Genomic DNA, 54,298 nt, shown 5'->3' with positions numbered 1-54,298 from the left:
CAGCTTCTCCAAGGATCTGTCCATCCGGCGGGAGGAAGTGGAGACGGAGGTGCTGGATTTCTACGGAAATGATTTCAACCAGGCCATCTGCACCACCCGGCCGGATCCCTTTGCGGCAGAGATCATCCGGTATCTGAAGGAGAAGGGGAAGAAAGTTTACCTTGCCACCAACCCGGTGTTTCCCCGGTGCGCCACCATGAACCGGATCCGCTGGGCCGGGCTTGACGCGGCGGATTTTGAGGAGATCACTACTTACGAGACCTGTCGGTACAGCAAACCCAGCGTGGGGTATTTCCAGGAGATCCTGGAGCGGAACCATCTTAAGCCGGAGCGCTGCCTGATGGTGGGAAACGACCGGCGGGAAGATCTGGCGGCAGGAGAGCTCGGGGTGAAGACCTACCTGGTGACTCAGTGCGTGGAACATGGCGAAGAGCCGGGAAGAGCAGATTACGAAGGGGCGAACCTGGAACAATTGTATCAGGATCTGAAGGAGCTGGTGTGACCGGCTCCTTTTTTGATGGCCGGATGTTGGAGAAGAAGGGAACAAGATAATAGGACAATTAAAAAGGACTGCATATTGGGAGGTGTGCAGTCCTGAGGAAAAAGTTATGAAAAAGAATTATAAGTGTCCGCCTCTTGCGAACAATTATAGTATAGGCAGAAACTGTGATAAAACTGTGATGAAAATAAGAACGATTTGTTAACAATTGTAAATTGTTTGAAGTGTAAACAAGGACGTAGCCTTTTTGCATTTTGCTACGTCCTAAATTGAAGCTCCCGAAAGACGTCCAGGAAGAATTCTTGAAATAAATTGTCCTTTTTCCAGACAATGGAGATTTCGTGCCGGATATCAAAGCTTGTTATCGGTATTTTTTGAATAGTCCCGTTTTTCAGTTCGGATTTTACCGCTGTCTCATAGAGGAAGGTGATCCCTGCGCCTGCAGCAGTCATTTCCTTAATGGCGTTCATATTTCCGATGGTGATTAGGTTGGCGAAATCGGAAGGCGCCAGGTCGTGGCTGTTCAGCGCTTGTTCCAGAATGGAGCGGGTCCCGGAGCCGGGTTCCCGGATCAAAAGCGTTTCGCCGGTAAGGTCCGTGAGAGAAAGGGCGCGCCGTGTATTGGCGAAAGGGTGGGAGGAGCTGCAGATAGGGACAAACTGGTCTGTCAGGAAGGGGATGTGGGAATAGGCGGCCCTGGAGTAATCCCCCTCCAGAATGGCAAAATCGATGGAGCCCTCATCCAGCTGCTGCAGTAACTGGGCAGTATTTGCCACCGTTACCGAGACGTCCGCATCTTTGTGGAGTTTCAGAAAATCGGCGAGGGGTCGGGCGATCATAAATTCGCCCACAGTCAGAGTGGCACCAAAATGCAGGGTTCTTTTCTTGTCCGTAAGAAAAGCCAGTTGTTCCTTCAGGTAGAGCTCATTGTTGTGGAGGGCGGTCAGGGAACGTTTCAGCAGCTTCCCGGCATCCGTCAGAAGAATACTTTTCCCAACAAAACGAAAAAGTTTCACACCGTAATACTCTTCAAGATATTGCATGTGCTGCGAGACGGCAGGCTGTGAAATGTGCAGTTTTTTCGCAGCGCGGGTAAAATTCATTTCCTGGCAGACAGTCAGGAAGGTCAAAGTACGGTAATCCAGCATGGCAGGCTCCTTTCATGGGGGCGACAGTTTTGGTGGGGACGTGGTATTTTTAAAAATACCACGTCCCAGATTGAAAAAAATAATAAGATATCTTTATTATAAAATAATGAATCATAATTTTACATAATTATAATGTCATGATATCATTACGTTTGGAAAAAAACAATGAGACAATAAAATTTTGCGGAGGAATGAGATGGATTTTATAAGAAAGAATGGAAAGGGGATCCTTGTGTGTCTGTGTATTGCGGTGCCGTCCTGGCTTTTGGGGAAGCGGTTTCCTATTGTTGGAGGACCGGTGATCGCTATTATCGCAGGGATGATCCTTACATTATTGATAAAGGATAAGAAGCGCCTGGAGGGCGGGATCAAGTATACGTCTAAGAAGATCCTGCAGTATGCGGTGATTCTGCTGGGGTTTGGCCTGAACCTGCAGGTGATCCTGCAGACAGGGAAACAGTCGCTGCCGATCATTGTTTCCACCATCGCTACGTCTCTGATCATCGCCTATGTGCTTCATAAGGTGATGCGTATTCCGGGGAAGATCTCCACGCTGGTGGGCGTGGGATCCTCGATCTGCGGGGGCTCGGCCATTGCGGCTACGGCGCCGGTGATCGATGCGGACGATGAGGAAGTGGCACAGGCGATCTCGGTTATTTTCTTCTTCAATGTGCTGGCGGCGGTGCTGTTCCCCACTCTGGGGACATTCCTGGGCTTCTCCCAGAGTTCCGGGGAGGCGTTCGGGATCTTCGCGGGGACGGCAGTGAATGACACTTCTTCTGTCACGGCCGCAGCCTCCACCTGGGACAGTATGTATCACCTGGGGAGCGCCACCCTGGATAAGGCGGTAACAGTGAAGCTGACCAGGACGCTGGCGATCATCCCCATCACTCTGGCACTGGCGTTTATCCGCACCAGGAAGGCGGAGAAGCAGGAAGGGGGAAATGTATCCCTGAAGCAGGTGTTTCCATTTTTCATCCTGTTTTTCATCGGGGCGTCTGTGATCACCACCATCGCAGTGTCTGCAGGGATCTCCGCGGATGTGTTCGCGCCGCTGAAAGAACTGTCCAAATTCTTTATTATTATGGCCATGGCGGCCATCGGGCTGAACACCAATATCGTGAAGCTGGTGAAGACTGGCGGAAAGCCCATTCTCATGGGAATGGCCTGCTGGATCGGGATCACACTGGTGAGTCTTGGGATGCAGCATGTGCTGGGAATCTGGTAAGAATTTAGTAAGAAATGCAAAAAGGGACAGGGTATTTTCAATCTGGGACGTGGTATTTTTAAAAATACCACGTCCCCAATTGATATTATTTGAAGAAACCGTTTAAAACAATATTCTTTTTATCTACCATTTCTAATAAGGTGGTGGCAAATCCTTCACTTCCGATTCCGCTCATTTTATGAGCTGTCCATGGCAGTGATGGTGGACGGATAGAACTTCCATTTACGCTGGCGGTCCCGACATCTAACTGATTGGCAAGTTTATATCCATGCTGATAATCGTTGGTTATTACACAGCCAGTAAGACCATATGTTGTTTGATTAGCAATTTCAATGGCTTCTTCTTCTGTGTCAAATCCAATAATAGGAAAGACAGGACCGAATATTTCCATATCATTTGCAATATCACTTTCGCGAGATACATTTGTAAGTACTGTGACGGGGAAATATGCATGGTCGAGACATTTTCCGCCAAGGATACAGGTGGCGCCTTGCGAGATTGCATGTTCTACCTGGGCCTGTACTTGTTCGCTGGCTTCTCGACTGACTAAAGGTCCCATTACTACATCTGGATCGAAAGGATCTCCCATACGAAGTTCTTTTAATTTGGAAACAAGACGTTCTGTGAATTCTTCTTTTATAGAATTATGGACTACAAAACGCTTCATACAGGCGCAAACTTGCCCGGAATTCATAGTGCGGCTTCCGATACTACAATCAACAGCATGATCAATATCGCTGTCTTTTAGGATAATCATAGCGTCATTTCCGCCCAATTCAAGAGATACTCTTGCCATGTGTTTGGCTGCGTTTTCATATACACTAATTCCAGCTTCCGTGCTGCCGGTTAACGAAATGGCGTTTACCTTAGGGGAAGAAGATAAATATTCACCGATATCAGAGCCTCTTCCTGTTACGATCTGAAGAGCTTCTGCGGGAACACCGGCATCGAGTATAATTTGTGTCATTAAAATATTGGCGAGAGGAGTTACAGTAGCTGGTTTTACAATAACAGCATTTCCCATGGCTAATGCAGGCGCAACTTTATGCGAATATAAATCTACAGGGAAGTTGAAGGGAACAATGCAAGCAACTACACCAAGAGGATCGTAGCTTAAAAGGATTAAACTATCCTCATCGGGAATGACTTCTTTGTATAAATGCCTCATTTTTTCTGCATATCCGCGAAAAACTTTCGTAGCGCCAATTACCTCACCCAAAGCATCTGCATATGGTTTTCCATTTTCTTTACATAAGGTTTCGGCAAGGAGTTCCTTGGATTCTAATAAGCGATCCGCCACGTTGCATAAAATTTCATATCTCTTTTCAAAGGAATAAGAAGACCAGATTTTAACACCTTTTTTTGCGGTATCTAACGCTAATTCAAGATCCTCATTTGTGGCAGCAGGAACAGAGTCAATGGGCATACTTGTAGCAGGGTTAAAGACCTCAATAGAAGCATTATTGCTTGCAGCTGTAGCTTTTCCGTTAATGATCATTTTCATAACAAAAACATCTCCTTTCAGATTAAAATTTTGATGGCTAGATTAAGTGGAGGCAGAGGATTGCTTCTTGACTGAACGTTTGCCTTTTCCAGAGCGTTCTTTGAATGCAGTCAGTGAAACTGCAGCAATAATAACAATACCGTTAAAGATAAAACGTACATCGTTACCCATGGCTTCCAGCGTAATAAAATTAGCAATAAAGCAAACAAATATCGCGCCAATCACTGTCCCAGCCACGTTGAAACGTCCTTTTTTTGAAATAAGTGTACTTACGAAAACCGCAATTACAATATCATTTAGATAGGTTTCCAAATCTTTTGGAACGGCACTACCACTTCTTGATGACAGCATGATGCCTGCCAGAGCAGCAAGAACGCCACAAAGTACATAGGTACTTCCAAAAACCAGTCTTGTATTTACGCCAGACAAATAAGCGGCGCGTGTGTTGGAAGCAAGAGCGTCCATGTGACGCCCTAATACAGAACGTTCTCGAATGAAATACATAACAATTATTACAATAATTGCGATCACGATCATAAAAGATATACCGCCGATTTTGCCTTGTCCAATGAAGAGATACGCACCGGTCTGTGTTTTGGGAAGTGCAAAAATAATCTGCGGTTGGGCACCATTAGTAAGTACAAGTTCAAAACTTCTGATAATAAACATCATTCCCATCGTGCCAATGAGAGAAGGGACACCGAGATACGCCATAAGAAAAGCGTTTATTAGTCCCATTGCAAGACCAAATAGTAACCCTATGGCAAGTGCCTCGGCAGAGGAACAGCCTTTTACCATGGAAATACAGCTAACAACAGCTACTGCATCTGCGATCTGAGCAGTAGAAAGATCAATTCCTCTAACAAGAACTGTTGTCATTAGGCCAAGTGACATTACGATCAGAGGGCATGCACTGGTCAAAACAGTTAAAATGTTTCTAGGACGTAAAAAATAATCGTTTATACAATGAAAAATTATGAACAGAACCAAGATGCTTATAATTACGCTATAGTTCTTAAAAATTTCATTGATTATATTTTTGCTTTTGTTCTCCATATGTATTACTCCCTTGTCTTAATATTAAAACAGCGTTACTTGACCGATTTCACGCTTTTTAATTACTTTTACTAAAATTGACAGTATTAAAACAATTCCGAGAATACCGTTGATTACCTGATCTGTGATACTGTTGAGAATCAGAGCATTGCTTAGTGCTCCAATAAACAGAGCGGAGATAATCGTTCCGAGCACATTCATTTCACCGTTTTTGGACATTGTACTTCCCAAATAGCAGCAAATGATTGCTTTTACAAGGTATTCAAAAGTGACATTGAGAGCACTGGCGCCATTTGAATAGGAACAACGCATAACGCCTACAAATCCAAGTAGTGCGCCTGAGATAATATAACCGAGCGCCAGGTATTTACGAGGATTAACACCGCGCATTTCAGCAGCAACCGGATTGATCCCACATGCGCAACAGCGAAGGCCGGTTTTTGTGTGCTTTAGAAAATAATGAAGAATTACTCCGATGAATATCATAATGATAAAAAGCACGGGCAAAAGATCTAAAATGTAACCACCACCGAGAGTTGAAAACAATCCCTGATTTCTAATGGTAAGGGTTGCACCTTGATTGACCATGGCAGTTAATCCTTGTACAATATACATACTTCCGAGAGTTCCAACAAAGTTTGGAAGACGCATCCCTGCAACAAAAAATGCATTCATACATCCGATTAAAAGTCCCAGAAAGATTCCTACTGGAATAGAGTACATTGCGTTTATGCCAAGAGATAAGATCATCCAGGCAGTGAGATTTGTAAAAAGGTTCAATGTGGCGCCGCCGCACATATCAAAGCCCCCAGCAACAAGGACGACATGAAAAGCCAGTGCTACCAATGCAAGGATACTTCCCTGTTTTAAAACATCCATTAGATTTTCAAGTCTAAAAAAAAGAGGGACACGTAAACCTAATATGAGCAATACGGCAATCATGATCACGATAGAACCAAATTTGAGTAACGCACTTGGTTCAAAAGAAACCGTTGTCTTCATTTTCATTATATATCACCGCCTTTTGTAATCTGTTTTTTCTCCGACTCATTGCCTCCGCTGGACCAGTAGAGAAGCTTTTCTTCGGTAGCCTCGTTTCTGTCCAGGACTTTTGTAATCTTTCCTTTGTTAAAGACGGCAATTCGATCACACATGCCGAGAAGTTCATCATTTTCGGAAGAGACAAAAATGATGCCACAGCCTTTTTTGGCTAAATTAACCATTAGCTTATACATTTCTGTTTTAGAACCAATATCAACGCCAGTGGTTGGCTGGTCGAAAATAAAGAGGTGAGCGTTTCCGGTCATCCATTTTCCGACAACAACTTTTTGTTGATTTCCGCCGGAAAGTTCATTTACCAGCTGATCTTTTCCGTCGCATAAAATAGCCAAAGACTCGATGGAATGTTGAGAAAGCTCATTTTCAAGTTTCCGATTTATAAGTCCATGCCGGGATATTTTCGCGGTATTTGCAAGAGATAAGTTCTCAGCAATACTCATTTTGCCAACAATACCCTCGTTTCGTCGATCTTCCGGAATAAAAGCAATACCGGCTTTTTTGGCAGAAATGGGAGAACGCGGAGTATAGGGGGCCCCGTTGATCTCAATACTTCCACCTTTCTTTTCCAATGCCCCATATAAAGTTAACATAGCTTCTGTACGTCCCGCTCCAATCAGGCCGGCCATGCCATATATTTCGCCTTTGTGAACAGTAAAGTCGACAGATTTGAGGACGTTTCCCTCGGTAAGCCCTTTTACATTTAAAATGACATCCCCTTGTTCAACAGGTTCCTTTGGATAGTATTCCTCTAATTTATGTCCGATCATGAGAGATACTATTTCATCGTGCGTTACGTTACAAATTTCTAAATTTCCTTGATTTTTGCTATCTCGCAAAACCGTGATGGAATCTGCAATTTGAAAGATTTCATCTAGATGATGGGAGATGTAAATGATAGCGACGCCTTTTTGCGATAAAACTTTTATGATATCAAAAAGTTTTTCGATTTCCTTATTACTCAGCGAGGCTGTGGGCTCGTCTAAAATCAGTACCTTTGGATTTTTTAGGAGAGCAGAAATGATTGCGACTTGTTCGCGATTGCCAACAGAAAGATCAGCTAAGAAGTCACTGGATTTAAAATCTGCTCCGATAAGTTTTAATTGCTCCTCGACGCGTGCCCGCATGGTTTTAAAATCAAGGGCGCCGTTTGCTTTCTTAAGTTCTGATCCCAGATAAGCGTTGCGCACGACATCAAAAGACGGAACCATTTGTTGGTCCTGATGGATAATGGCAATCCCCAGTTGTTCGGCATCTTGGGGGTTTTTAATATCTACTTCTTTGCCATCGAAAAAAATGCTGCCGGCATCTTTTTGATAAACACCCGTAAGGATTTTAACTAATGTTGATTTTCCCGCACCGTTTTGGCCGACAAGAGCCCGGACTTCTCCTTCGGAGACAGACAGGCTGATATGTTGCAGGACCTTGTTTTTATAAAAGCTTTTACAGATATCGACACATTCGAATATTTTTTTTCCGTTTTTCATTAATCATTACCCCGTTCCTGAATGTTAAGTACAAAGGTTGTAATGTTATAAAAAGCCACACCGACTGGCAAACCCAGCCAGTGTGGCAGTTTTTTGCAACAAACCTTAGTAAAGACTATATCGCTTATTCCGGAGCGATGGAGCTGACAGGTGTTACTTCAAGAGTCTGATCAAAAGTGGATTCGATGTTGGATTTATCGAGTCCGGACTTTTCCCAAAATTCTTCTCCCCAACGGAATTCGGCGGTAGAAACAAAGTTGGCTCTTGTACAAAGATAGCAGGGTACAAATGTAAGTTTGCTAATATCTTCTTCTGTTTTTTCGCCATTCAGATAATCAAGAAGAACATAGGCGGCCTGCCGTCCGATCTCAGGAATATCCTGTGCTACAGTAAATACACGGGGACTTTCAGGATCGGCCATTTGCTGGAAGGAAAGCATATCGCCATCAATTGTTCCGACTTTGATCTCGTTGCGTCCGGCGTTTTTAATTGACTCTACGGCACCGGATACTAACTGGTCGAAAGCACCGCCCACAGCGGCAATGCTTCCCGGGTCGGGATTGGCAGTAAGAATTTCTTCCATCTGGCTCTGTACTTTGGCGGAATTGATTTCGGTGTTAATAACTTCAATCTCTACATCGGGATAGTCTTCGGCCATGGCTTCCAACATACGCAGACGAGTTTCGCAAATCTGATCTCCTGCAAGGTGGAAATAGATAATTTTTCCTTTGTAATCAATAGAGGCGAGAAGAGCATTTGCGCAAAGAGAAGAGAGCATGCTGTTATCACCATTTACATTCGTAAGCGCACCGTCAATACAGCTGGCGAAATTGATTAATACAACAGGAATACCTTTTTCCTGAGCAGCAGCAACAAGCGGCTCGGTCTGTATCATGTCGCCATTATGGATAACCAGGCCGTCAATGTCGGAGTTTAACAAACTTTCAATATTTTCAGCATGTTTAGCGAGATCCGTATCAGCATTTGTTGTTGTGATTTCGCCACCGGCTTCTTCTACGACTTCTGTAAAAGCAGCAAGAGAATCACGGTCGAAATCGTTAGTGATCTGTTTTGCAGCCCATCCGATTTTATAAGTGCCGCCAGATGACCCGCCGCCGGATGCTGATTCGTTGGATTCTTCTGTAGAAGTATCAGAAGAACTGTCGGTAGTGGCGGTATCGCCGCCGCTTGAACAACCAATCATTGAAAAGAGAAATGTTGTAACTAAAAAAGCGGAGATGACTTTTTTCCATTTTTTCTTCATCATAATTTTTTACCTCCCAAAAATGTTTGATTCGTTAACCGCTCAAACAGAAGAAAGATGACTCACACAGAATTTTTCAACGGTGTTTTCGTTGATGTGAATTCCAAGTCCGGGAGCCTGGGGGATATCTACATATCCATCTTGAATATCAAAAACAATATCGCACAGAGCTTCCCGAATTGGGCTGTAAGATTGGTCAAATTCCATAATAGTTTCATTTTCAAGCGGTTTCATCATATTGGTATATGGTGTTGGCATAAGTGTTGAGGAGATGGCTAATGAGGCCGCTATGTTTACGGTTGATCCCCATGAATGCAGGCAAACGGGGATGCCAAATGCATTCGCCATGGCGCTGATATATCGGATTTCTGAAAGGCCGCACCGTTCTACATCGGGTTGCAGGATGCTTAAAGCCCGGTTTCCGACTATTTCTTTTGCCTCAAACCGGTTTCGCAGTAATTCACCTCCGGCAATGGGGATTGGTTGATTATATTTAACCTGACAGTAGGAATGGATATCCGTACCAATAACCGGTTCTTCAAACCAACCGATGTTGTATTCTTCCATTCTTTTGCCGATATCGATTGCAGCGGCAGTGTGATAAGCCTGATTTGCATCTACAAAAAGTAATACATCATCGCCGATAATTCGCCGTACTTCCTTGATCCGCTTGATATCTTCTTTGATCGGAACTTTTCCGATTTTCATTTTCATGGCTTTAAAACCACGCTGTACATAACTGTCAGCTTCTTCTAACAGCATTTTCAAAGAATTTTCATGATCATAATAATAAAGTCCGGTCGCATATACAGGGATTTTTGTCCTTACTGCGCCACCAAGCAAAGTGGAAATAGATTTGCCGCTTGCTTTTCCGGCAATATCCCAGAGAGCCATATCCATTGAAGCGATAGCGTCTCCACCAAAGCCGCCTGTATACCCCGCATTTGATAATGCGGTATACATTTTGAAGTACAGGTTGTTGATGTTTAGTGGATCCTGTCCCATCACAGCGGGCGCAAGGAGCTCCTTGATAACAGAAGCGCAAGGTGCAACACCGCCTTCTCCCCAACCGATGTAGCCTTCATCTGTTGAAATTTTTGTGAGCAGCATATATCGCTCTTTTGAATACCCCTGTGAGCCACTGATTGGAATATTGAAATCATGGCGTAAAACATAGGTATCTACTCTTGAGATTTTCATTTAGATTTCTCCTCTGAAAAATTTATTCATCATATGCAGTGTTTTGCCCGCCGAAGGAACTGTTAGTATCAATGGTGCCAAAAATTTCGTCATACCGTTGATCTATAATTTTGCGTTCTTCTTCGGTCAGTTCCCAGTCTACGCACTTAAGGTTTTCAATGATTTCTTCTGGCCGACACGCGCCGCATAACGACGAAGTGATACCAGGATATCCGAGTACCCAGTTAAGAGAAACTTCGGCAACAGATACGCCACGCCCATCGGCAATTTCCCTGAGAGTTTTCAGAAGTTCCTGGCACATAGACCAGAGAGGTTCCTCATAGAACGTGTAGAAGGTAGAACGGGCCTCGTTGCCCTTGGTAACCGGTTTTTCCATTTTTCCGGTTAATATTCCTCCTCCCAGTGATCCATAATTTACAATACCAATATTATTTTCGCGGCAGAAATTGAATGTGCCGTCTTTCTCAGAAGCGCGATTTAGCAAGTTGAGCGGCAACTGAGCTGCAACAATCTTACCAATATCTCTGCCAAGCTTAAGTTGATCAACATTAAAATTGGAAACAGCAATTTCCCGGATTTTTCCTTCATCTTTCATCTTTAAAAGTTCTTCGAAAGCACCTTCCAGAGGATTGTTGTTTTCCGGCCAATGAATCATCATGATATCAATGTAATCGGTTCCCAATCTGACTAATGATTCCTCAAGGCTGATACGGATCATCTGGGGGCTGAGGCAAAGAAAATAAGCAAACTCATCCAGAATATTACTGTAATAGCGTCCGGGCCCGAGCTTGGTTTCCAAGATAACTTTGTCTCGGCGACCTTTCAATGCTTTTCCAACTACTCGTTCTGAGCGTCCGTTAAAGCCATAACCAGCAGCAGTATCAATAAAGTTGATGCCCATGTCCATTCCGGCGTGAATAGTGCGGATGGCCTCTCCAACATCCACGTCGCCAAAAGTATCGCCGCCCATTGCCCAAGTACCCTGTCCGATTACAGATACTTCAAAAGAGCTGTTGCCAAGCTTTTTGTACTTCATATCTTTTGATACCTCCTTTGTTATTCTTTTTTCTATACGTTTCGAAACGGTCGTTATATGATACATACTAATCGATAATAGAGCCAATGTCAATGAAATGTTGTCATATTTGCAAAAAAAAACGAGGCATACGCCTCGTTTTTAGAGAAATCACAATATTTTGCTTATTTGTCTTGTAATTTGTCGCTATATAGTATATTCATCATACCCTATTCGTTTTGAGATCTTTAATGCGCAAGTGCGTAAAGGTTCGATGATTTTCTCTACATCGATTGGCTTGGGGCCGGAAGTGCTGATAGCAGCAATTATATGACTTCGGTAATCTCTGATCGGAGCTGCTACACACCAGACGTTTTCTTCGTTTTCCTCCCGGTCAAGGGCAAATCCATTTGCGCGTACCTGGCGGATTTCATTTAGGAATCCGTCAATGGAAGTTATGGTATGTTTTGTTTGGCTTTCCATACCAACCGTTTCAAGAAGAGCGGTGATTTTAGTGTCGCTTAATTCAGAAACAAGAACCTTTCCAAGAGCGGTTGAATGTATATTTGAAAGTTTTCCAATATAAGAAATCAAAGGGATAGGGCTTTGCGGCTGAACTTTATCAACATAACAGACTTTGCCATCTGTTAAGATTCCCATATGGCAAACCTGATTGAGCATATAGGATAATTCCTGTAAAAGCGGTGAAGCTTCTGTTTGAAGTTCTAGTTGGTTGAGTTTTTCGCTGGCCAGATGAACCACTTTTAGACCGACACTGTAAATATTTGTTGCGGGATCTCGCTCAATATATCCTCTTTCCATTAAGGAAGCGATTAGCCGGCTGGTGGTAGTTCTGTCAAGATTTAATTCGGTTTGTATTTCTTTTAGCGTCTGTGGCCTTTGGGAAATCATTTCAAGAACAATTAGCGCGCGTTCGACGGTTTGCAATTTTAAGCTGCTCACTTTTTATTCACCACCTTTACAGTTCGAGTGATTACATTTTACTACAAATATTTTATAAAAGAAACGAAATTTTTTCGTTTTTGCCAATTTTTGTCTTTTATTTGCTTTCTAAATTGCCAGTTTTTTTGCTTTTTATGAAACATATTGACAGATATCATTATATGATATAATATGCTCATATAAAGAACAAAAAATAGAATGGAGGGATAATAATGATCAGTGAAGAAATTGGAAGAATAGGACTAATTCCTATTGCGGTATTCGAGCGAGAAGAAGATATTCTTCCAACAGCAAAAGCATTGCTTCAAGCAGATATTCCGGTTATTGAGATTACTTTTCGGACGAGTTTGGCAGAGCCTGCAATAAAAAAAGTTAAACAGGCTTTTCCGGAGATGCTTGTTGGAGCAGGGACAATTCTTACAAAAGAGCAAGCGTATACAGCTGTGAAAGCAGGAGCGGATTTTATTGTAACTCCAGGATTGAAAGAAGAAGTTGTGAAAGTATGTCAAAAGGAAGAGAAGTTAATTATACCAGGTTGTGTTACTCCCTCGGAGATTAGTCGTGCGTTTGAATTGGGGATACATATAGTAAAATTTTTTCCTGCAAGTGTTTATGGAGGAATTAAAGGCTGCAAAGCATTGCATGGTCCCTTTGGCAATATCAAATTTGTTCCGACAGGAGGAGTTGGTCTGGAAAACTTGCAGGATTATGCAAAGCTGCCCTTTATACATGCGGTTGGGGGCGGATGGCTTTGTGACAAGAAAGATATGTTGAGCGGAAATTATGCCAGGATCAGTGAAACGGCAAAGAAATCCATAGATGTTCTTTTAGGGTTTGGCGTGATGGGGGAAGATTCTATTCCGGTATCTTTTCATAGTGTGGCAGAGAATGAAAAAGGGCAAGGAAAGCAATCCATTTATACAAACTCTGTTGAACGAGCTATATATTATTTGGGAAAGTATGGTTGGAAGATGGAAAAAAGAGAGGAGGATAGGGTGCGTCTTAAAGACGAACAAGGAGCGGAAGTATGTCTTGTGCAGGCATAGACTTTACGGTTAATAATTAAGAGGAGGTGTATGTAGAATGGAAGAATTTGTTGCATTTGGAGAGGTGTTATTACGTTTAAAGTCTATCGGGTATGAAAAATGGTTTCAGTCACCATATCTTGAAGCTACTTTTGGGGGCGGAGAAGCAAATGTAGCAGTGTCTTTGGCAAATTATGGCGTAAAAGCCAAATTTGTGACGGCGCTGCCTGAAAATAATGAGATTGCAGATGCCTGCATACGACAATTAAGAGGATTTAATGTTGATACGTCTGAAATTGTTAGAACTGATGGACGGATAGGTATTTATTTTTTAGAAGGCGGAACAAATCAAAGACCTTCTAATGTTATTTATGACAGGGAGGCATCTGCAATTTCTTTATTGCAGCCACAAGATATCGACTGGGAACGAGTATTTAAAAATGCAGGTTGGTTTCATTTTACAGGGATTACACCAGCAATCAGTGAAAATGCTAAAAATGCTGTGCTAGAAGCGGTTAAAAAGGCAAAAGAATATGGGATCACGATTTCTTGCGACTTAAATTATAGGAAAAAGTTATGGAAATACGGGAAGTCTGCACCTGAAGTTATGAAAAAGTTGTTTTCCTATGTTGATATTGGAATAGCGAATGAAGAGGATTGTCAAAAATCGCTAGGGATTAGCGCAGACGTTGATGTTGAAAGCGGTGATTTGTCGGTAGAGAAATATAAAGTATTGGGAAGAAAAGTATTGGAAATGTATCCAAATTTAAAAATGTTGGCGATTACTTTACGTGAATCAAAATCAGCAAGTATCAATGGTTGGTCTGCCTGCTTAATAACAAGAGATGATTTTTATCATAGTAAATATTATTTAATTAGTGATATTGTTGACAGAATCGGTGGAGGCGATTCGTTTGCGGCAGGGTTAATTTATGGACTTCATCAAATGAAAGATTGTCGGCAGGCTTTAGAATTTGCGGTTGCAGCAAGCTGTCTGAAACATACAATCCCAGGAGATTATAACAGAGTGACGGTCGAAAATGTGAAAAAGCTTATGGAAGGAGACCAGTCCGGACGTGCGGACCGCTAAATTGAAAAGGAGAAAATGTTATGAAAAAAATAGTAAATAATCCAGAAAAATATGTTGAAGAAGCAATGGAAGGTATTGTTGCGGCATATGGAGACAAGGTAGAATTTTTAAATGGAGATTTCCGGGTTCTTTTGTCAAAGAAGGGAAAGCAAGAGGGAAAAGTAGGAATTGTAACAGCAGGTGGATTTGGTCATTTGCCGGTTTTTCTTGGTTATGTAGGGGAAGGAATGGTAGATGCCTGTGCGGTTGGGAATGTTTTTGCGTCACCGGCATATACAAAAATGGAAGCGGCGATAAAAGCTGTAGATAGCGGAAGCGGTGTGCTGTGTATCTATGGGAATTACGGTGGAGATAAAATGAATTTTGAACAGGCAATGGAAGACTGTGAGATGGATGATATTACTTGTAAGTCAGTTGTGGTCTGTGACGATATTGCTTCAAGCCCAAAAGCTGATTGGGAGAAAAGAAGAGGCGTTGCGGGGATTGTCTATGTGTATAAATGTGCCGGCGCAGCAGCTAAACAGTTATGTACCTTGGAAGAGGTTGCTGCTATTGCGGAAAAAGCAATGAAGAATGTATATACGATTGGAATTGCATTGTCGCCATGTGTAGTTCCGGAGGTGGGAAAGCCAACATTCCAGATTGCGGATGACGAGATGGAAATCGGGATGGGAATACATGGAGAAAAAGGAATTGAAGTTAGTAAAATGATGAGCGCAGATGAAATCAGTGAAACTTTGATGAAAAAGCTTTTAGAAGATGCTGAGATCCAGAAAGGTGATGAGGTTTCAGTTATGATAAATGGATTAGGGGCGACTCCGTTGGAAGAACAATTTATTGTATTTCGTCGAGTGGCTCAAATATTAGAAGAGAAAGGAGTTAATATTTTTATGCCACATGTGGGAGAATTTGCCACATCTATGGAAATGGCTGGACTTTCCATTACATTATTTAAGTTGGATGAACAACTAAAAGAATTATTGCGATTTCCGGTAAATACTCCGTTTTATACAAATGCAAATAAGTAGAGGTGTGAAATGACAGTAAAAGAATTAAAAGAAATCACAGAAGCTATATACTTTAAAATTAACGAAAATAAAGATTATTTGACCCGATTAGATCAAGAAAGCGGAGATGGAGATTTGGGAATATCCATGGTTTCTGGATTCCAGGCCGTAAAAAATTATATGGAAACGACGGAAGAAGCGGATTTGGGACGGGCTTTAAATAAGTGTGGAGATGTCTTTAATGAAGCGGCACCGAGTTCATTAGGAACAATATTAACGTTTTTCTTAAAAGGGATGGCTAAAAATTTGAAAGGTTGTTCTGAATGTGGTTTGGATAGGATTGCAGAAGCATTGCAACAAGGAATAGAAAATATAATGAAGAAAGCAGGTTCTAAGCCGGGAGAAAAAACAATATTAGATTCCCTGTTGCCAGCAGTTCAAACGCTTAGATCTTCCAAAGATAGGAATGTAATAGAAGAAGCGGCAATGGCGGCAAAAAAGGGATGTGAAAAAACACGGGAGATGAAAGCGGTTTGGGGAAGAGCGGCTTATTACGGAGAGAAAAGTATTGGAATAATAGATGGCGGAGCAGCTGTGGGTGCGTTGGTTTTTGAAGCTGTGAATGAATGGGAAAAGGGAGTGTGTAATAAGTAGTTTTGATAAAAAGGGACAGGGTATTTTCAATCTGGGACGTGGTATTTTTAAAAATACCACGTCCCCAATTATTTTATACCGTAGTAAAAAGGTCCAGGACCTGGCCGGTCATAACCGGCGGCGCGTCGCACAGCAGGTAAAGGATTGCCTTTGCCACATCTGCGGCGCTGCCCATCTGGACGTCATCCTGTCCTACGTTGTGGTTGTACACCCGCTGGCCGGGAGTGTCTACAATGCCCGGGGCCACTGCGTTGGCCCGGATGCCGTACTCTTTGGTCTGGATGGCGGTGGTCTTGGTCAGGGTGACGATGCCGCCTTTGGCCACGGCGTAAGCCCCCATCTGAGAGGCGATACGCCCCATCCGGGAGGAGACGCTGACGATGTCTCCGCTGCCCTGGCGGATCATGACGGGCACCACCTTATTGATACACAGGAAGGGGATCTTCAGATTGGTCTTGATGATCTGATCCCACTGTTCCTCAGACCACTCCCAGATCTTGATGGCCTGCTGTCTGACTTTGTCATAGATCTCCGAAGGATAACCTCCGGCGTTATTTACCAGGATGTCAATACGGCCGAAACGCGCTACTACTTCATCGACCATGGATTGTACCTGGGCCGCGTCGGTCAGGTCCCGGGAGAGGGCGATGGCGCTTCCGCCTGCTTCTTCAATTAATCTGACGGTCTCATCCAGATCTGCCTGGGTCCGGGCAACGGCCACGACGGTGGCGCCTTCCGAGGCGACGGCCAGAGCGGCTTCCCGCCCGATGCCTTTCCCGGCTCCGGTAACAATGGCGATCTTACCTTGTAATTTCAATGTCTGTTCCTCCAATCTAATCTAAGGATCACACGGTCCGGTTTTCCCCTTCGAAAAATCCGGCGTCCGCAGGATAAATATAGCTGTCTCCGATCTCGTGGAGCAGGATCAGGTTTAAGTGTCCTCCCAGGTTTTTCTTGTCCCGGGTGATGGCCCCTGTCAGTTCTCCAAGAGGGAGTCCGCAGGCGTGGGGCAGTCCGTAGATATCCAGAAGTTTCCGGATCTCCTCTGCGGTTCCGATCCTGGTAAGGCCTTTTTCCTCTGCCATCCGGCAGATCTGATACATGCCGATGGCCACTGCTTCCCCGTGGCTTTCCCGCTCATACTGGAAATGTTGTTCAATGGTATGTGCCAGAGTGTGGCCGAAATTTAAGAGCATCCGCTCTCCGGTATCGAACTGGTCCCGTTCAACCACCTGGCGTTTGATGTCCACGCACCGGAAAATGATATCCCCCAGATCTTCCCTCAGATCCTCAAAGGAGGTGTGGCCGGAAAGCAGCCGGAAGAGTCCGGCATCCCGGATACATCCGTACTTGATCACTTCTCCCATGCCGTCCTTCCGGAACCGTTCCGGAAGGGTGTCAAGGACTGTGGGATCAATGAGCACCAGAGAGGGCTGGAAGAATGCGCCCACCAGGTTCTTTCCCTGGGGCAGGTCCACAGCGACCTTTCCGCCTACAGAAGAATCCACCTGAGCCAGGAGAGAAGTGGGGATCTGCACCAGGCGCACGCCCCGCAGGAAGCTGGAGGCGGCAAAGCCGGCCAGATCACCGATCACTCCGCCGCCCAGGGCGATCACCAGGTCGCTTCTGGAGATCCCGGCGGCAAGAAGGGCATCGTAGATCCGGGGCAGGGACTGGAAATCTTTGGTGGATTCCCCGTGGGGGAGCACCAGGCTGTGACAGTCCCAGACGGCGGAAAGGGCGTCCAGAAGTTTCTCTCCATAGAGAGGATACACGTTGTCATCGGAGATGATCATGATCCGTTTCCCGGTAAATGCGGTTTCTATATAGGACGCTGCATTTCCAAGAAGCCCGTCTTCAATATAGATGGGATAGCTGCTGGCTCCAAGGTCTACCGTAAGTTTCATGGATCACACCTGCTTTCCCACTACCTGGGCGATCTGGGAAACCTCCCGGAGAAGCCGGTCATATTTCTCTGGCTTCAGGGACTGGGCTCCGTCGCACAGGGCAGATTCCGGATCGTTGTGCACTTCCACCATCAGGCCGTCCGCCCCTGCCGCGATGGCGGCTTTGGACATGGAGTCTACCAGCCACCATTTCCCGCCGGCGTGGCTGGGATCGATGATCACCGGAAGGTGGGTCAGTTTATGAAGCACCGGGATACTCTGGAGATCCAGCGTGTTCCGGGTATAGCTCTCAAAGGTGCGGATGCCCCGCTCGCAGAGGATCACATTTTCATTTCCGGAAGCCATGATATACTCTGCGGACATGATCCATTCGTCATAGGTGGCGTTCAGGCCCCGCTTGAGAAGGATGGGGCGGTCCACCTGGCCTAACTGCTTAAGCAGGTCGAAGTTCTGCATATTGCGGGCGCCGATCTGGATCAGATCCACCTTCTCATTGAAAATGTCCAGGTGCTCCGGGGACATCAGCTCTGTGACGATGGGGAGTCCCACTTCTTCTTTCACCTGGCAGAGGATCTCCAGTCCTTCCAGCCCCAGTCCCTGGAACGAGTAGGGGCTGGTCCGGGGCTTGAACGCGCCGCCCCGCAGGAGATTGGCGCCGGAGGCCTTTACGGCTTTGGCCACGGCGAGCACCTGCTCAAAAGATTCCACGGAGCAGGGGCCGGCGATCAGGCCAAGATGACCGTCGCCGATCTTCACGCCGGAGACGTCCACCACGGAGTTGTCCGGATGGAAGGCCCGGTTGGCCAGCTTGTAAGGCTCCTGTACGTGCATGACCTTGTCTACATAAGGGTTGACCTCGAAGAGACGGGGGTCGATGCGGGAAGTGTCGCCGATACAGCCGATGATGGTCTGGCCGGTACCGACTACGATATGTGTATCCAGTCCCCGCTTTTTCACAAGAGCTTCTACGCGGGAGACTTGTTCCTGGGTTGAATTTGGTTTTAATACGATGATCATAAGAATTTTCCCTCCATATTCGCACTGTAAAATTTTAGCTGTTTAAAGTGCGAAAACTAAGGATATCTTAACGCTGTGGGGGGTGTTTGTCAACCGGTTTTTCCAAATATTTTCCGCAAAAAACCGCCGGGCGAAAATCTCACGCCCCGGCGGTTTCAAAATGGGTCATTCTTTGTCGTCTTTCTCCAGCTTCAGGATCTCGTTGACGTCACAGTCCAGGAAATCACAGATCTTCGCAAGAGTGTGCAGATCGATGCGGACGACTTTATTCTTGCAGTAGTTATTCAGCTGTGTGCGCTGGAGCCTGCAGGTGTAGCAAAGCTGCGTCTTGCTGATCCCCTTTTCCTGCAGAACCCGTTCTATGTCGATTCTAATCCTACTCATTACGTCTAACCCCACACTGTCTTTTGCAATCAGTATACCCAGATTACAATTGAAAATATAGATGTATTAAATTACACTGTAACTAAATAGAATGTAATTTCTTGCAAGGGTGAGAAGAGTGAAAAGAAAAGGAAAAAGAAGGGTTATTTTTATCTGCGCGGCGGTGCTGGTCTTGTGGATGGCAAGTGTGGAGGCAAGGCCCTGGGAGGTGTGCGCTTCCTCGGTATTCACCAGTGGGGGAGAGACAGATATCCGGCTGTGCGTGGTGGTGAATTCCCTTCTTCCCATTGACGGGAACGAGCTGGCCCGGGAAGTGGTGGAGGAGCATCGTAAGATCAACGGACCAAGAGAAGAAGCCCGGTATGAGCTGGAATTGTACCGGAGCTATCTCCATTACCGGTGGCATCGTCCCTGGGATGTGATCTACTGTGACGCCGGGGGAAAGATCCTTCCGTCTCCGTTTGCGTGAGGCCTTTTATCGTGCTACAATGAAGGGGAAAGTTACAGAGAACGCCTAAGAGACAGGAGGCAAAAAAGATGAGTGTTATCTATCCAAGGCCACTGCGGCCCGGGGACCGGATCGTGGTGATCGACCCGGCCAATGCATTTACGGAGGACGGCATCCGGGGAATGCGTGAGTATCTGGAAGGGAAGGGATTTGAAGTGGCCTTCTCAAAGGATATGGCATTCCGGAGAGGGACGCCCAGGGAGCGGGCCGAGATCATGAACGAGGCGGTCCGGGATGAAAGGAATAAAGGGATCTTCTGTATGTGGGGAGGATACGGCTCCATGACGCTCCTGGATCATCTGGATTATCAGGCGCTGGAGAAGAACCGCCCGGTATTCTCCGGGTTCAGCGACATCACAGCCATGCACCTTGGCATCGGACAGAGAACGGATCTTGTCACCTATCACGGGCCGGTGCTCTATAGTATAAAGCGCCCGGGGACGCCGGAAGCGCTGGATCTGTTTATCGATATGATCGCAGAACCAGAGCGTCCTCTTACATTTGCCAACCTGAACGGGGATGGGATGGAGGTCCTTCAGGAAGGGACCTGTGAGGGAAAACTTACCGGCGGGAATCTGACCTTGATCGCCCGGTTGATGGGTACGCCCTGGGAGATCGATACCAGGGGGAAGATCCTCTTCTTTGAACAGGTGGACGAGCGTCCCTACCGGCTTCACGGGATCCTCACTCAGCTCGCCATGGCGGGGAAGCTCCAGGAGGCGGCCGGCGTGGTGGTTGGGGCTTTGACGGACTGCGACACCCCGGGGAGGCCGGGAAGCGCCCGGCAGCTTGTGAAGGAAGCGCTGGAGGTGGTAAATGGCCCGGTGATCTTCGGGCTGAACGCCGGACACAGAGGGGATTCCATCACGCTGCCCATGAATGCGTCGGTGCGGTTGTCGGCAAAAGGAACGGACATTTGTTTTCAAATGATCTAGGATGGCGCAGATGAACAGACGGAAAGCGAAAGAAAAAACAGCACCCCGAAAGGAACTGGCAATAACGGCGGGATTTCTTGCCGCAGGGGCGCTCCTTGCCGGGCTGGCCCGTCTGAATGCGGGATTCGGGCAGTGGTACAGTACCCATATCTATCCGGTTCTGGTAAATGTCCTTGGCCGGATCACAGGGATGCTGCCCTGGTCGGTGGCGGAGATCCTTCTATATATATTGCTGCTGCTTGTGCTGGTCACCGGCATCAGACTGGTTGTCCGCAGAGGGGGAGGGAAGAGATGGCTGGTCCACATCCTGCTGGCAGGATCGGTCCTTTTCTTCCTTTACATGGCGGGCTGCGGCGTCAATTATTACCGGGAATCCTTTGCGGAGAGCGCCGGGATCCAAAGGGCCCGGTATACGGTGGAAGAACTGCAGGAGGTCTGCCTGTGGCTGACCGGGGAGGTGAACGCCTGGAGCGGTCAGGTGTCCCGTGGACGGGACGGACAGATAGAATTGAAAGGTTCCCCGGAGAAGGAGGCTGTGGAGGCCATGGAAAGTCTGGGAGAAGTCTATCCCCAGCTTGAGGGATATTACCCCAGGCCCAAGGGGCTTCTCAATCCCTGGATCCTGTCGGTGCAGAAGCTGACTGGGGTGTATTCGCCCTTTACCATAGAAGCCAACTATAATACGGCAATGACGCCTTATAACATTCCTTTTACCGCCTGCCACGAGCTCTCTCATCTGAGAGGGTTCATGCAGGAGGAAGAGGCAAATTTCATCGCCTTTCTTGCCTGCCGCCGCTCAGAGGATGTGGATTTTCAATACAGCGGCGCCATGCTTGGCTGGATCAACTGCATGAACGTGCTCTATGAGGCGGATTATGAGAGCTGGGAGGAGATCCGCGGCCAGCTGACAGATGGGGCACAGGTGGATCTTGCGGCCAACAGTCAGTTCTGGAGCCGGTATGACGGCCGGGTGGCAGAGGTGGCGGACCAGGTCAATGACCGTTACCTCAAGGCCAACGGACAGAAAGACGGAGTGGAAAGCTATGATCGGATGGCAGACCTGATCGTGGCCTGGTATCTGGAACAAAGATAAAGGAGGTTGAGATTCAGTGGAAACAGGTTCAAGACTTACGGTGCGGGCGTACCACGTGACTGATGTAGAGTACGGAGAAGAAAACCGGGTGACCGTGGACGGGAAACTGACGGTATGCAGGGAGACGGCGGAAGAGATCCTGGCAAAGGAACCGCTGATCAAAGAGATCAAGATCCGGATCATCCGGCCGGAGGAACATGATCAGCACACCAACACCATCATGGATGTGATCCCCATTTCCACCAAGGTGCTGGGCAAGGTGGGGGAAGGGATCACCCACACCCTCACCGGCGTGTATGTGCTGCTCACCGGCATCGACGAGAGCGGCCGGCAGGTCTGCAATTTCGGCGGAAGCGACGGGATCCTGGCGGAGAAGGTGGCATGGGGCCGGGCGGGGACGCCTCTTGAGACAGACCTTCTGATATCCTTTGACGTGGTGCTAAGAGAAGGCACCTGGGCAGACCGGCCTGGACCGGATGCGGCCCACAGGGCCTGTGATTCTTTCTGCCAGATCTTCCGGGAGCAGATGAAGAAATTCAACGGCTACAAATGTACGGAGAAACATGTATTTCAGGAGACCTACGAGCCCTGGCGCAAGGATGTGTACATCGTCAAGGAAGTGTCCGGCCAGGGAGCGGTCTATGACACCCGGATGTTCGGCAATGAGCCCTGCGGCTTCGAGGGCGGGCACTCGGTGATCGATATGGGGTGCATGCCGGCGCTGGTGACGCCCAATGAATTCCGTGACGGCGTGATGCGGGCCATGGATTAGGAGAGGAGGAAGGTCAGATGGGAATCGGAACAAGTATGAAGGAAACGTCGCTGCACTATTACCGGGATCCCCTGGTGGAGGCAGTGTCCCAGGACGGGGATGTGAATCTGCGGGGGATCATCATCGTGGGATCTCCGGACGGCAACGAGGATAAATATCTGTCTGCGGAGCGGGTGGGCGTAAGCCTGGAATGTGCCCGGGCAGACGGAGCAATCTTCTCCTGCAACGGCCTGGGCAACAACCATGTGGACTATGCCCACGCCATTGAGGCGGCGGAGGTAAGAGGCGTGCCGGTGGTGGCGCTGAGCATGGTGCCGGCCAAGGATTTCGTGGTGCAGAACGATCACCTGGACGGAGTCCAGTGTTACTATAAGGCGCTGGAGAAGACGGGCGCGGTGGGAGACGAGACTACCGTGCTGGCAGAAAACACCGTAGATGAGATGGACGCCAGGAAAGCCCTGGCCCGGCTGAAGCTGAAGATGAGGAAGAAAGAGCAGGGATAAAAGAGGAGGGAGCGCAAACCATGGATAAGAAAGAGATGTCCTGCATTGACTGCGGGGTGAAGAACTGTGACAGAGGGGACAAGACATTTCCCGATTTCTGCCTGACCACCCATATGGATCCGGAAATCCTTCGGGAGGCGATGGAACTGTATCAGGAGGAAGAAAACCACCGGGTGACGGTGGCGGCGGCGGAAGTGGAGTATGAACATTACTGTAAATATACCCGGGTGGAGGAGATCATGGCCTTCGCCGAGAAGATTGGCGCCAAAAAGATCGGCATCGCCACCTGCGTGGGGCTCCTGAAAGAAAGCCGCACCCTGGCGGCGATCCTCAGGAAACACGGATTTGAGGTCTACGGCGTGGCCTGCAAGGCAGGGACCGTGCCCAAGACAGAAGTGGGCATCCCGGAAGAATGCTGCAGCCTGGGGAAGAATATGTGCAATCCCATCCTGCAGGCGAAGATCCTGAATGCCAAAGGAACCCAGCTGAATGTGGTGATGGGGCTGTGCGTGGGACATGACAGCCTCTTCTATAAATATTCGGAGGCGCTGACCACCACAGGGGTGACCAAGGACCGGGTGCTGGGACATAATCCGGTGGCCGCGTTGTATACGGCGGAATCTTATTACAACAAACTGATGTCAGAGGAATAAGGAGAAGGAAGGACAGGCGGAAAGCCTGTCCTTTTTCCTAAGATAAGACTTGCCTTCCTGTTGGGGCCGTGATAAACTTGTCTGGTGACAAGACACATGTCGTAACAGTGAGAGCGAGGGAAAAAACATGGAGAAACTAAAGAAAATACTTGACCGGATCTTTATCGAGGGCTTAAGCGCTATGGCCCAGGGGCTTTTTGCCACCCTGATCATCGGGACCATCATCCAGCAGATCGGGACGCTTGTTGGCGGCCCGGCGGGGGAGATGATCTTTGTGATCGGCAAGGTGGCGGCCTCTCTTACAGGAGCCGGGATCGGCGGGGCGGTAGCCTATAAATTCAAAGAGTCTCCCCTGGTGGTGATCTCGGCGGCGGTTGCCGGGATGGCAGGGGCGTTTGCCAGCAACCTGCTGGCAGGGACGGTGCTGGTAGAGGGTTCTATGGTCTACGCAGGACCGGGAGAGCCCCTGGGAGCGTTTATTGCCGCCTATGTGGGCATTTTCTTTGGACATCTGGTGTCCGGGAGGACGAAGGTGGATATCCTGGTGACGCCCCTTGTGTCAATCGGCACAGGATCTGCCGTAGGCCTTCTGGTGGGCCCGCCCATCTCCGGGTTCATGAACTGGCTGGGGTCTCTCATCAACTGGGGGACGGAGCAACAGCCCTTCCTGATGGGGATCGTGGTGTCGGTGCTGATGGGGATGATCCTGACGCTGCCCATCAGTTCTGCAGCCCTGGGGATCATCCTGAATCTGTCCGGCCTGGCGGCAGGGGCGGCCACAGTAGGCTGCTGCTGCAACATGGTGGGATTCGCGGTGGCCAGCTACCGGGAGAATAAGATCGGCGGCCTTCTGGCTCAGGGGATCGGAACTTCCATGCTGCAGGTGCCCAATATCGTGCGCAAGCCCATCATCTGGCTGCCGGCCATCATTTCCAGCGCGGTGCTGGGCCCGGTGGGGACCATGATCCTTCACATGACCAGCAACGCCACCGGATCCGGTATGGGAACCGCCGGTCTGGTGGGCCAGATCATGACCTGGCAGACCATGATCCAGACGGAGCCCGCCGGGATGGTGCTGGCCAAGATCCTGGTGATCCAGATCCTCCTGCCGGCGGCGGTTACGCTGGCAGTCTCAGAATTTATGCGCAAGAAAGGCTGGATCAAGTTTGGAGATATGAAGCTGGAGTTGTAATCCGGCGGGACCTGCTGGTATAATAAAGAAAAGCCGGGGCCGCAGGAGACGGACCCCGGGCAGGAATTTACGGGAAAAGGCAGGGATCACAAGATGACAGGGACCGGGAAGATACATGTATATTACGGGAAAGGGAAAGGAAAGACCACGGCGGCCATGGGACAGGTCCTGCGGGCGGCAGGCCACGGGCTTCATGTGCTGGTCTTCCAGTTCCTGAAGGACAACAGCTCCGGGGAGCGCCGGATCCTGGATGAGATCCCCAACATTACCTGCCTGCCGGGAAGGGAGCAGGTGAAATTCGTAAGTCAGATGAACCGGGAGGAACGGGCAGGGCTGAAGCATTACAATACCAAAGCCCTGGATGAGATCGTCAAGTTCTGCGGACCCTTCGACATGCTGCTTCTGGACGAGGCTCTCTGTGCGGTGGAGTTAGAGGTTTTAAGCGAGGAGAAGCTGATCAGCTTCCTGCAGCACAAGCCCAGGGGGCTGGAGATCATTCTCACCGGCCATAAAGTCTCGGACCGGATGCTGGAGATCGCTGACTATGCCACGGAGATGGTGAAGATGAAGCATCCCTATGACGCAGGGACAACGGCCCGGGAAGGAATTGAATATTAATTTTCTTAAATATGTGTTAAATTCAAGACAATTATAGGCTCATATGATATACTATAAAGCAATACGGAATAAACTCTTCGGCTTTATTGAGAGGAGTGAGGCGTTTGCAGAATGTGGTGAAGAATTACGAGGATGTGGACAGCTGGAAGACCATCATGTTTCTCTACACTTCCGCGCTGAAGGAAGTGGGGACCAAGCTGGAGATCCTGAATGATGAATTTCAGCACGTCCATCAGTATAACCCGATCGAGCATATCAAGACCCGGGTGAAGACGCCAGAGAGTATCGTGAAGAAGCTGAGACGGTACGGATATGAGTCTTCGATTGAAAATATGGTCAAATACGTCAATGACATCGCGGGAGTCCGGGTGATCTGTTCCTTTACTTCAGATATCTACCGGCTGGCGGAGATGATCGGGAACCAGAGCGACCTGAAGGTGCTGTCCATCAAGGACTACATCAAGAATCCCAAAGAAAGCGGGTACAAGAGCTACCATATGCTGGTGTCTGTGCCCATCTTCCTTTCCGACAGCGTGGTGGACACCAAGGTGGAGATCCAGATCCGGACCATCGCCATGGACTTCTGGGCCAGCCTGGAGCATAAGATCTACTACAAATTCGAGGGAAACGCCCCGGAATATATCAGCCGGGAACTGCGGGAATGTGCGGAGATGGTCTCCACACTGGATGACAAGATGCTTTCCCTTAACGAGGCGATCCAGGATTTCCTGGAGAAGCAGGAGAACGAGAAAGAACAGTAAAAGCCGAACAGAGTTTTATGCGTACGGCGGGGCCTGAGTGCAGCTCAGGCCCTTTGTATTGGAAATAAGGAGGACAAGATGAGATATCACGACGTGAGAGAGGCAAGGTTTCTCTCCCGCCCCAACCGGTTTATCGCCCACGTGGAGCTGGACGGGAAGGAAGAAGTGGTCCACGTGAAGAACACCGGCCGCTGCCGGGAGCTTCTGACTCCCGGCGCCCGCGTCTGGCTGGAGGAGGGGAAAAATCCGGACCGGAAGACCCGGTGGGACCTGATCGCGGTGCAAAAAGGGGACCGGCTTATCAATATGGACTCCCAGGCGCCCAACCAGGTGGCCCGGGAATGGCTGGAGGCAGGGGGGCTTTTTCCCCGGGTGGACCGTATCCAGCCGGAATACACCTACGGCAACTCCCGGTTTGACCTCTATGCGGAGGCGGAAGGGAGGAAGATCCTTATGGAGGTGAAGGGGGTGACCCTGGAGGAAGAGGGCGTGGTCCGGTTCCCGGACGCCCCCAGCCAGCGGGCGGTGAAGCACCTGGAGGAACTGGTCCGGGCCCGGGAAGAAGGATATGAGACCTATGTGTTCTTCGTGATCCAGATGAAGGATGTAAAGTATTTTACTCCCAACCGGGAGACCCATCCGGAGTTTGCCAGAGCCCTGGAGGCTGCGGCGGCAGCCGGGGTGAAGATCCTGGCCTGTGACTGCCGGGTGGAGCCGGCCCGGCTGGAGGCGGCGGACCCGGTTCCGGTGGTCCTTGGAGATCCCATTTTCTATGAGATGGGGGAGCCCCTGATCCGGTGGTACCGGGAGAACCGGCGGGACCTTCCCTGGCGGCAGCAGCCCTCTCCCTACCATGTGTGGGTGTCGGAGATCATGCTCCAGCAGACAAGAGTGGAAGCGGTAAAACCCTATTACCAGAGATTCCTTGCTGCCCTTCCTGCCGTTAAGGATCTGGCGGAGGTGCCGGAAGATCAGCTTCTGAAGCTGTGGGAGGGCCTGGGTTACTATAACCGGGTCCGGAACATGCAGAAGGCGGCCCGGCAGGTGATGGCGGACTACGGCGGGGAATTCCCGGTGACCTATGAGGGGATCCGGTCCCTTGCAGGGATCGGCAGCTATACGGCGGGAGCCATCGCCTCCTTCGCCTACGGCCTTCCCAAACCGGCGGTAGACGGAAATGTGCTGCGGGTGATCATGCGGCTGACCGGCGATGATTCCGATATTATGAAGCAGAGTACCAAAAAGCAGGTGGAGGAGAATCTGGAACCTGTGATCCCGGCCGACGCGGCCAGCGATTTCAACCAGGGACTGATCGAGCTGGGAGCTATGGTGTGCGTGCCAAACGGCCAGCCAAAATGCGGAGCATGCCCCCTGGCCGGGATGTGCCGGGCCCGGATGGAGGGAAGGATCGAAGAGCTGCCGGTAAAAACCAGGGCGAAGGAGCGGCGGATCGAGGAGCGCACGATCCTGGTATTCCGGGACGGGGAGAAGACGGCCATCTGTAAGCGGCCGGACAAAGGGCTTCTGGCCGGGATGTACGAGCTGCCCAACTACCTGGGGCATATGTCCCGGAAGGAAGTGGCCGCCTACAGCAAGGAGATCGGGCTTATGCCGGTGCGGATCAAGAAACTTCCGGAGGCGAAGCACATCTTCAGCCATGTGGAGTGGCACATGACCGGGTATGAGGTGCGGGTGGACGAGCTGGAGAAGACCAACGAGAAGGGATTCCTCTTCATCCACCCGGAAGAGATCCAGGAGAGATATCCCATCCCGGCGGCTTTTGGCAGTTACCTGCCCCGTTCTTAGCGAAAAAAAGATACCAAAACCTGATCGAAAGTGTTACAATGTTGCCAGATATACAAATATTCTTTTTGGAATGGAGGAGAGAGAGGTATGGATAATCAATTGGCACTGCTCACACTGTGCGGCTCTGTGATCGCGCTTCTGTTCGCATTTACCAGAGCGAAAAAAGTTCTGACCTTCCCACAGGGGACCGACCGGATGGCGAAGATCTCCGCTTCGATCCACAATGGGGCGATGGCGTACCTGAGACGGCAGTACAAGATCCTGATCGGGTTCTTTGCGGTAATGTTCGTGATCCTGGCGGCTATGGCAGCCTTCGACATGCTGACCTGGTTTGTACCCTTTGCCTTCGTGACAGGCGGATTTTTCTCAGGCCTGTCCGGATTCGTGGGGATGCAGATCGCCACAAGAGCCAACGCCCGGACGGCGGCGGCCTGCCAGAACAGTCTGAACAAGGGACTTAGGGTAGCCTTTTCCGCCGGTTCCGTTATGGGATTCACGGTAGTGGGCCTGGGACTTCTGGACATCTCTATCTGGTACCTTCTGCTGCGGCTGGTATTCAAGCTGCCTCTGGAGGATATCACCAGTACGATGCTCACCTTTGGTATGGGCGCTTCTTCTATGGCGCTGTTCGCCCGTGTGGGCGGCGGGATCTACACCAAGGCCGCGGACGTAGGCGCGGACCTGGTAGGTAAGGTAGAGGCCGGGATCCCGGAGGATGACCCGAGAAATCCGGCGGTCATCGCAGATAATGTAGGTGATAACGTAGGCGACGTGGCCGGTATGGGCGCGGATCTGTATGAGTCTTATGTAGGCTCCATTCTGTCCGCCTGCTCCCTGGGCGTGATCGCGTTTAATAAGATCGAATCCGTAGACCGGGTAAATGCAGTGGTGATCCCCATGATCCTGGCAGCCATCGGCGTGCTGGCGTCCATCCTGGGATCTCTTCTGGTGAAGACCGGAGAGAGCACCGATCAGATGACGCTTCTGAAAGCGCTGCGCCGGGGCACCAACACCAGCGCCCTGATCATCGCGGTAGTTTCCTTCCCCATCGTGTGGGTTGTACTGGGGAAAGATTTCATCGGATTCTACTTCGCCATCCTGGGCGGCCTGCTGGCAGGCGTGCTGATCGGATTCTTCACGGAGTACTTTACATCGGATACCTATAAACCCACCCAGAACCTGGCGGCCAAGTCCGAGACCGGATCTGCCACGCTGATCATCGGCGGTCTGGGACTGGGCATGCTGTCCACAGCGGTGCCCATCATCATCATCGCCATCTGCGTTATGGCGGCGTACGCGTTCTCCGGCGGTTTTGTTGAGACCACCAGAGGCCTCTACGGCATCGCCCTGGCGGCGGTAGGAATGCTGTCCACCCTGGGTATCACCCTGGCCACAGACGCTTACGGCCCCATCGCTGACAACGCCGGCGGTATCGCGGAGATGGCAGGACTGGAAGCAGAAGTCCGCAGAAGGACCGACGCGCTGGATTCTCTTGGAAATACAACGGCTGCCACCGGCAAGGGATTTGCCATCGGGTCCGCGGCCCTGACGGCGCTGGCCCTGATCGCCTCCTATGTGGAGAAGGTAGAACAGGTAGGCGGCAGCAGCGTCAACCTTGACATGAGCGTGATGAACCCCACCGTTCTGGTCGGGATCTTCATCGGCGCCTGCCTGCCTTTCGTATTCGCGGCTCTTACCATGGAGTCGGTAGGACGGGCGGCACAGAGTATCGTGGTAGAAGTACGGCGGCAGTTCAAGGAGATCAAAGGCCTGATGGAAGGCGAGGCAGACGCGGATTATGAGACCTGCGTGGACATCTGTACCAAGGCCAGCCTTCACGAGATGATCACCCCCACCCTGCTGGCCATCATCACTCCGGTCGTCACCGGACTGATCCTGGGCTACAACGGCGTGATCGGCCTTCTCACCGGAGCTACAGCCACCGGTTTCCTGATGGCCATCTTCATGGCTAACTCAGGCGGCGCCTGGGACAATGCCAAGAAATACATCGAGGGCGGCAAATACGGCGGCAAGGGAAGCGATTCCCACAAAGCGGCGGTTGTAGGCGATACGGTGGGCGATCCTTTCAAGGATACCTCCGGACCGTCCATCAACATCCTGATCAAGCTGCTGTCCATGGTATCCATCGTGTTCGCGGCTCTGGTAGTGAACTACCACATTTTCTAAATAGTAACAGCAACGCTTCCTGCAGGGCAGTTCGGCCGGACAGCTCTGCAGGAATTTTTTATCCGGCAATAAAAACGGGGGATCGGGGCAAAGTAGACATAAGGAGGAGCAGAAAAATGTGTACTTGTATCACTTATGAAAACGGAGATTTTTACTTTGGAAGGAACCTGGATCTGGAGTCTTCCTTTGGGGAGAAGGTGGTGGTCACGCCCAGGAACCATCCCTTCCGCTGGCGGGAGATGGAGAAGGAAGAGGGACCGCATTTCGCCTTGATCGGGATGGGAGCGGTGGCCGGGGATACCCCGCTCTACGCAGAGGCAGTAAACGAGAAAGGCCTTGCCATGGCGGGACTGAATTTTCCGGGAAATGCCTGCTACAGCCCCCGGGCAGAGGAAGGGCGATACAACGTGGCCACCTTCGAGCTGATCCCCTGGCTTCTGGGAACCTGCGCGTCGGTGTCTCAGGCGGAGGAACTTCTTCATAAGGCCAATATCCGGGATACCGCCTTCGCGCTCCAGATGCCGCCGGCGCCGCTGCATTGGATGATCGCCGACCAGGAGCGGTGCCTGGTGGCGGAGATGGTGGAAGAAGGGCTTAAGCTCTATGACAATCCGGCGGGAGTGCTGACTAACAATCCCCCATTTCCCTACCATCAGATGAACCTGGCCAACTATCTCAATGTGACGGCGGCCCACCCGGGCAGCCGGTTCTCCAATGGGCTGGATCTTGCGCCTTATGCGGAAGGTATGGGAGGTCTGGGGCTTCCGGGGGACGCGTCTTCCGCCTCCCGGTTTGTGAAAGCAGCCTTCCTGAAATGGAACTCTGCCGGGGAGAAGGAGGAGGGAGCCAATGTATCCCAGTTCTTTCACATCCTGGACAATGTGAGCATGGTGCGGGGAAGCGTGGTGACGGCTTCCGGAGCCTACGACATCACCACTTATTCCTGCTGTGTGAACACCCGGACCGGGGTGTATTACTATAAGACTTACGACAACTCCCGGATCCGGGCAGTGGACCTTCGCCGGGAGGATCTTGAGGGGAGCGCCCTGGCGGTGTATGAACTGGAGGACAAGCCGGAGATCCGGTATCAGAACTAAGAGAGGACGAAGGATATGAAGCTGGTATTTATGGGAGACAGCATCACCGATGCCTTCCACAAGCTGAACGTGGATGAGGCGGGGCTTGGGAACGGGTACGTGGCTCTGATCGCGGAGCGGTTAAAAGAGATGGGGAGAGAGGATTTCGTCCGCAACTCCGGACACGACGGGTTCACCGTGTCGGGGCTGCTGCGGCTGTTCGAGTACGACTGCCTTCAGTTCCATCCGGACCTGGTGACGGTGCAGATTGGAAGTAACGACGCGGCAGTGTATATGAATACCGGGAAGACCCTGGAAGAACAGGGCTTCGCGGACAGCTACCGGAAGCTTCTCGGGCGGATCCGGGAGGAGACAGGGGCGAAGATCCTGTGCCTGGGGCCCTTTATCTTCCCCCATCCGCTGGAGTACGCCAACTGGATCCCGGTGATCCAGAGGATCGAGGAACTGGAGCGGCAGATCGCGGCGGAAGAAGGGGCGGCGTTCCTGCCCCTTCACGACCGGCTGAATCAGGCGGCGAAGGAGCTGGGATACGAGGCCGTCACCGTGGACGGGACCCATTTAACCCGGGAAGGGGCGAAATTAATGGCCGAGGCCTGGCTTGAGGCGGCGGAAGGGATCTATTGACAGGCCGGGGAGTAGATGGTAAGGTTAGGACAGAAATCATTACGTGCATAGGAGGGAAAACATATGCCACATATCAGTGTAAAATTGTATCCGGGAAGAAGCCGGGAGATGAAGGAGAACCTGGCCCACAAGCTGCAGGAGTGCCTGGCCAGTGAGTCCGGCTGCTGGAGCAACGATGATATCTCCGTCTCCTTCGAGGAGATCGGACCGGATGGATTCGAGGAAACTGTGAAAAAGGCCATGAAGCCGGAGGAAATGATCCTGACCTCCAAGTTTGTTCACTAGGGAAACAGGAGAGATGAAGCGAAAAGCAGAGGAATACTTCTTTTATTTTATGCTTTATTCCGTGATCGGCTGGATCTATGAAGTATTCCTGGAAGTGGTGGTGTACCGCTGGGGATTCTCCAACCGGGGAGCGCTTTTTGGCCCTTACTGTATCATTTACGGAGTGGGGGCGCTGATCCTGATCTTCTCCCTTAGCGGCCTCAAGAAACAGCGGATCACAGTAGGGAAGCTTAATATCACGCCGGTTCTGGTGTTCCTGGGGATCGTGGTGATCACCACGGTGGTGGAGCTGATCGGAAGCTATATCATGGAGGCGGCCACCGGGGAATGGATGTGGGATTACCGGAGATTCGCCTTTAATTTCCAGGGGCGGATCGCACTGAATCCCAGTATCCGGTTCGGTATTGGGGGGATGGTCTTCCTCTACGTGCTGCAGCCGTTGTTTGAGCGGCTGGCAGGCAAAATGAAGCCCAGGACATTTGACATTGTGACCGGGATCCTGGCGGCAGTGTTCCTGGTGGATGTAGTAGTATTCTTTTTGAAATGAATGAAAGGGCTGGCGGGAATCATTCCCGCCGGTTTCTTTTTCGGAACAGGGGGGACTTTACCGGGATTTAAAAGGAAGTTTGCAGAAGGATGACCGGAACTTAATACTCCTTCGTTATGATTGTCTGACAGACGGATTGAGCATACATGAAGGAGGTTAAGACAATATGATACGGAAAAGGATCATTGGATGGATGAAGAGAGGGGCATGTATCAGCCTGGCAGCGGTAATCCTGTCGGCAGCGGCAGTCCCGTCAGCGGGGACGTTGGTATTTGCCCAGGAAGATACTGCCGGGGTTGTGGTTTCTGAGGAAGAGACGATCACGGAGGAAGAGAATGAAGAAAACCGGAAGAAAGATGACGCACAGCAGAAAGAAGAAACAGAATCCGGCGCTACTGCGGTGAAAGAAAAGATTTCCCGGGATCCGCAGGTGAGAGCAGATGTTATCTATCCGGATAGATTTTCTCTGAATAAATCCCAGCAGACACTGACGGAAGGCGCAACCTTCCAGCTGAAAGCCGACGGATTTTCCGCAAATGCCACAAACAAAGAGCTTACATGGACCACCAGTGATCCAGATGTGGCGACCGTGGATGAGAACGGTCTGGTGACTGCGGTGGGCGCAGGGACCGCGGTGATCACTGCCACATCGGTAGGGAAAAATGAAGGGCAGGCGGCTCCTGCCAGCGATTCCTGTACATTTACAGTTGAAGGCGTGGAAGACGTATATGAATATGAAGTGAATGGAAACGCGGTAACCATTACCGGGTATAATGGGGCGGGAGGGGAAGTTGAGATCCCTGCCACCATTGATGGGAAGCCAGTGACAGAGCTTGGTACATACAGTTTTTGGCTGGATGATAACATTACAAGTGTGGTGATCCCGGAGGGGGTTACCACAATCGGGAAGCAGGCGTTTAACGGAGATGACAATCTGGCTTCCGTTACTCTACCGTCAACGCTGAGGACGATTGGAGAGCGTGCATTTTACAGCACAGCGATCCAGGACATTGTGATCCCAGAGGGTGTGACATCTATTGCAAAGGAAGCATTTAAAGACTGCGATCAGCTTGCGGATGTAACGCTTCCCTCAACATTGAAAACGGTAGGAGCCAATGCTTTTAATGGTTGTACTTCTTTGCAAGAGGCACAGGTCCTGCTCCCCGATAATATTACTTCTTTGGGTTTATCTGCATTTGGCGATGTGGGTAAGAGAATCCCGCTTTTGGTTGTTAATGGGACTACGACATTAAAGACGCTGGAGGGAATGCCAGGTAAGTTTGAGTATACCGTTATTGACCGGTATCCGGAATCCATCACGTTAGACAATTCCCAGCTGAAACTTGTTAAAGGTGAGGAAGGAACGCTTGCAGTGAAAGAGTTCACCGGCAATCCCACCAATAAAGATGTCACCTGGGAAAGCGACAATGAAGAGGTTGCCACGGTAGATGAAAATGGAATAGTCACCGCTGCAAGTGAAGGGACTGCTGTGATCACAGCCACCTGCGCCGGGGCAAATGCGGGACAGGAAGGGCCTGCGACCGCCCAGTGCACAGTCAAGGTTGTGAATAAGGAAGGCGCCTTCCTCTACACCACCAATGCAGAGGGTATTACGGTTGAGGGTTATACCGGCGCGGTTATGATGCTTACGGTTCCGGACGAGATCGCAGGCAAGCCGGTGACAGCAGTGGCAGACGGTGCATTTTCCGATTGCAAATACATCGCCGACCTCACCCTGCCGGATACGATCACTTCCGTAGGAGAGAACGCTTTTGAGCAGGTAACCAATCTTGTGGCCAGAAAGGGAACGGAAACCGCCGATGCGCTGGAAAAGGCAGGACTTGCGTATCTGGCGAAGGTGACGGTAACGCTGACAACGGAATATTATAACCGGGACGGAAGCCTCAGTGATACGAAAGGTGGAACCAGCACCTATACCCGCCGCGAGGGAAATAAGATCGATATGGGAACCGCGATAACCAGCCGTGGATGGATCCAGGAGAAGAAGACGGTTACCGGGATGACGGATACAGATCCTGCGTTATATGGAGTGGAAGGTATCGCAGGAGAGGAAGACATTGTGATCAAATTTGTATGGCGGGAAGACAATCTTGGACCGGAGGGCAAAGGAGACAAGATCCCGGATCAGTATCAGATGGAGGCTTCATTTGAAGTGAAAAACGGTACCTGGGATGACGGGACTTCTGAGCTTGTGGAGAGACTTGTGACCCTGCGGGATGAAAACGGCGATCCGGCGGCAGAGGGTACGATCGAGGCGGACGCTCCGGCTGTGGGACAGGCCCCGGCAGAAGGATATGAGGCGGGAAGCTGGTCTCCGGATATCACAGAGAAAAGGACCATCGCGGATGAAAGGACCACCTTTGTATATTCCTATGCGGAAAAAGGAGAGGTGAAGCCGGATCCGGAGGAACCAGAGGAAGATACACCGGGCGAAGATAATCCAAGAACAGACAACCCGGACAAAGATACGGATAAAAACAAGGAGGACAAGGATTCCGCTGACAATCAGAAGAGTAACGGAGAGGTGCAGACAGGGGATACGTCTCCGGTAGGAGCAGCGGCAGGACTTCTTCTGGTGTCCGGCGGAGTGATCATTGGGACAGAAGCGTTAAGACGGAGAAAAAACGATTAGTGTAAGCCGGAGAACGGCAGGTTGGAGAACAGGTAGAAAAAAGGCCGGTGGATCATAGTTCCACCGGCCCTTTTGTCAGGATCTTCTGATAGTTTTCCCGATCTGTGGCGCCCTCTGTGGAGACGCACAGGATGTGGGAATGTTCATTGATCCCCATGGCGTTTTTCAGATTTTCTAATTTCTTATCCGTCAGAAGGGCGGTGACAAATCCCATGGAAGCGGCGCCGCTCTCGCCGGAGATGATCTTTGGATCACTGCCAAGAGGATTTCCCAGTATGCGCATACCCAGGGCGGCTACATCGTCGGACATGGAGACAAAGTAATCTGCTTTTTGCCGCAGTACCTCCCAGCCGATGGTGCAGGGTTCTCCGCAGCAAAGGCCCGCCATCATGGAGTCCATGTCGCCGGTGACCGGATGAAGTTTCCCGTCATTTGCCCGGGCGGTGCGGTAGAGACAGTCGGCTTTGTCCGGCTCTACAATGGTGATCACCGGATTGGTTTCCGGGACACAGGAGAAGAATCCGGCGGCGCTTCCGGCGAAGGCCCCTACCCCTGCCTGCAGGAAGAGGTGGGTGGGAGTGATTCCATTTAGCTGCTCCCAGGCTTCCAGGGACAGGGTCAGGTACCCTTCCATGATCCAGCGGGGGATGTCTTCGTAGCCTTCCCAGGCGGTGTCCTGGACCATGATCCAGCCGTTTTCCTCAGCCTTCTGGTTGGCCAGGCGCACAGCGTCATCGTAATTGAGATCCGTGATCTGGGCCTTCGCTCCCGCCCGGCGGATATTTTCCAGACGCTCCTGGGCGCTTCCCTTGGGCATGTAGACTACGCTCTGGTGTCCCAGCCGGCTGGCAGTCCAGGCCACGCCCCGGCCGTGGTTGCCGTCAGTGGCGGTGACGAAGGTCAGCGTGCCGGTCTTGTCGTGGATCTCCCTGGAGGTGAGAAGTTCATAGGAGAGGTCTTCTGCAGGGATATCCAGCAGTTCGCCAAGCTTACGGGCGATGGAGTAGCTGCCGCCCAGGACTTTGAAGGCGTCAAGGCCAAAGCGGTAACTTTCATCCTTCACATGGATGGAGGCCACGCCGGTTTTAGCCGCCAGAGAAGGGAGGCTTACAAGGGGCGTGGGGGCGTACTCCGGGATACTGCTGTGGAACCGGTGGGCAGCCTGGGCGCAGGCCAGATCGAAAGGATCCGGTGTTACAGATTCCTGGGGTGAATGCGGCAGATGAACATAATTTACAGACATAATGATTCTCCGTTACTTTTGCGATAAACGATTGCTTCATAGGGGCGAAGGTCGGCGGAAGGATCGGGATAATTGCCGATCACAGGTTCCATTTCTCCCGGGCGCCAGCCTTCCGGAAGGGAAAAGGCGCGGGGCTTTGAGGAAAAATTGCAGATGACCAGCAGCGCTTCTTCATCTAGGGTCCGGGTGTAGACATAGAGGTCCGGATCTTCCGGGAGGAGCAGGTCATAGCTTCCGTAGACCATGACGGGAAGGCTTTTGCGCAGGCGGATCAGCTTCTGATAATAATGGAAGACAGAGTCCTCCCGGGCCAGCTGCTCCCTGGCGTTGATTTCCCGGTAATTGGGATTTATCATGATCCAGGGATTTCCGGTGGTGAAGCCGGCGTTAGCGTCGTCGCTCCACTGGAATGGCGTGCGGGCATTGTCTCGGCTTTTCTTTCGCAGGCGGCAGAGCATTTCCTCTTTGGTAAAGACGCCCTGGCCGGTGAGTTCGTGGTAGGCATTGATACTATCCAGGTCCCGGAAGTCGGAGATGTCCCGGAAAGGCGCGTTGGTCATGCCCAGTTCTTCCCCCTGGTAGATATAGGGCGTGCCCTGCATAAAGTGGAGGCAGGTGGCCAGCATTTTCGCGGAAGCCTCCCGGTAAGGGCCGTCGTCACCAAACCGGGAGACAGACCGGGGCTGGTCGTGGTTTTCCCAGAACAGGCTGTTCCAGGCCACCGTATCCAGTCCTTTCTGCCATTTGGTGAGGATGGCTTTCAGATCCCGCAGATCGAAGCGGCGGTCCGTCCATTTGTTGGAGCCGTCGGCGTCCACGTCCATGTGCTCGAACTGGAAGACCATATTCAGCTCCCGCCCGTCGCTGCGGGCATATTTTCTGGCTTCCTCCAGGGTGACCCCGGAACATTCCCCCACCGTCAGGGTGTCGTGGCCGTCCAGAACCTCCCGGCGCATTTCCTGAAGATATTCGTGGACCCGGGGGCCGTTGGCAGTTTCGTTGAAGCTGGCGTATCCGTTGATCCCTGGAGTTCCGTCGGGGAAGGCGGGATCCTTGGAGATCAGGCTTATCACGTCCATGCGGAATCCATCCACGCCCTTGTCCAGCCACCAGTCCATCATGGCGAAGACATCCCGGCGGACGGCTGGATTTTCCCAGTTCAGGTCCGGCTGCTTCCGGGAGAAGAGGTGGAGATAATACATATCCGTGGTCCGGTCATATTCCCAGGCAGAGCCGGAGAAGCAGGAACCCCAGTTGTTGGGGGCTTTCCCGTCTCTGGCAGGCCGCCAGATATAGTAGTCCCGGTAAGGGTTGTCCCGGGAACTGCGGCTTTCCAGGAACCAGGGGTGCTCGTCGGAAGTGTGGTTCACCACCAGATCCATGACCAGGCGCAGACCCCGTCGGTGCATTTCGTCAAGGAGGTGGTCAAAGTCCTCCATGGTCCCGAATTCTTTCATGATCGCCTGATAGTCACTGATGTCGTACCCATTGTCATCGTTGGGCGACTGATAGACCGGCGAGAGCCAGATCACGTCCACGCCCAGTTCCTTCAGATAATCCAGTTTTTCCGTGATCCCGTTCAGATCCCCGATCCCGTCTCCGTTGCTGTCCCTGAAGCTGCGGGGGTAGATCTGATAGACCACACATTCCTTCCACCATACCCGTTCCATGACAGATCCTTCCTTCCCTACTGATTTCATTGGCATATTGACGAAAATTATTTTACAGGATTTCCGGGCGTAATTCAATTTGGGACGTGGTATTTTTAAAAATACCACGTCCCAGATTGAAAATACCCTGTCCCTTTTATAAAATATCGATATATTCCCCGGCCAGCGCTTTATTCATACTGCGCACTGCGCAGAATTTTCCGCACATGCTGCAGGTGTCGCTGTGGTCGTCCTCGGGGCTTCTGCTGTCCCGGATGGCCTTGGCGGTCTCCGGATCCAGAGCGCAGGCAAACTGAGCATCCCAGTCCAGATTGCGCCGGGCTTCGGCCATCTGGTCATCAATGTCCCGGGCGCCGGGGATTCCCTTGGCGATGTCGGCTGCGTGAGCCGCGATCTTGGAAGCGATGATCCCCTGTTTTACATCTTCCACGTTGGGGAGCGCCAGGTGTTCTGCCGGTGTGACGTAGCACAGGAAAGCCGCGCCGCTCATGGCAGCCACCGCGCCGCCGATAGCGCCGGTGATATGGTCATAGCCGGGAGCGATATCAGTGACCAGCGGTCCCAGCACATAGAAGGGCGCGCCCATACACAGGCTTTTCTGCACTTCCATATTAGCAGCCACCTGGTTGAGGGGCACATGCCCCGGTCCTTCCACCATCACCTGTACGTTGTGGTCCCAGGCCCGCTTGGTAAGTTCGCCCAGGCGCACCAGTTCTTCGATCTGGCATACGTCGGTGGCGTCCGCCAGACATCCGGGCCGGCAGGCGTCTCCCAGAGAGATGGTCACATCGTATTCTTCACAGATCTCCAGGATCTGATCAAAATATTCATAGAAGGGATTCTCTTCCCCTGTCATACTCATCCAGGCAAAAACCAGGCTTCCGCCCCGGCTTACAATATTCATTTTCCGTTTGTGCTTCCGGATCTGCTCGATGGTCTTGCGGGTGATGCCGCAATGGAGCGTGACAAAATCCACCCCGTCCTCAGCGTGCAGCCGGATCACATCGATGAAATCCTGGGCAGTCAGAGTAGCCAGGTCTCTCTGATAATGAATGACACTGTCATAGACAGGGACGGTTCCGATCATCACCGGGCATTCCCGGGTCAGTTTCTGGCGGAAGGGCTGTGTATTGCCGTGGCTGGAGAGGTCCATAATGGCCTCTGCGCCTAAGTTTACCGCGCTCATAACCTTTTCCATCTCAATATCATAGTCCTTGCAGTCCCGGGATACCCCCAGGTTCACATTGATTTTCGTGCGCAGCATACTTCCGATCCCCTCCGGGTCCAGACAGGTATGCTTTTTGTTGGCGCAGATCACCACTTTTCCTTCAGCCACAAGGGCCATCAGCTTTTCTTCCGGAAAATGTTCTTTTTCCGCCACCGTTTTCATTTCCGGTGTCAGGATTCCTTTTCTTGCCGCATCCATCTGGGTTGTGTAGTTTCTCATTTTGTCCTGCCTCCTTATAATATGGAAAATATATTTTGCGTCAGCAGAACCACCGGGCAGCGTAAGAGACTACGCTTCCCAGATCCGATGCTGACGCCTTCACCCTGTGCTTTTTGTGAACAGGTGATCGCCGCGGCAAAGCGCTGCGGCTTTTCTATAGCGGCAGAAAGTGGTGTCCCCGGCCTGCCGCTTGTTTCTCGCGTTTTACGCTGTTTTTAACTGATTCAAAACCCCGCCTTTGGACAATACTGTGATCAGTACAAAGGCCAGGATACTTCCTGCTACCGTGGAGATCAGGAAGGGAACTACATAGACAAACAGTCCTGCCGGACCTGCCCCCATCAGGAATTCCGCTACCGGATACGCAGCGATCCCGCCCAGGATACCGGTGCCAAGCGCTTCGGCCACGCAGGTGGGAGCAAGCTTCTTCCATTTGGCATAAACCATGCCGCAGCAGAAGGCTCCGATCATACTGCCCGGGAAGGCCATCAGACTGCCGATCCCAAGGATATTGCGCAGAAGACTTGCGCAGAAGGCAACGCCTACGCCCCAGCCAGGGCCTAACGTAACGGCGGCCAGGATGTTGACCATGTGCTGTACCGGCGCGCACTGGCTGCCGGCTACCGGGAAGCTGATCATACTTCCCACTGTGGCCAGAGCGGTGAGGACACCGGCCATGGCCAGTTTCTTGGTTGTCATTTTCTGTGTCATGTTACATACGACTCCTTTCTCTTGATCAGAAATGATGATCAGGAATCATGCCGATACCGGAGGCCGCCCGTGAAATGCCCGAGGATCTTAATTTGAGCCCCGGGGAATAAAAAAAGGAAGATGCGCAGGGCATCTTCCGCAATGTACTCCGGTATCTTCTCCCTACGTTGGCATTATCCAAATCAGGTTAGCGGGTCGAAGCGGGAATGCGCTTCCTCTCAGCCGACTCCTGCCAGCTCCCCGTATTGTAGTGCCCGATGGGCACAAATCCATTATAAGCACAAGAATAAAATTTTGCAAGAGTTAAAAAGGGACAGGGTATTTTCAATCTGGGACGTGGTATTTTTAAAAATACCACGTCCCCAATTGAATTTACCAACATTTAATCTTTCCATTAAAAACCGTTAATCAACCGCTGTTATCGTATAAATAGTCTTGTCAAGGTTGAGTAATTATGGAAGGAACGATACTATGACGAAAAAAATCCGATTAAAGAAAATAGGAACGGTCAGTGCATTCATCCTTCCGGCGATGATCCCGCTGATCGTTTTCTGGATCTATCCGATTCTTCGAACGGTATACATCAGTTTTACCGACTGGGATTATATGATGCCGGAGTATAATTTTGTGGGCTTTGAGAATTTTATCAACCTGTTTCATGACAGCAGGTTCTATGATGCCCTGTGGAATACTGTGGTGTTCTGTCTGGGAACGCTGATCCCCACCATCGTACTGGGGCTTATGCTGGCACTTCTCATGCAGAAGGCGTTTAAGGGGAATGGGATTGTAAAATTTATCTTATTTTCGCCCTGGATCACGCCGACGGTAGCAATTTCTATTGTGTGGGTGTGGATCTATGACCCGGATACCGGAATCGCCAATGCGATCCTCAATTTTCTCCATCTTCCGGGGTTGGAGTGGATCAACAGTTCAGACACGGCCATGTTTGCAGTGATTCTGGTAACGGTGTGGAAGAGTCTTGGTTATGCGATGATCTTCTATCTGTCGGCGCTTGAGAAGGTGCCGGAAGAACTTTATGAAGCCAGTGCCCTGGACGGCGCCAGGGGATGGCAGCGGTTCAGGGATGTTACGTTGCCTGGGGTGTCTCCCACCACTTTTTTCCTGTCTATCATCACCATGGTCAATTCCCTGCAGGCCTACGACCAGATCCAGATCCTGACCCAGGGCGGGCCGTCAGGAAGTACCAGGACGCTTCTGTATATGTATTATCAGCTTGGGTTCGAGGAGTTTGATATGGGACAGGCCACGGCAGTGGCAATTGTTCTGATCCTGATCACCATTGTGCTCTCAGCAGTACAGTTTACTGCATCCAAGAGATGGGTCCACTATTAGAAAGGAGGATGTGTGATGAGTATTGGAAAAGGAATCAGAATGGGAGGAAAAGCCGTTATACTTATTATCTTCAGTGTGTTCACCATCTTCCCCTTTATCTGGATGATCATCAGTGCGTTGAAAACCAAACAAGAGATCATGGATGTGAGCAGCTTTTTCCCGGAGACTTTTCAGTGGCAGAATTTTGTCAGTGTGTTTACCGATTCGCCGCTGATGCGCTATGTGGGGAACAGTTTGTATATCTCGGTTTTTACTCTTCTGATCCAGATCATTACCGGCGCCATGATCGCGTATGCCATCGTATTTCTCGCTTTTAAGGGGAGGGGCGTCTTGTTCGGGATCATTATGTGTACTTATATGGTGCCCACGGCGGCTACTTACATTCCCAGTTATATTATTCTGTCGGATATGAAGCTTCTGGATACATTTACCGGTCTGATCATCTCCAACTGCGTCAGCATTTTCGGGATTTTCCTGCTGCGCCAGGCGTTCATGCAGGTGCCAAAAGGTCTGGTGGAGGCGGCCAGGATCGATGGCGGAAGCCACTGGAAGATCTTGTGGAAAGTAGTATGCCCGATCACAAAATCGTCATTTATCACCTTTGGTCTGATGAATTTTATCAGTTGTTACAACAATTACATGTGGCCATCCCTGATCACGGACTCCGATTCCAAGATGATGGTATCCCAGGGACTTCGGAAATTTTTCATTGAGGGTGGAGCTTACGGAACAGAATGGGCGCTGGTTATGGCAGGAAGCACGTTGATCGTGCTGCCGCTTTTGATCCTTTTTGCCTTTACCCAGAAATGGTTTATCAGCGGAATCGGCGGAGATACCGGCATGAAGGGCTAGGAGAAGGAGGGCGCATCAGTGAACGAAATACAGTTAAAGCATGTATATAAAGAATATGAAAATGGATTTCAGGCGGTGAAAGATTTTAATCTTGAGATTGAGGAAAAGGAATTTGTTATCTTTGTCGGTCCCTCCGGCTGCGGGAAATCCACCACGCTGCGGATGATCGCGGGGCTGGAAGAGGTGTCCCAGGGCGAACTTTGTATGGACGGTAAAGTGATCAACAAAGTACAGCCCTGCGACCGGGATATGGCCATGGTGTTCCAGAATTACGCCCTGTATCCTCATATGTCCGTGTGGGAAAATATGGCTTACAGCCTGAAGATCCGCAAGGTACCGAAGAAGGAGCGCCGCAGGAAGGCAGAGGAGGTGGCGAAGATCCTGGATCTTACAGAAGTGCTGGACCGCAAGCCGGGGGAATTGTCCGGCGGGCAGAAACAGCGGGTGGCGATTGGACGTGCCATTATCCGTAAGCCCAGAGTGTTCCTGATGGATGAGCCGCTGTCCAACCTGGATGCCAAGTTAAGGACCCAGATGCGGGCTGAGATCCTGAAGCTGTACCGGCAGCTGGATTCTACCTTCATCTATGTGACTCATGACCAGACAGAAGCCATGACGCTGGGGACCAAGATCGTGGTACTCAAGGAGGGGGAGATCCAGCAGGTGGCGTCGCCGAGGGAACTTTATGATGAGCCGGCCAATACATTTGTGGCAGGATTCATTGGGATGCCCCAGATGAACTTCTTCCATGGGAAATGTATGGTGGATGAGGCAGGGCAGGTGTGTCTGAAGATCGACGACCGGATATTTCCCGTTACAGCAGAGACGGCAAAACGGATGGAAGAGAAAAACCGTATCGGGGAGGAAGTGATCGTGGGCGTGCGCCCGGAGGACATGGTCCTGGATCCGGACGGGATTGCCAGCAGCGTGCGGGTCAGTGAGAATCTGGGAGCTACCCGGTATCTGTATCTGGCTTACGGGAAGAAGGACGTGGCGGTCAGGGTTCCTGCGGACAGTACGGTCAAAAGAGGAGACGATGTGAATTTTTCTTTCCGTATGGATAAGGTACATGTTTTTGACGCCTATACACGGAAGCGGGTCTAGAGAGGGGAGCGAAGGAAAACGGGAGGCTGAACACGGGGAACTGGGTTCAGTCTTCTTGCTTTTTGCGCCGATGGAAAAGAAAAAGTAAAGAAATGTAAAGACCAGATTAAGAAAAAGGAGTCCGGTGGCTGACGGCGCGAGGAAAATTCCAGGAGTTGCGCGCAAAAGCCCGGCTTATGGAAAACAAATCTTACAGGAAACGGAGCAATGCTACAGAATGGAAAAGGGATGGAAAACAGATCTGCAGATGGAATTAGCCAATCTTCCCCGTCAGGAGAAGAAGGCGGCCAGATATCTGCTGGAACAGGAAGAACAGATTGAGACCATGACGCTTCGTCAGTGTGCGGCGGGCGCAGGGATCGGACAGCCGACGGTAGTACGGCTGGTACATCGGCTGGGGTATGAGAGTTGGAAACAGTTCCGCGATGAGGTGCTCAAACAGTGGGGAGAGGGGACGCTGATCCGGAAGGAAGAGAAGATGCGTGGAGCGATCCCGACAGACAGCCTCAGGCAGGATGTGGAGTTGCTGCGGGAAATGGCGGAAGGAATTGACAGAGAAACGTTTCGAGAGGTGATCCGGCTGCTGGGAAGAGCCGGGTCTGTAGATATTTACGGGGTGGAGAGATCGGCCTTTGTGGCGGGAGAACTGGCGTGCCGACTTCTGCATATGGGGATTCCCGGCAGGATTTATACGGATCTGTTCCTGCAGAAGGTAAGCGCAGAGTATCTGAATGAACAGAGCGTAGTCATCGTCATCTCTCAGTCCGCCGTCACAAGAGTGATCGTGGAAGCAGTCCAGACGGCCAGATCAGCCGGAGCCAGGATAATAGGGATACTGGGAAGGAAAGACGGTCCGGTGGCCCGCTGCTGCGACCATGTTTTTGTCACGCCGTCTGTTTCCTTTGAAGGCGGGGAAAAGGCGGCGTCCAGGATCGCGCAGATCGGACTGGTAGATCTTTTGTGTGAGGGGCTGATCCGGAGCGATGAGAAGCGGTTCCGGGAAAATATCCGCAAGTCGCGGGAAAAGTTCATATAAGCCGGGAAACGGAGCAGCGCTCCACCTGAAAAGAAGCAGGTTTTAGCTTTACAGAATTTTAAAAATGCCTTGAAGATTATTTGATAAACCGTATGTAAGATAAAAAGCGCAGACGAAAGACAAGACAAAAAGCAAGTATGTATGAAAAGAGATGAAAGGAGTAAAAAAGATATGAAATTTAAAAGACTGATTTCCTGCGGACTCATCGGAGTTATGGCGTTGTCCCTGCTGGCAGGCTGCGGCGGATCGGATGAGGCCGAGACTACCACAACAGAGGACGGAAAGATCCAGATCGAATATTGGTATTCTGGCGGTAAGACAGCGGTCAATGTGTTGGGAGAGATGATCGAAGAGTTTAATGCTTCCCAGGACGAATATGAGATCGTGGGGACCACGCAGGCAGATTATACAGAGACTTATGAAAAGCTGCAGGCAGGAATCGCCGGGGATAATGCTCCGGATGTAGCCCTGATCGACGTGGATAAGGCGCGAAACCTGTCTGACAAGAACCTGATCGCAGACATTAATCCTTATGTAGAAAAAGATGAGGATTTTGACAGGGAAGATTACATGGACGTGTTCTATGATCAGGGCGTTGACGAGGACGGCAAGCTTTTTGCCTTCCCGGCATACGGGACCACTCAGGTGCTGTACTACAATATCAAGGCCTTTGAGGAGGCTGGAGTTGACCCGGCGTCCATCAAGACCTGGCAGGATCTGGAGGCGGCTGCCCAGAAGATCTACGACACCACAGGCGGAAGCATGGTTGGCTGGGAGCCCATGTGGGGTTATAAAAACCTGGTAGACGCGGTGTTCAGTAACGGCGGGACCCTTTTGAATGAAGACGGAACAGAGGTTATGATCAATTCCCAGGAGTGGGTGGAAGTATGGGAAAGCTTCCGTAAATGGATCCACGATGATCAGATCATGAAGATCCACTCCGGCGGACAGGGATGGGAGTACTGGTACAACACCATTGATGATGTGCTGCAGGATAAGGCCGGCGGATATACCGGTTCTTCCGGAGACCAGGCGGATCTGGACTTCAGTATCGTGGCGGCGCTTGAGCAGCCGGGCTGGGGCGAGAATCCGTCCTATCCGACAGCGGAAGTGCTTCAGAACGTTATGTTGGAAGGTTCTACCGATGAAGAGAAACAGGGCGTTTATGAGTTTATGAAGTTTATGACCACACCGGAGAATCAGGCAAAATGGTCCATGGAAACTGGATATGTAGCAGTTCGTCTCTCTACTCAGGAGGTAGAAGAGTTCAAGGCTTACACCGAAGAGAATCCTCAGGCGCTGGTACCCTTTACTCAGTCTACCCACGCCTCTATCCTGCCGGAAGATCCCACGGGCGGCAAGATCTATGATGCACTGACGATCGCCTGCGATCAGGTGGAGATTGAAAATGTTCCGGCCCAGGAAGCGCTGGACGAGGCTTATGAAACAGCCCAGGCGGCACTGGACGAGGTGAATGGAAACTAGTCTATGAAAGATCAGGTGGTATTGGTATCTCTGGACGGGATGCCGGCGAAGGTTTTTGAAAATGCCTGGAAATATCACAGCTCTGACATTCATGTGCAGGAACTTTGGACCGTATATCCGTCTATCACAGTTCCTGCACATGTGAGTATATTGACCGGAAAAACGCCGCAGGAACATGGGATTATGGAAAATCTGGTCATGGAAGGACCGGGATTTGAAAAGATTTCTCTTTACCGGCCGACAGTGGAGGAAGCCCGGCGTATCATGCCGGAAGATACGGTGGTCCATGAGTTCGCGGCGGCAGGTCTGAAGTGTGCCAGCATTAACTGGCCGCTGGGAGACGGACTTCCGGGAGAGAACTACAGCGAGGAACTGACTACCCATGAGGCGGCGGAAGGTGTCCAGGCAGCTTACGAGAAGGACCAGAGAGCTCTGAAGCTTTTGAAGCAGGAGATGGAAACCGGAGACAAAGATTTTATTGCGGCTCATTTTGAAGAATATGACGGGGCGGCGCATATTTACGGTGTGGAAGGAGAGCGCACAGCGCTGGCCTGCGACCACATGACCGCCTATGCAAAAGAGTTGCTTCGCACGGCAAAAAGCTGTGGCATTGAGAAGCTGCTCTTTTTCTCGGACCATGGAATGTTGGATAAGGAAGAAAATTTCTTTCCCAATATTTACGCGATGGAGCATGGGTTTGAACGGGAGATCCGGGAGGGCAGGATGCTCTTTCTCACCGATGGGAGCGGGTGTATGCAGTTTTTCAGCGACCTTTCGGCGGAGACTGATGAGGCGGTGGTCCGCTGTATGGAAGAGAGCGGAAAGATCCGGAAGGTATCCTGGCTCAAAGACGGTGAGGGGCGTGTTTGTACACAGAATCAGAGAAGCGCGGCGCGCGGACGATTAAGGAGTCCCAGAGCCATCCTGGAGATGAAGAGGGGACTTTGCTCCGAGGACATTATGGGGCGGTCTGAAGAAAAATATCATGATATGCGGGGGCTTCATGGATATGATCCGGAACATGTAAGGCAGATGAATGGATTTTTCCTGGCTTATGATCCGGGGCAAAGGCTTGCGCTGAAAGACGGCGCGCGTCTGGGGATCACCGACATAACATCGATGATCCGAACATTAGTAATGGAAGGAAGGACATAAAAAATGAATCAACAGATCAAACTTGCGGTCTTCGACCTGGCAGGAACTACGGTAAAGGACGATAACGCGGTAAGAGACTGTCTTTATAAGGCGGCAGTACAGTATGACTTAAAGGCAACACCTGATGAGATCGCCAATCTGATGGGAACCAACAAGATACATCTCTATCAGTTCCTGATCGCCAAGAATCAGGGAAGGATCATGGATTTCCGGGGATTTGAGGAAGATATCTTCGAAGACACCTATGAACTGGCCAAAAAGATCTACGACTGTTATGTAGAGATCATGATCGATTATTACCGGCATGACTGCCAGGAGATCGAAGGGGCTTCCAAAGTGTTTGAGTGGTGCCATAAAAATGATATCAAGGTGGCGACAGATACTGGCTTTCACTCTGATGTAAACCAGGCGATCTTTGAATGCCTGGGCTGGACAAGAGACGGACTGGTAGACTGTGCGGTAGATCTGGACATGGTGCCGGAAGGAAAAGGGCGTCCGGCTCCTTTTATGCTGTATCATGCAATGCAGGAGTTGAATATCCAGAATGTGCGCACAGTGATCAAAGTAGGAGATACTCCGGCGGACATGCTGGAAGGATATAATGCCGGCTGCCGCGCGGTGATCGGGGTAACCTCCGGCTCTACGCCGATCACGGCATGGGGGAAATACTGGCATACCCATGTGATCGAGAGTGTCCGGGATCTGCCGGCGCTGATCGAAGAAGGATACATCGTATAAGGAGGAACGCAGAAGATGAGGGAAAGCTGGGAGACTTATATTGATGTGGGGATCGTACTCCCGAAACTGTTTTCCGGGGTCGCGGATGATAAGAATCGGTTCTTTGAAGGGCTGATGACGATCCTTACAGATCCTTTTTTTACCACGGTGGAAGTTTCCTATACACCGGAGGAAGAGATCGTGGAGATGACAAGAGATTACACCCGTCTGGCAGGCGCTCAGGTGGTGTTTAACGGAGGAGATGCGGTTCGCCGTCTGGGGATGGATTTAAGCAGCCTGGATGAAGAGAAGAGGGCAGCTTCCGTGGAATCCGGAAAGCGGCTCATCGACCAGTGTTATCAGGAAAAAGCACGGATCATGCATGTGGTCACCGGGAAATATACCGGCGAAGAAGAAAAAGATGCCATGTTGGCTGCTTTTGAGAAATCCCTGGCGGAGCTGTGCGCTTATGCGGTGGAAGCGGGAGAACAAGAAGAATATGTGCTGACCGTCTCCGTGGAGACCGGGGACCGGTATTATGACCGGCATTATCTTCTGGGACCCACCAATGAGGCGGTGGCCATTGTGAGAAGGGTAAAGGAGAAATATGAAAATGTAGGGATCCTGCTGGACCAGAGTCATTTTCCTGTGATGCGGGAGGATCCGCATAAGGCGCTTTGGCAGGCCAGGGATTACCTGAGTCATGTTCACATCGGGAATTCTTATGTAAAGGATATGGAGAAACCCTATTTTGGTGATAAACATCTGCCTTTTGGAGTGCCGGATTCCGAAGTGGGAGTGGAAGAACTGGCCCGGTTTCTTACGACTTTACGGGAAATAGGATTCTTTGACCGTACGTCAGTAACCCGGAAACCCTTGGTTTCTTTTGAGGTAGGGCCATTTGGCGATGAGCCGGAAGAACTGGTGATCGCCAATATAAAGCGGGTGTTTATCGAAGCCTGGCAGAAGATCAAGTGGAAGGAATAGAGGTAGAAAATGAAGGTACTGATCGTAGGTTATTATACAGAAGATACAGTTTCCCGGATCCGGGAAGTGTTTCCCCGGGAATGGGAAGTGACGGCAGTCCGGCCGGGAGAGGAGAAGGACCATATCCAGGACACAGATATCCTGATCCCGGAGCATATAAAAGTTGACGAAGAGCTCCTTGGCAGGGCGGCCCGGCTGAAACTGGTCCAGACTGGGGCGGGTTACGATAACGTGGATATCGAAGCCTGCACCCGGCATGGAGTGAAGGCGGCCAATGCGGCGGGGGTCAACGCAGATGCGGTGGCGGAACATACCTTTGCCATGATCCTGGGGTATTATAAGAATTTGCCCTTCCTGGACACATTTATGAAACAGCGGCGAGACGAGAAACTGCTCTATTATAATGGAGCGGAACTGAAGGGCAGGACTATCGGGATCATCGGCCTTGGAGCCATCGGAAGACGGGTGGCGGCTTACTGCGATCCTATGGGGATCCATGTGCTGGGATACGATCCCTTTGTGAAGGAATGTGCGGATTATATAACACTGTCTTCACTGGAGGAATTGTTGAAAACTTCAGATATTATTACCGTACATGTATACCTGAACGAAGAGACCAGGCATATGTTTTCCCGGGAGACCTTTGAGAAAATGAAAAACACAGCGCTTCTTGTCAATACTGCCAGGGGCGGCATTGTCTGCCAGGAGGATCTGATCGAAGCTCTGAAGACAGGACAGATCGGCGGGGCCTGTCTGGATGTGTTCGAGGAAGAGCCGCTGCCCGTTGAGAGCGAATTGAGGGATCTTCCCAATGTGATCCTGACGCCGCACACGGCAGGAATGCCAGATGGCCTGAAATTCCATAAAACCAGATATGAATTCTTCCGCAGGAATATTGAGGCAGTGATGGAAGGGAAAGAAGTAGAAAGCAAATTGAATTAATTGTTCTTAAATTGTAGGGGACGTGGTATTTTTAAAAATACCACGTCCCCAACTATTGACACCCACCAGGTCTCTTTTTATAATGAAATCGTTATGGAAAGACAGAGAAAATTTATTATTAATTTTTTATATTTCGCGATCATCCTGGGAGTGGTATTCCTTTTTGTAAGGTTCCTGCTCCCGCTTCTTGCGCCTTTTGTGCTGGGCCTTCTGATCGCCTACGCCCTGCAGAAGCCCACCTGCTTTCTGGCAAGGAAGACGAAGGCGCCCCGGAAGCTGATGGCGGCGCTGATGGTGCTGGTGTTCTATGGAACGGTGGGTGTGCTGGTGGCGCTGGCGAGTATCAAGACCTTTTCCTGGGCGACGCAGATGGTGGTGGAACTGCCTTCCCTGGTACAGATCTACGTGCAGCCGGTGCTGACGCAGCTGTTCCAGGAGCTGGAGCAGGCGGTAATGAAGATGGACCCCACTCTTCTGGAGACGGTAAATTATCTGAGCAACCAGCTTTTGTCCATGCTGGGGGATCTGATGTCCAGCCTGTCCATGTGGAGTATGCAGGCCATCTCCAGTTTTGCGTCTTCCCTTCCTATGCTGTTTTTGAAGCTGCTTCTGATGGTGATCTCAACCTTCTTTATCGCCATGGATTTTGACAAGCTGACGGCTTTCTGTATGCGGCAGCTGGATGAGAAGGGGAAAGAGATCTTCCTGCAGGTGAAGAAATACATGGTGGGTACGCTGTTTGTATGTATCCGTTCCTACGGACTGATCATGTCCATTACGTTCTGCGAACTGCTGCTTGGATTTACCATTATCGGCGTGGAGCCGGCGGTGATCCTGGCGCTTTGTATCGCTATCTTCGATATCCTCCCGGTGCTGGGGACCGGCGGTATCATGATCCCCTGGGCAGTGATCACGGCTCTTCTGGGAGACTATTCGCTGGCGCTGAAGTTATTTGTCCTGTATCTGGTGATCACCATCATCCGGAACATCATTGAGCCGAAAATTGTAGGAAGCCAGCTGGGCCTCCACCCGGTGGTAACGCTGGCCAGCATGTTTGCCGGCGTGCAGCTTGCGGGAGTGGTAGGACTCTTTGGCTTCCCCATTGGTCTTTCCCTTATGAAACATCTGAACGATACCGGAACCATTGAGATCTTTAAGCGTCCGGATCAATCTTAATGCCAGACAGAGCGGCGGCGAAGGAATTGCCCACCGACTCTGTCTGTTGGTTTTTCAGGTAGCGCTGGACGTCCTTTTTGGAGACGCCGGCGCCTTCTTTTTCTCTTCGCTTCTTGAAAGCGGAGAGTTTCTCTTTATATCCGCAGGAGCAGACAAAGGTCTCCTCCTCTCCTTTTTTGATCAGTTCCATTTTCTTATGGCAGTTGGGACAGCGGGCGTTGCTCAGGCGGGCAACCGTCTCCCGGTAGCCGCACTCCCGATCCTGGCATACCAGGAGCCGGGCATTCTTGCCGTTGACAGAGAGCAGTCGCTTCCCGCAGCGGGGGCATTTGGCATTGGTGAGATTGTCGTGGCGGAAGGTCCCTTCGGAAGTCTTGATCTCCCGGATCAGGTCTTTGGTATAAGATTCAATGTCCTGGAGAAATTGCTTTTCCTGGTGCTCGCCTCTGGCGATCCGGGCAAGGCGCATCTCCCAGTCGGCGGTGAGTTCCGGCTTCTTCAGATCCTCCGGCACCAGGGAGAGGAGCTGCTTGCCCTTGGAGGTGACAAAGATCTCCTGGCCCTTTTTCTCGATCAGGAAGGAATGGAACAGCTTCTCGATGATATCCGCCCGGGTGGCCACAGTGCCCAGACCGCCGGTCTCCCCCAGGGTCCTGCGGGCTGCCGCGTCATTGGATTCCATGTATCTGGCCGGGTTTTCCATGGCGGACAGAAGGGTGGCTTCTGTAAATCTGGCCGGTGGTTTTGTCTTTCCGGAAGTCAGATTCACCCGGTCGATGGGAAGGCGGTCCTGGTTTTTCAGCTGCGGAAGATTCTGACTGTCGGTATCGTCATCCTCCAAAGCCGGGCCGTCTTCATAAACGGCCTTCCAGCCGGAAGAAAGGATCCGTTTCCCCCGGGCGGCGAAGGTCTCGCCGGCAGCCTGGGCGGTAAGGGAGGTTTCTTCATATTCACAGGCGGGATACAGGACGCTGATAAAGCGGCGCACCACCAGGTCGTAGATCTTCCGCTCTTCATTGCTCATGTGCTCCAGCTGCACGAACTCTTCCGTGGGGATGATGGCGTGGTGGTCGCTGACCTTCTTGTCGTCCACAAAGGCTTTGCTGCTCCGGATGGGAGCCTTGAGAAGAGCCGGGATATATTTCCGGTAGGGTCCGATGTTGCAGGCGGCCAGCCGTTCTTTCAGAGTGGGGACAATATCGGCGCCGATGTACCGGGAGTCGGTCCGGGGGTAGGTAAGCACCTTGTGGTGTTCGTAGAGCCGCTGCATGATGTTCAGGGTTTCCTTGGCAGAGAAGCCAAACCGCAGATTGGCATCCCGCTGCAGTTCTGTCAGGTCATAGAGCCCTGGGGAAAATGTTTTCCTGGAAGATCTCTGTACGTCTGTGACGGTGAGAGACTGGCCCTTTAGCCGTTGCTCCAGCTCTGTTAGGGGAGCCTTCTGGAAGGTGCGGGTGCTGCCGCCTTTCTTCTGCCGCCAGATCCAGGTGACGCCGCCGGCCAGGCAGGTAAGGCCATAGTATTCCTGGGGACGGAAAGAGCGGATCTCTTCCTCCCGCCGGGCAATGATGGCCAGGGTAGGGGTCTGGACTCTTCCGCAGGAAAGCTGGGCGTTGTACTTGCAGGTGAGGGCACGGGTGGCGTTGATCCCTACCAGCCAGTCGGCCTCGGCCCGGCTCCTTGCCGCGTGATAGAGGGGATCGTACTGGCGGCCCTCCCTTAAGTGGGCGAATCCCTCCCGGATGGCCTTGTCGGTGACGGAAGAGATCCAGAGCCGTTTCATGGGTTTATGGCAGCCGGAACGCTCCAGGATCCAGCGGGCCACCAGTTCTCCTTCTCTTCCCGCGTCAGTGGCGATAATGATCTGGTCCACATCCTTGCGGAAGAGCTGGGCTTTGACGTGGCCGTACTGTTTGGCGGTCTGCCGGATCACCACCAGCTCCCATTTCGCCGGTACCATGGGAAGGTAATCCATTTTCCATTCTTTGAATCTGGGGTCATAAGCCTCCGGGTCGGCAAGAGTGACCAGATGGCCCAGAGCCCAGGTGACGATATATCTGGAACCTTCGATGGCGCCGGGAAGATTCCTGTGGCAGCCAAGGACCCGGGCGATGTCCCGGGCGACAGAAGGTTTCTCCGCTAAAACTAATGCTTTCATGTAATCTCCTCCCTGAAGTTCTTCCTTTCAAGATAGCGGATTCGGGAGCGCTTGTCAATGGAGATAAAAATGCGGGAAAAAGCAAAAAACCCGTTGCAAAGTGGCGGGGAGTGTGATATTATAAACCACGGTCACGCCGAGAGCGGCGTGCTATGGCTCCATGGTCAAGCGGTTAAGACATCGCCCTTTCACGGCGGTAACACGGGTTCGATTCCCGTTGGAGTCATATGGCGCAGTAGCCAAGTGGTAAGGCATGGGTCTGCAACACCCTGATTCACCGGTTCAAATCCGGTCTGCGCCTTCTTAATAAGCCCTGGAAATGATGGTTTCCGGGGCTTTTTCTGTGAGATAGGAGAAAAGAGGCGGCTTGCATGTCAGGTCGTTTTGTGTTACATTCATTTTATCTAATGCTCATGTACGGTAAAGAAGCAAGCAACCGAAAACAATAGATAGACCGCCAGCACTACACTATTCCGAACCAAAGACCAAAAGATAAGCATTTTGAGAAAATCTAAACTTTTGGA

50 protein-coding genes, 2 tRNA genes, 1 pseudogene and 1 riboswitch are annotated in these 54,298 nt (G+C 50.9%); of the genes and pseudogenes, 35 read left to right on the top strand and 18 right to left on the bottom strand.

Annotation, left to right across the window (positions count from 1 at the left end; genetic code table 11):
* A partial coding sequence (locus ACML7B_RS09205) for an HAD family hydrolase (RefSeq protein ID WP_418540806.1) occupies positions 1-502 on the top strand: 502 nt, incomplete at its 5' end.
* Positions 503-756: 254 nt separating this feature from the next.
* On the opposite strand, the gene ACML7B_RS09200 is transcribed toward ACML7B_RS09205, so the two are convergent.
* A complete protein-coding gene (locus tag ACML7B_RS09200) occupies positions 757-1,647 on the bottom strand; it encodes a LysR family transcriptional regulator (RefSeq protein ID WP_346707296.1) in 891 nt (296 codons plus the stop codon).
* Between the two features lie 196 nt (positions 1,648-1,843).
* Here ACML7B_RS09200 and ACML7B_RS09195 point away from each other — a divergent pair, with 196 nt between their 5' ends.
* Positions 1,844-2,875, top strand: coding sequence for a YeiH family protein (locus tag ACML7B_RS09195; RefSeq protein ID WP_418540803.1), 1,032 nt, complete (start codon positions 1,844-1,846; stop codon positions 2,873-2,875).
* Positions 2,876-2,960: 85 nt separating this feature from the next.
* On the opposite strand, the gene ACML7B_RS09190 is transcribed toward ACML7B_RS09195, so the two are convergent.
* From ACML7B_RS09190 to ACML7B_RS09155, 8 genes are all read right to left on the bottom strand, one after another.
* A complete protein-coding gene (locus ACML7B_RS09190; RefSeq protein ID WP_418540800.1) occupies positions 2,961-4,379 on the bottom strand; it encodes an aldehyde dehydrogenase family protein in 1,419 nt (472 codons plus the stop codon).
* Between the two features lie 42 nt (positions 4,380-4,421).
* Positions 4,422-5,435 carry an ABC transporter permease gene (locus ACML7B_RS09185; protein WP_418540797.1) on the bottom strand — a complete coding sequence of 338 codons (1,014 nt, stop codon included), beginning with the start codon at positions 5,433-5,435 and terminating at the stop codon, positions 4,422-4,424.
* Positions 5,436-5,459: 24 nt separating this feature from the next.
* Positions 5,460-6,443: an ABC transporter permease gene (locus tag ACML7B_RS09180; RefSeq protein WP_418540794.1), complete on the bottom strand. Its 984-nt coding sequence runs from the start codon at positions 6,441-6,443 to the stop codon at positions 5,460-5,462.
* Complete coding sequence (locus tag ACML7B_RS09175; protein WP_418540790.1) at positions 6,443-7,978, bottom strand: sugar ABC transporter ATP-binding protein; 1,536 nt, start codon at positions 7,976-7,978, stop codon at positions 6,443-6,445. Before ACML7B_RS09175 ends, ACML7B_RS09180 begins: the two co-directional genes overlap by 1 nt.
* Positions 7,979-8,102: 124 nt before the next feature.
* Entirely contained in the window at positions 8,103-9,245 is a 1,143-nt protein-coding gene (locus ACML7B_RS09170) for a substrate-binding domain-containing protein (RefSeq protein ID WP_418540787.1), read from the bottom strand.
* Positions 9,246-9,284: 39 nt separating this feature from the next.
* Entirely contained in the window at positions 9,285-10,442 is a 1,158-nt protein-coding gene (locus tag ACML7B_RS09165) for a mandelate racemase/muconate lactonizing enzyme family protein (protein ID WP_418540784.1), read from the bottom strand.
* A 22-nt stretch (positions 10,443-10,464) separates the two neighbouring features.
* Complete coding sequence (locus ACML7B_RS09160) at positions 10,465-11,478, bottom strand: aldo/keto reductase (protein WP_418540781.1); 1,014 nt, start codon at positions 11,476-11,478, stop codon at positions 10,465-10,467.
* A 186-nt stretch (positions 11,479-11,664) separates the two neighbouring features.
* Positions 11,665-12,420, bottom strand: a complete 756-nt coding sequence (locus ACML7B_RS09155) for an IclR family transcriptional regulator (RefSeq protein WP_418540778.1) — start codon at positions 12,418-12,420, stop codon at positions 11,665-11,667.
* Positions 12,421-12,632: 212 nt separating this feature from the next.
* On the opposite strand from ACML7B_RS09155, the gene ACML7B_RS09150 reads away from it, so the two are divergent.
* The 4 genes from ACML7B_RS09150 to ACML7B_RS09135 are packed head-to-tail and all read left to right on the top strand — an operon-like array spanning position 12,633 to position 16,196.
* Positions 12,633-13,466 (top strand): bifunctional 4-hydroxy-2-oxoglutarate aldolase/2-dehydro-3-deoxy-phosphogluconate aldolase, encoded by an 834-nt coding sequence (locus tag ACML7B_RS09150; protein ID WP_418540775.1) that lies wholly within the window; start codon positions 12,633-12,635, stop codon positions 13,464-13,466.
* A gap of 37 nt (positions 13,467-13,503) precedes the next feature.
* Positions 13,504-14,535: a PfkB family carbohydrate kinase gene (locus ACML7B_RS09145; RefSeq protein WP_418540774.1), complete on the top strand. Its 1,032-nt coding sequence runs from the start codon at positions 13,504-13,506 to the stop codon at positions 14,533-14,535.
* 20 nt (positions 14,536-14,555) lie between these two features.
* On the top strand, positions 14,556-15,563 hold the full coding sequence (locus ACML7B_RS09140) for a dihydroxyacetone kinase subunit DhaK (RefSeq protein ID WP_418540772.1): 1,008 nt from the start codon (positions 14,556-14,558) through the stop codon (positions 15,561-15,563).
* 9 nt (positions 15,564-15,572) lie between these two features.
* The gene (locus tag ACML7B_RS09135; RefSeq protein ID WP_418540771.1) at positions 15,573-16,196 is read left to right on the top strand and encodes a dihydroxyacetone kinase subunit L; all 624 of its coding nucleotides are present in this window, start codon (positions 15,573-15,575) and stop codon (positions 16,194-16,196) included.
* A gap of 73 nt (positions 16,197-16,269) precedes the next feature.
* On the opposite strand, the gene ACML7B_RS09130 is transcribed toward ACML7B_RS09135, so the two are convergent.
* The 4 genes from ACML7B_RS09130 to ACML7B_RS09115 all read right to left on the bottom strand — a co-directional run bounded on the left by ACML7B_RS09130 (position 16,270) and on the right by ACML7B_RS09115 (position 19,504).
* Positions 16,270-17,013 carry an SDR family NAD(P)-dependent oxidoreductase gene (locus tag ACML7B_RS09130; protein ID WP_418540770.1) on the bottom strand — a complete coding sequence of 248 codons (744 nt, stop codon included), beginning with the start codon at positions 17,011-17,013 and terminating at the stop codon, positions 16,270-16,272.
* A gap of 28 nt (positions 17,014-17,041) precedes the next feature.
* Positions 17,042-18,103, bottom strand: a complete 1,062-nt coding sequence (gene aroB / locus ACML7B_RS09125; protein ID WP_418540768.1) for a 3-dehydroquinate synthase — start codon at positions 18,101-18,103, stop codon at positions 17,042-17,044.
* 3 nt (positions 18,104-18,106) lie between these two features.
* On the bottom strand, positions 18,107-19,120 hold the full coding sequence (aroF, locus tag ACML7B_RS09120; protein ID WP_346707292.1) for a 3-deoxy-7-phosphoheptulonate synthase: 1,014 nt from the start codon (positions 19,118-19,120) through the stop codon (positions 18,107-18,109).
* Positions 19,121-19,285: 165 nt separating this feature from the next.
* Positions 19,286-19,504 carry a helix-turn-helix domain-containing protein gene (locus tag ACML7B_RS09115; RefSeq protein ID WP_106789252.1) on the bottom strand — a complete coding sequence of 73 codons (219 nt, stop codon included), beginning with the start codon at positions 19,502-19,504 and terminating at the stop codon, positions 19,286-19,288.
* 118 nt (positions 19,505-19,622) lie between these two features.
* Here ACML7B_RS09115 and ACML7B_RS09110 point away from each other — a divergent pair, with 118 nt between their 5' ends.
* The 17 genes and pseudogenes from ACML7B_RS09110 (at position 19,623) to ACML7B_RS09030 (ending at position 35,738) form a co-directional block, all read left to right on the top strand.
* Positions 19,623-19,973, top strand: coding sequence for a hypothetical protein (locus tag ACML7B_RS09110; RefSeq protein WP_418540765.1), 351 nt, complete (start codon positions 19,623-19,625; stop codon positions 19,971-19,973).
* Positions 19,974-20,041: 68 nt separating this feature from the next.
* Positions 20,042-20,947, top strand: coding sequence for a S66 peptidase family protein (locus tag ACML7B_RS09105; RefSeq protein ID WP_418540764.1), 906 nt, complete (start codon positions 20,042-20,044; stop codon positions 20,945-20,947).
* Between the two features lie 10 nt (positions 20,948-20,957).
* Positions 20,958-22,040: a DUF3810 domain-containing protein gene (locus ACML7B_RS09100; protein ID WP_418540762.1), complete on the top strand. Its 1,083-nt coding sequence runs from the start codon at positions 20,958-20,960 to the stop codon at positions 22,038-22,040.
* A 16-nt stretch (positions 22,041-22,056) separates the two neighbouring features.
* Positions 22,057-22,812: a proline reductase cluster protein PrdD gene (gene prdD, locus ACML7B_RS09095; protein WP_346707288.1), complete on the top strand. Its 756-nt coding sequence runs from the start codon at positions 22,057-22,059 to the stop codon at positions 22,810-22,812.
* Between the two features lie 17 nt (positions 22,813-22,829).
* The gene (locus tag ACML7B_RS09090; protein ID WP_106789248.1) at positions 22,830-23,315 is read left to right on the top strand and encodes a glycine/sarcosine/betaine reductase component B subunit; all 486 of its coding nucleotides are present in this window, start codon (positions 22,830-22,832) and stop codon (positions 23,313-23,315) included.
* 20 nt (positions 23,316-23,335) lie between these two features.
* The gene (locus ACML7B_RS09085; RefSeq protein WP_346707287.1) at positions 23,336-23,968 is read left to right on the top strand and encodes a DUF1847 domain-containing protein; all 633 of its coding nucleotides are present in this window, start codon (positions 23,336-23,338) and stop codon (positions 23,966-23,968) included.
* A gap of 127 nt (positions 23,969-24,095) precedes the next feature.
* Complete coding sequence (locus ACML7B_RS09080; protein WP_418540760.1) at positions 24,096-25,160, top strand: PTS transporter subunit IIC; 1,065 nt, start codon at positions 24,096-24,098, stop codon at positions 25,158-25,160.
* Between the two features lie 93 nt (positions 25,161-25,253).
* Positions 25,254-25,778, top strand: coding sequence for a cob(I)yrinic acid a,c-diamide adenosyltransferase (locus ACML7B_RS09075; protein ID WP_418540759.1), 525 nt, complete (start codon positions 25,254-25,256; stop codon positions 25,776-25,778).
* Between the two features lie 155 nt (positions 25,779-25,933).
* Positions 25,934-26,539 (top strand): GTP pyrophosphokinase, encoded by a 606-nt coding sequence (locus ACML7B_RS09070; RefSeq protein WP_418540811.1) that lies wholly within the window; start codon positions 25,934-25,936, stop codon positions 26,537-26,539.
* A 78-nt stretch (positions 26,540-26,617) separates the two neighbouring features.
* Positions 26,618-27,295: pseudogene (sfsA, locus tag ACML7B_RS09065) on the top strand (DNA/RNA nuclease SfsA); the annotation flags it as partial.
* A 21-nt stretch (positions 27,296-27,316) separates the two neighbouring features.
* Positions 27,317-28,345: an A/G-specific adenine glycosylase gene (gene mutY, locus ACML7B_RS09060; protein ID WP_418540808.1), complete on the top strand. Its 1,029-nt coding sequence runs from the start codon at positions 27,317-27,319 to the stop codon at positions 28,343-28,345.
* Positions 28,346-28,432: 87 nt separating this feature from the next.
* Positions 28,433-30,532 (top strand): sodium-translocating pyrophosphatase, encoded by a 2,100-nt coding sequence (locus ACML7B_RS09055; RefSeq protein ID WP_418540757.1) that lies wholly within the window; start codon positions 28,433-28,435, stop codon positions 30,530-30,532.
* Between the two features lie 116 nt (positions 30,533-30,648).
* The gene (gene bsh / locus ACML7B_RS09050) at positions 30,649-31,629 is read left to right on the top strand and encodes a choloylglycine hydrolase (protein WP_418540756.1); all 981 of its coding nucleotides are present in this window, start codon (positions 30,649-30,651) and stop codon (positions 31,627-31,629) included.
* Positions 31,630-31,644: 15 nt separating this feature from the next.
* Entirely contained in the window at positions 31,645-32,253 is a 609-nt protein-coding gene (locus ACML7B_RS09045; protein WP_418540754.1) for an SGNH/GDSL hydrolase family protein, read from the top strand.
* Positions 32,254-32,316: 63 nt separating this feature from the next.
* Positions 32,317-32,538 (top strand): tautomerase family protein, encoded by a 222-nt coding sequence (locus ACML7B_RS09040; protein WP_346707281.1) that lies wholly within the window; start codon positions 32,317-32,319, stop codon positions 32,536-32,538.
* 13 nt (positions 32,539-32,551) lie between these two features.
* Positions 32,552-33,085 carry a putative ABC transporter permease gene (locus ACML7B_RS09035; RefSeq protein WP_418540751.1) on the top strand — a complete coding sequence of 178 codons (534 nt, stop codon included), beginning with the start codon at positions 32,552-32,554 and terminating at the stop codon, positions 33,083-33,085.
* A 166-nt stretch (positions 33,086-33,251) separates the two neighbouring features.
* Positions 33,252-35,738: a leucine-rich repeat protein gene (locus tag ACML7B_RS09030; protein ID WP_418540748.1), complete on the top strand. Its 2,487-nt coding sequence runs from the start codon at positions 33,252-33,254 to the stop codon at positions 35,736-35,738.
* A 52-nt stretch (positions 35,739-35,790) separates the two neighbouring features.
* On the opposite strand, the gene dpaL is transcribed toward ACML7B_RS09030, so the two are convergent.
* The 4 genes from dpaL to thiW all read right to left on the bottom strand — a co-directional run bounded on the left by dpaL (position 35,791) and on the right by thiW (position 40,809).
* Positions 35,791-36,981: a diaminopropionate ammonia-lyase gene (dpaL, locus tag ACML7B_RS09025; protein ID WP_418540747.1), complete on the bottom strand. Its 1,191-nt coding sequence runs from the start codon at positions 36,979-36,981 to the stop codon at positions 35,791-35,793.
* On the bottom strand, positions 36,972-38,651 hold the full coding sequence (locus tag ACML7B_RS09020; RefSeq protein WP_418540745.1) for a glycoside hydrolase family 13 protein: 1,680 nt from the start codon (positions 38,649-38,651) through the stop codon (positions 36,972-36,974). The genes dpaL and ACML7B_RS09020 overlap by 10 nt, the downstream gene beginning before the upstream one ends.
* 136 nt (positions 38,652-38,787) lie before the next feature.
* Positions 38,788-40,098, bottom strand: coding sequence for a phosphomethylpyrimidine synthase ThiC (gene thiC / locus ACML7B_RS09015; RefSeq protein ID WP_418540742.1), 1,311 nt, complete (start codon positions 40,096-40,098; stop codon positions 38,788-38,790).
* A gap of 204 nt (positions 40,099-40,302) precedes the next feature.
* The gene (thiW, locus tag ACML7B_RS09010) at positions 40,303-40,809 is read right to left on the bottom strand and encodes an energy coupling factor transporter S component ThiW (protein WP_418540740.1); all 507 of its coding nucleotides are present in this window, start codon (positions 40,807-40,809) and stop codon (positions 40,303-40,305) included.
* A gap of 142 nt (positions 40,810-40,951) precedes the next feature.
* A riboswitch (TPP riboswitch) is annotated at positions 40,952-41,062 on the bottom strand.
* A gap of 218 nt (positions 41,063-41,280) precedes the next feature.
* On the opposite strand from thiW, the gene ACML7B_RS09005 reads away from it, so the two are divergent.
* The 10 genes from ACML7B_RS09005 (at position 41,281) to ytvI (ending at position 51,616) form a co-directional block, all read left to right on the top strand.
* The gene (locus tag ACML7B_RS09005; protein ID WP_418540739.1) at positions 41,281-42,162 is read left to right on the top strand and encodes a carbohydrate ABC transporter permease; all 882 of its coding nucleotides are present in this window, start codon (positions 41,281-41,283) and stop codon (positions 42,160-42,162) included.
* A 15-nt stretch (positions 42,163-42,177) separates the two neighbouring features.
* Positions 42,178-43,014 carry a carbohydrate ABC transporter permease gene (locus tag ACML7B_RS09000; protein WP_418540738.1) on the top strand — a complete coding sequence of 279 codons (837 nt, stop codon included), beginning with the start codon at positions 42,178-42,180 and terminating at the stop codon, positions 43,012-43,014.
* An 18-nt stretch (positions 43,015-43,032) separates the two neighbouring features.
* Positions 43,033-44,118, top strand: a complete 1,086-nt coding sequence (locus ACML7B_RS08995) for an ABC transporter ATP-binding protein (RefSeq protein WP_418540736.1) — start codon at positions 43,033-43,035, stop codon at positions 44,116-44,118.
* A gap of 217 nt (positions 44,119-44,335) precedes the next feature.
* The gene (locus tag ACML7B_RS08990; RefSeq protein WP_418540733.1) at positions 44,336-45,154 is read left to right on the top strand and encodes a MurR/RpiR family transcriptional regulator; all 819 of its coding nucleotides are present in this window, start codon (positions 44,336-44,338) and stop codon (positions 45,152-45,154) included.
* Positions 45,155-45,325: 171 nt separating this feature from the next.
* Positions 45,326-46,639, top strand: coding sequence for an ABC transporter substrate-binding protein (locus ACML7B_RS08985; RefSeq protein WP_418540732.1), 1,314 nt, complete (start codon positions 45,326-45,328; stop codon positions 46,637-46,639).
* A gap of 3 nt (positions 46,640-46,642) precedes the next feature.
* Positions 46,643-47,794, top strand: a complete 1,152-nt coding sequence (locus ACML7B_RS08980) for an alkaline phosphatase family protein (RefSeq protein ID WP_418540729.1) — start codon at positions 46,643-46,645, stop codon at positions 47,792-47,794.
* 3 nt (positions 47,795-47,797) lie between these two features.
* Positions 47,798-48,532, top strand: a complete 735-nt coding sequence (locus tag ACML7B_RS08975; RefSeq protein ID WP_418540728.1) for an HAD hydrolase-like protein — start codon at positions 47,798-47,800, stop codon at positions 48,530-48,532.
* A 15-nt stretch (positions 48,533-48,547) separates the two neighbouring features.
* A complete protein-coding gene (locus ACML7B_RS08970; RefSeq protein ID WP_418540727.1) occupies positions 48,548-49,498 on the top strand; it encodes a sugar phosphate isomerase/epimerase family protein in 951 nt (316 codons plus the stop codon).
* A 9-nt stretch (positions 49,499-49,507) separates the two neighbouring features.
* Positions 49,508-50,440: an NAD(P)-dependent oxidoreductase gene (locus tag ACML7B_RS08965; protein ID WP_418540726.1), complete on the top strand. Its 933-nt coding sequence runs from the start codon at positions 49,508-49,510 to the stop codon at positions 50,438-50,440.
* Positions 50,441-50,533: 93 nt separating this feature from the next.
* Positions 50,534-51,616: a sporulation integral membrane protein YtvI gene (ytvI, locus tag ACML7B_RS08960; protein ID WP_346707274.1), complete on the top strand. Its 1,083-nt coding sequence runs from the start codon at positions 50,534-50,536 to the stop codon at positions 51,614-51,616.
* On the opposite strand, the gene ACML7B_RS08955 is transcribed toward ytvI, so the two are convergent.
* Entirely contained in the window at positions 51,594-53,774 is a 2,181-nt protein-coding gene (locus ACML7B_RS08955; protein ID WP_418540724.1) for a DNA topoisomerase III, read from the bottom strand. The two genes, ytvI and ACML7B_RS08955, sit on opposite strands and share 23 nt — an antisense overlap.
* A gap of 154 nt (positions 53,775-53,928) precedes the next feature.
* Between ACML7B_RS08955 and ACML7B_RS08950 the strand changes: the two genes are divergently transcribed.
* Both ACML7B_RS08950 and ACML7B_RS08945 read left to right on the top strand, forming a co-directional pair.
* Positions 53,929-54,000 (top strand) — tRNA-Glu (locus ACML7B_RS08950).
* Positions 54,001-54,003: 3 nt separating this feature from the next.
* Positions 54,004-54,075: transfer RNA gene (locus tag ACML7B_RS08945), tRNA-Cys, on the top strand.
* Positions 54,076-54,298: the final 223 nt, after the last annotated feature.

The sequence above is a fragment of the Massilistercora timonensis genome, from assembly GCF_048354975.1.
Taxonomy (GTDB): domain Bacteria; phylum Bacillota; class Clostridia; order Lachnospirales; family Lachnospiraceae; genus Massilistercora; species Massilistercora timonensis.
Note: the sequence above shows the minus strand (reverse complement) of the source record. Positions and strands in the feature narration are given on the sequence as shown.

Bases quoted from the DNA above. Each gene is read 5' to 3' on its own strand.
- ACML7B_RS09170 (WP_418540787.1), bottom strand. From the start codon at position 9,245: ATGATGAAGAAAAAATGGAAAAAAGTCATCTCCGCTTTTTTAGTTACA.
- ACML7B_RS09080 (WP_418540760.1), top strand. From the start codon at position 24,096: ATGGAGAAACTAAAGAAAATACTTGACCGGATCTTTATCGAGGGCTTA.
- ACML7B_RS08955 (WP_418540724.1), bottom strand. From the start codon at position 53,774: ATGAAAGCATTAGTTTTAGCGGAGAAACCTTCTGTCGCCCGGGACATC.
- ACML7B_RS09070 (WP_418540811.1), top strand. From the start codon at position 25,934: ATGTTTCTCTACACTTCCGCGCTGAAGGAAGTGGGGACCAAGCTGGAG.
- ytvI (WP_346707274.1), top strand. From the start codon at position 50,534: ATGGAAAGACAGAGAAAATTTATTATTAATTTTTTATATTTCGCGATC.
- ACML7B_RS09195 (WP_418540803.1), top strand. From the start codon at position 1,844: ATGGATTTTATAAGAAAGAATGGAAAGGGGATCCTTGTGTGTCTGTGT.
- ACML7B_RS09105 (WP_418540764.1), top strand. From the start codon at position 20,042: ATGAGTGTTATCTATCCAAGGCCACTGCGGCCCGGGGACCGGATCGTG.
- ACML7B_RS09045 (WP_418540754.1), top strand. From the start codon at position 31,645: ATGAAGCTGGTATTTATGGGAGACAGCATCACCGATGCCTTCCACAAG.
- aroB (WP_418540768.1), bottom strand. From the start codon at position 18,103: ATGAAACTTACGGTAGACCTTGGAGCCAGCAGCTATCCCATCTATATT.
- ACML7B_RS08990 (WP_418540733.1), top strand. From the start codon at position 44,336: ATGGAAAAGGGATGGAAAACAGATCTGCAGATGGAATTAGCCAATCTT.
- ACML7B_RS08970 (WP_418540727.1), top strand. From the start codon at position 48,548: ATGAGGGAAAGCTGGGAGACTTATATTGATGTGGGGATCGTACTCCCG.
- ACML7B_RS09185 (WP_418540797.1), bottom strand. From the start codon at position 5,435: ATGGAGAACAAAAGCAAAAATATAATCAATGAAATTTTTAAGAACTAT.
- ACML7B_RS09145 (WP_418540774.1), top strand. From the start codon at position 13,504: ATGGAAGAATTTGTTGCATTTGGAGAGGTGTTATTACGTTTAAAGTCT.
- mutY (WP_418540808.1), top strand. From the start codon at position 27,317: ATGGGGGAGCCCCTGATCCGGTGGTACCGGGAGAACCGGCGGGACCTT.
- ACML7B_RS09075 (WP_418540759.1), top strand. From the start codon at position 25,254: ATGACAGGGACCGGGAAGATACATGTATATTACGGGAAAGGGAAAGGA.
- ACML7B_RS08985 (WP_418540732.1), top strand. From the start codon at position 45,326: ATGAAATTTAAAAGACTGATTTCCTGCGGACTCATCGGAGTTATGGCG.
- ACML7B_RS09140 (WP_418540772.1), top strand. From the start codon at position 14,556: ATGAAAAAAATAGTAAATAATCCAGAAAAATATGTTGAAGAAGCAATG.
- aroF (WP_346707292.1), bottom strand. From the start codon at position 19,120: ATGATCATCGTATTAAAACCAAATTCAACCCAGGAACAAGTCTCCCGC.
- ACML7B_RS09150 (WP_418540775.1), top strand. From the start codon at position 12,633: ATGATCAGTGAAGAAATTGGAAGAATAGGACTAATTCCTATTGCGGTA.
- ACML7B_RS09055 (WP_418540757.1), top strand. From the start codon at position 28,433: ATGGATAATCAATTGGCACTGCTCACACTGTGCGGCTCTGTGATCGCG.
- ACML7B_RS08965 (WP_418540726.1), top strand. From the start codon at position 49,508: ATGAAGGTACTGATCGTAGGTTATTATACAGAAGATACAGTTTCCCGG.
- ACML7B_RS09085 (WP_346707287.1), top strand. From the start codon at position 23,336: ATGGATAAGAAAGAGATGTCCTGCATTGACTGCGGGGTGAAGAACTGT.
- ACML7B_RS09200 (WP_346707296.1), bottom strand. From the start codon at position 1,647: ATGCTGGATTACCGTACTTTGACCTTCCTGACTGTCTGCCAGGAAATG.
- ACML7B_RS08980 (WP_418540729.1), top strand. From the start codon at position 46,643: ATGAAAGATCAGGTGGTATTGGTATCTCTGGACGGGATGCCGGCGAAG.
- ACML7B_RS09115 (WP_106789252.1), bottom strand. From the start codon at position 19,504: ATGAGTAGGATTAGAATCGACATAGAACGGGTTCTGCAGGAAAAGGGG.
- ACML7B_RS09020 (WP_418540745.1), bottom strand. From the start codon at position 38,651: ATGGAACGGGTATGGTGGAAGGAATGTGTGGTCTATCAGATCTACCCC.
- ACML7B_RS09030 (WP_418540748.1), top strand. From the start codon at position 33,252: ATGATACGGAAAAGGATCATTGGATGGATGAAGAGAGGGGCATGTATC.
- ACML7B_RS09190 (WP_418540800.1), bottom strand. From the start codon at position 4,379: ATGAAAATGATCATTAACGGAAAAGCTACAGCTGCAAGCAATAATGCT.
- ACML7B_RS09165 (WP_418540784.1), bottom strand. From the start codon at position 10,442: ATGAAAATCTCAAGAGTAGATACCTATGTTTTACGCCATGATTTCAAT.
- ACML7B_RS09040 (WP_346707281.1), top strand. From the start codon at position 32,317: ATGCCACATATCAGTGTAAAATTGTATCCGGGAAGAAGCCGGGAGATG.
- ACML7B_RS09000 (WP_418540738.1), top strand. From the start codon at position 42,178: ATGAGTATTGGAAAAGGAATCAGAATGGGAGGAAAAGCCGTTATACTT.
- ACML7B_RS09100 (WP_418540762.1), top strand. From the start codon at position 20,958: ATGAACAGACGGAAAGCGAAAGAAAAAACAGCACCCCGAAAGGAACTG.
- ACML7B_RS09035 (WP_418540751.1), top strand. From the start codon at position 32,552: ATGAAGCGAAAAGCAGAGGAATACTTCTTTTATTTTATGCTTTATTCC.
- thiW (WP_418540740.1), bottom strand. From the start codon at position 40,809: ATGACACAGAAAATGACAACCAAGAAACTGGCCATGGCCGGTGTCCTC.
- ACML7B_RS09090 (WP_106789248.1), top strand. From the start codon at position 22,830: ATGGGAATCGGAACAAGTATGAAGGAAACGTCGCTGCACTATTACCGG.
- ACML7B_RS08975 (WP_418540728.1), top strand. From the start codon at position 47,798: ATGAATCAACAGATCAAACTTGCGGTCTTCGACCTGGCAGGAACTACG.
- ACML7B_RS09175 (WP_418540790.1), bottom strand. From the start codon at position 7,978: ATGAAAAACGGAAAAAAAATATTCGAATGTGTCGATATCTGTAAAAGC.
- ACML7B_RS09005 (WP_418540739.1), top strand. From the start codon at position 41,281: ATGACGAAAAAAATCCGATTAAAGAAAATAGGAACGGTCAGTGCATTC.
- dpaL (WP_418540747.1), bottom strand. From the start codon at position 36,981: ATGTCTGTAAATTATGTTCATCTGCCGCATTCACCCCAGGAATCTGTA.
- thiC (WP_418540742.1), bottom strand. From the start codon at position 40,098: ATGAGAAACTACACAACCCAGATGGATGCGGCAAGAAAAGGAATCCTG.
- ACML7B_RS09160 (WP_418540781.1), bottom strand. From the start codon at position 11,478: ATGAAGTACAAAAAGCTTGGCAACAGCTCTTTTGAAGTATCTGTAATC.
- ACML7B_RS09180 (WP_418540794.1), bottom strand. From the start codon at position 6,443: ATGAAAATGAAGACAACGGTTTCTTTTGAACCAAGTGCGTTACTCAAA.
- bsh (WP_418540756.1), top strand. From the start codon at position 30,649: ATGTGTACTTGTATCACTTATGAAAACGGAGATTTTTACTTTGGAAGG.
- ACML7B_RS09135 (WP_418540771.1), top strand. From the start codon at position 15,573: ATGACAGTAAAAGAATTAAAAGAAATCACAGAAGCTATATACTTTAAA.